Here is a 57,671-nt window from a genome sequence, read left to right on the forward strand (position 1 = left end):
GGAAGCGCCTAATCAGCAATAAAAAATTCCTATCGCCGCCATAATCTCTTGGTTGTGATAGGAATTTTCTGTTTATCCAATCTGCCTGCTTATCATCTGCCTTTACCTTGTGGCAGTTTCGATCCAATGAATTGCTGGTTGCTTTTTTCTGTTTGGAATATGCAGGTAATGCTCCTGATCGGGATACCCTACCATCAGAGCGTTGTAAATCTGGCAGTCCTCCGGGAGATTGATCAGCTGACGAAGCGAGGGAATTTGATTGCACATTCGGGTCAGATAACCGGCCCAGCAGGTACCGAGCCCATTAGCCTGCAATACCAGCTCCGCATTGTAGAGTGCCAGAGCAGTATCCACGGATGGATTTATCGCAGTTGTTTTCGCGGCAGCAAGAATGAGGGTATTTGCGGTCCCAGTCACTATATTGTGTCCCGCTTTATAAAGGGATGCGATTTCCGGAGAAATGCCTGTCTCGTCAACATAGCTGAGGATATGATCCATGATCTCCTGAATGAAAGGTTTTCCGCTTACCACGATCCATTCGGTTGGATGATCGTTCTTCGCACTGGGTGCCCAAGCCGATGTTTGCAGCGCATGAGCAATGATATTTTTGTCTACGACGTCCGATTTAAAGCTGCGGTAGGATCTTCTTGTAAGTAAGTGATGCTCTATCTGATCAGAGAAATTATCCGAAAATGAGGGAAAATCTCCCTGAAAAGTCCCGTTAAGATCATCCAGAGAGACTGCTTCTCTTGGACATGCTGCTGCACAGTGAAGGCACTGGATGCAAAGATTTTCTCGGATGCATTCCGGTTTGCCTCCGCCACCCTCCAATACCTGAAAGGGACAGACCTTCACGCATTGCATGCAGTTGATACAGCGTTCTGCGTCGATATGAATCAATTTAGTTTACCTCCTAAATGATGAGTGCTTTTGCACAAAAATTTATTTATAGATTATTTACTAGCGTCTAAAGATGCCGTTGCGATATAAGCGGTATTGCTGACTGCATGCCATTGAATGTCATATCCAAAGGCAGTAAATACTGCTCTGAGTGGTATGTAGGTTCTTCCCTCGGAGATGACCGCGGTTGTATCCATTGGAATTGTCTGTCCATTCACCAATAGATTGCTTTCTCCTATGGTGACCTGGACTGTGACACCGCCTTTCACGGCAGTTACCGTTTTGGCTGCTGCATTGTAAGAGACTTCAGCCCCGATCGCCTCAAGGGGCTTTCTCATGGGGAGCATCGTCCTATTATTTGCGTCAATGAAGGGAACTCCATATCCTTCCGTTGGGTTAAAAACCAATTCCCTTTGATTCAGAACCACGGTGATATGCTGTTTTACTTCATTTAGTGAGGCATTATTCGTTCTTGTAATGAAATCATCGATCATGGAAACTACGCTGCGATCATCGGTCAGGTCCTCATTTACATCAAACAGCATCACACCCCCCGCCTTTTTCATTGCGATATAGGTTTTCTCCCGCAGGGTGTTTAAACCATTGTAGTAAGATTCCAATGGTGTTGTAGGAGCGTAATCCTGATATGCGTAATCGGGGTTTTCTGCAGCAAGATGACGGTACTGCTTCCAGCTGGGTCTTGCATAGAGGGGCATCCCGAGAATGATTTTCTCCTTAGGTACTCCCCTGTTCAGCCAATAATCGATAGAGGTATTAGCAAACCAAAGAGGGCTGTGCTCTTGATTATTCATATCATAAGCCATGACATTGATGAAGTTGAAGCTGTCAAGGCAGGTGTCCGTCATCAGCTTGGATACTTCAGGGCCAGCGGTGGTGGACCAGGCTCCGTTCAGTGCCGCTGTCAGTTCCTTGTTATCCTTATGCAGGGCTGATTTCAGCTCCACAACGAGCTTTTCATAATTACCGATTGAACCTGAATTGGGATGCTCCCAGTCCAGCTCCAAACCGTCAAGCTGATATTCTTGAATGAATGCACACACATTCGTTACAAGGTTCATTCTGGTTTCATCAGATGCTGCAAGGGTTTCAAAGGTAGAAACGAGTGGGATCCCCTGGTAGGACCAGCCTCCAAGAGCGATGAAGACTTTTGCTCCATCCCTGTGTGATTTAGAGGTCAATTCTCTGAGCTGATCTGGTTTCTCAAGGGGAATGAGACTTCCATCTGCCTTAGGAATCAGGAAGGCATAGATGACATGGGTTAATTTATCTGTCTGCAGGTTCGTAATCGGCTCATCAAACAGAGAGCCTGAGTAATAACCGATTACTTTAAAATCGCCGGACTGTATGGTACTTGCAGCGCTCTCCCCCACTCCCGCTCGTTCGGAAGCCAGAACCGTTGGAAGTCCTAAAGCGGCAATTAATACTGAAATCATGATGTAAATAATACTTTTTGTTAATTTTCTTACCATTGGTATCCCCCGTTTATCTCCATAGCTATGTTTCAATTTTGATTCCTAAATTGCTTTCATGCTTTTGTATTTATTATATCATAATTTAGGGAAAAGGAATGAAAGAAAAACCCGGCAACAAATGCCGGGTAGCTTTCTATTCCTTATAGACTCGCGATTTTTTCTATCATTTTTCTATGGATTTGAAGGCGACAGTCTGCTGCTTCATACCAACTTCTGCAGCAAACCGTTCAATACTGGAAGCGCCGAAGAAACCGTCAATTCCATCCGTCCGCTCGATGACATATCGAGCATCCTCCGGCTCTGCGATGGGACCTCCGTGGCAGATAACCATGATATCAGGACGTACCTTCTTTCCTGCTTCAATGATAGCCTTGATCTTAACGACGCAGTCGTCAAGGGTCAGTGCCGTCTTGGCTCCGATGGAGCCCTTTGTCGTTAGGCCCATATGAGCTACCAGTATGTCCGCACCGGCTTCTGCCATAGCCGCAGCCTGCTCGGGATCAAAAACATAAGGGCAGGTAAGCATGTCAAGCTCATGAGCCTGACGGATCATTTCCACCTCCAGGCCGTAGCCCATCCCTGTCTCTTCAAGATTCTGGCGGAAAACGCCGTCAATCAATCCTACTGTCGGAAAATTTTGTACCCCATTGAAGCCCATATCCTTCAACTGCTTTAAAAAGATATCCATAATACGGAAAGGATCGGTACCGCAAACACCAGCCAGGACGGGTGTATTATTAACAACAGGCAGAACCTCAGCGCCCATTTCCACCACGATTTGGTTCGCATCTCCGTAGGAAAGCAAGCCGGACAGAGAACCTCTTCCTGCCATACGGAATCGGCCTGAGTTATAGATAATCAGCATGTCTGCACCGCCAGCTTCGCTCATTTTGGCTGTAATTCCGGTTCCGGCACCGACTCCCAGTAAAATCCGGCCTTGGGAAACCTCATTTCTGAACTGTGTGAGGATTTCGCTTCTTGTCATTCGATTCATAGAACGTTCTCCTTTCATCGCCATACAAAATTATTAAACAGTTAGTATTTATGAAAAACTTGGCAGCTGTGTTTCCTTGATCTTAGCTGTGCTCCATAAGGTCGATCAACTTTTGAGCGGCTGCTTGTGCAAAAGCAGGATTATTAATATCCATGTCCATCTCAATAATTGTAACGATGTCTTTGTTTACATCGTTTCGTAGGGTCTCAAATAAGGCTGCGTCTTCTTCAGGACCATAGAATGGCTGCCCTTCTGTATCAATAACAGAGACGCCTTTCAAAGGGAGAAACAAGACGGTTTTTCCTGAAGCCATATTCAGCTTTTCAGCTATTTTTTTACCGATCGTAATATTTTCCTCAACGGAAGTACGCATCAGTGTTACGGTGGGATTATGTTTGTATAAATTACGGCCTTCAAACTTTGGAGGCACGGTATCGTAAGGTCCGAAGTTTACCATATCAAGAGCTCCAACGGAAACAACCTGAGGAATTTCATTTAGTGCGGCAGCTTCCAGCCTTTCAGGGCCTGCATTTAACACACCCCCCACCACCTCGTCACACCATTCGGTAGTGGTAAGGTCCAGGACACCCTTTATGAACCCGGCCTTGATCAGATCCTCCATAGACCTGCCGCCAATTCCTGTGGCATGAAATACGAGAACCTCATAACCTCTTTCTTCCAGATATTCCTTAGCAGCGGTAACGCAGGGCGTTGTTACGCCGAACATTGTAGCTCCTATGAGGGGCTTCTCTTCTTGTGATTTCTTTCTTGTTCCCGTAACCATGCCTGCAATAGCGTGGACCGCATTTTGAAATATGGTGGTTGAGATGGAATTTAGACCGGAGACATCCACTACGGAAGGGATCATAACAATATCACTGGTTCCAACGTAAGGAGACGTATTTCCGGATGCCATAGTTGACACCATCACCTTGGGAACACCGATGGGAAGCGCCCGCATTGCGGGAGCCACCAGGGAGGTTCCTCCCGATCCCCCAAGAGAAATAATTCCATCGAATTTTCCCTCCTGGAACAAGCGGGGAATCAGTTTCTCCATCCCTTTTGACAGTGCTTCTGTAGCCAATGCACGATCCTTTTTTGCGGCTAGTTCCTTCAGATCAAATCCAGCTGCGGCTGCTACATCAACATTTGAAATATCCGGGATGAAAAGCGGTTCAAAGACTCCGCTATGAATGGTACAGGTTTGTAACCCCAGTTCTTCAATCAATTCCTTGATATACAGGAATTCCCTTCCCTTGGAGTCGAAGGTTCCCGCAACAGCAATTGTTTTCATTTCATATCCCTCCCCTATTTCTCATATGCGACAGGAATGATATCCTTATCGTCCTTTTATTGATCGAAACGGATTGATTACTTCTTTGATTGATTACTTCTTTCTTTTTCTTCTAACAAATACTACAGCAGCGCAAACTGCAGCCACTCCGATGACGACAACGCCGACAAGCAATAATGGTCCGGGTCCTCCGGCTACGAAGATAGCCGTTGGGCCGTCAGCACCTCCAATTACCCCAATACTCATTGGTACCTCCTTTGAGTTCTACAGCAAAATGATAACATTTTGCTGCATCTATTGTAGTTATTATATCATAAGTGCAAGCCGCAGCTCCGGCTTGCTGCACACCGATACAATAAATACATTTGTACAAAACCCTTGGGATTTTGTTACCTATGTGTAGTTATTATATCATAGTATCGGTTGAAAAAGTATGATACGAAAGGTTGAGTACAGGAACAAGGAAAAATCTACGAAAAGAATCTAGATTTTGGCCCAGGATCATCAGAATAGAGGCTGCTTACAAAGCAGCCTGCAGTAACGGGTTTTTATTGATTTTACAGAAAGACTTATTTTTCATATGCAACAAGAATGATATCCTTATCGTTTAAGGTGCGCAGCTTTGACTGAAATTCATTGATGCGAGCAACATCCGTTTCAGAGAGCTCGGCAATCTTTGTCATATTGCTGTAATCGTTCATTTGCGGACTCCTTTCTTAAGTTGATGATTCAAAGACTATTTCCAGGACTATTCGAAAGTTTGGTATTAGGATGTACATTTGGATTTGATTTATCCGAATTCATCCGAAAGAAAAGACTCCTGCCGATGAAAATAAAAAACCATAAACACGGCTCATGTTTATGGTTTTTTATCTATTTAATAATAATGAGAGGAAAACAATTTTTATGAAAGTGATGAATCACTTTCCGGAACAAGTCTTATACGCTGAAGAGCAATTCGCCGTAAGTCGGGAATGGCCAGCTTGAGGATGCAGATAAGGTTTCCAGTGTATCTGCAGCAATTCTGATCTCCTTCATAATCGGAAGAACCCTCTTATAGTAGTATTCAGATGCTGCTGCGGTTTCCTCAATCGCATTTACTTCAATCAGAGCGTTATCAAGTTCCTGCACGGATTTATATAGGCTGACAGAGATCGAAGAGAGACTCGTGATCAATTCTTCTTCCAGCTCGGTCGTGATGTCTGCAATCAGTGCTTTTTTGCTGAGGGCGGTATCGGTCAGTGTCTTGATATAACCGGATACGGCAGGCAGAATGTCCTTGTTCACCATTTCCGCCATGGTCAGCGCTTCTATATTTAAAATGTTGGAGTACTCTTTTAAGGTGATGTCCTGTCTTGCACGAAGTTCTACCTCGGTGAATATGCAGTGCTTCTTGAACAGAGCAATATTCTTTTCTTTTACATAATGTGCAAGGGCATCCGGTGTAGCTTTCAGGTTATATAAACCTCGCTGCTCAGCCATTTCAACCCATTCCTCAGAATAGTTGTTGCCGTTGAATACAATTCTCTTGTGTTTGATGATGGTTTCTTTCACGAGTGCTTTGATGCTGGTTTCCAGGTCCTTAGAACCTTCCAGCGCATCAGCAAACTGACTTAAGGATTCCGCAACAACGGTATTCAGCATATAGCTGGGGCAAGAGATGGATGCACCGGAACCAGCCATACGGAATTCGAATTTGTTGCCCGTAAAAGCAAACGGAGATGTTCTGTTTCTGTCGGTGGTATCTCTTTTAAATGCGGGAAGAACGGATGCTCCGATATTCATGGTGCGATCGCCTGTTCCTGCATAGTCTTCGTCTTTTTCGATGGCAGTGATCAAGGCTTCCAGATCTTCTCCGATAAACATGGAGATGATTGCGGGAGGCGCTTCATTTCCGCCGAGTCTGTGATCATTTCCTGCACTTGCTACGGAAGCTCTGAGCAAATCCTGATATTCGTCAACTGCCTTTATAACAGCACAGAGGAACAAAAGGAACTTCAGGTTTCCGGCAGGGTTCTTGCCCGGGGTCAGAAGATTTTCTCCTGTATCGGTGGAAACAGACCAGTTAATGTGCTTGCCGCTTCCATTGATTCCTGCAAATGGTTTTTCATGGAGAAGACAAACCAAACCGTGCTTGGCAGCAATCTTTTTCATGAATTCCATAGTGAGCTGATTGTGGTCGGTAGCGAGATTTGACGTTGTAAAGATCGGAGCCATCTCATGCTGCGATGGTGCTACTTCGTTATGCTCTGTCTTTGCCAGAACACCTACCTTCCAGAGTTCTTCGTTCAGCTCTTCCATAAAGGCGGAGACTCTCGGCTTGATTGTCCCGAAATAATGATCTTCCAGTTCCTGATTTTTAGGAGGCTTTGCTCCAAAGAGCGTTCTGCCGCAGTAAATCAGGTCTTTTCTCTTGTCGTATAATTCCTTGTTGATCAGGAAGTACTCCTGCTCAGCACCGATAGTGGAATATACGCGTTTTACCTCGTACTGTCCGAACAGTTTCAGGATACGCAGTGCTTGAACATTAAGCGCGTCCATGGAACGGAGCAGTGGGGTCTTTTTATCTAAGGCCTCTCCTCGATAAGAGCAGAAGGCAGTTGGAATACATAGTGTATGATCTTTAATAAATGCATAGGAGCTTGGATCCCAATTGGTATATCCTCTTGCTTCAAAGGTTGCTCTGATGCCGCCGGATGGAAAACTGGATGCATCGGGCTCACCCTTGATCAGCTCTTTTCCGGAGAATTCCATGATTACTCCATCGCCGTTTGGTGTGATAAAGCTGTCATGCTTTTCTGCTGTGATTCCTGTCATTGGCTGGAACCAATGGGTGTAGTGAGTTGCTCCCTTTTCAAGGGCCCAGTTCTTCATGGCGTTGGCAACGATATTGGCAACATCCAGAGAAAGGGTCGTGCCTTCTTCGATATTTTTCTTCAAGGCCTTGTAGGTGTCTTTTGGTAAGCGTTCTTTCATGACTGAGTCGTTGAATACCATGCTTCCAAAGATTGAAGAAATCTTGTTCATTGGAATTCCTCCTTTAATTTATTTTTATTTTTTTACAAGTCAATTTTTTACAATCCGATAAAAATAGAAAAAGACGCCGTGGGTATTTCCCTACAGCGCCTTTGCTATAATGAATACAGTATAGCGTTTTATCTTGATACTGTCAATACAAATTATGAAATTTTTTTGAAGGTTTTGCGTACCAAATTATGCACATTGTCAAACCCTTTGATTTCAAAGGATTAGCGCCTGACTAGGGGAATTACTCCGCTTTCCCATCCGCCTAAGGCCCCCGGAAATACAGATGGAGCTATTGACAAAAGGATTTTCATAGTATATTATTCACATTAATCATATAGAATTAATATGATATTAAAACTCGAATATTGGCTTGGATAAATCGGTATAGATAGAAGGAAAAGGAGGTGGAAGCAGTGACGCTGATTCTAGATTACTTTGCAGGCCATTTCAGCGACTATATTCAATTGGTATGGGAACATATTACCATCAGCTTGAATTCCGTTGCCATCGCCATTATCATCGCAGTTCCGCTTGGGATTTTAAGTACGCGGAGCAAAACGCTTTATCGTGTTGCCAAGGGGTTGTTTGGAACGCTGAGAATTGTTCCCAGTCTGGCCATTTTGGTGTTATTTATCCCAATCATGGGCACCGGGTGGAAACCTGCGGTTGTTGCATTATCCATTTTGGCCATTCCTCCCATTCTGATGAATACGGCTCTGGCCTTCCATACCCTTCCCGAGGCCGTGCTGGAAACAGCGCTAGGTATGGGAATGGGAAAATATAGAACCTTTTTTACTGTCAAGCTGCCTCTTGCCTTTCCGCTAATCTTTACAGGAATCAGAACGGCTGTAGTTGAAGTCATAGCCAGCGCAACCCTTGCGGCTTACATTGGAGCAGGCGGCCTTGGAAGCCTTATTTTCACAGGACTCGGGCTGATGAGAACCGACCTGCTTATCATAGGAGGCTTTTCCGTAGGTGCCCTGTCATTACTATCAGGGTATCTGCTAACACTGCTAGATCGAAGGCTTACCTTATATAAAGTATAAACTTAATCAAGAGGAGGATCATTATGAAACGAACTATTTTAAAGGCATTATCACTTATACTTATCATTGCCCTTGCTGCGGGAGCTTTTGCGGGCTGCGGAACGAAAGTTCCTGCAGAAGAAAATTCCGGCGCAGAAGATCAAAAACCCGTAATCAAAGTCGGAACAAAGGACTTTACCGAGAATTTAATCCTTGGGGAACTGTACGCATTGGCCTTAGAGGATAATGGATATCAGGTGGATCGGGTATTCAACATCGCCAGTTCTGTCGTACATACTTCCCTTGTAAACGGTGATGTGGATCTGTATCCGGAGTATACGGGCACCGGGCTTTTAGCAGTATTGAAACTGCCGCTGGAAACCGATCCACAAAAGGTTTATGACACAGTGAAAAAGGAATATGAAAGCCGGTTTGACCTTGTTTGGCTGGATTATGCCCAGGCAAATGATGGTCAGGGGCTTGTTATTACCACGGAAGCATCAGAAAAATATGGAATCAAAACCATTAGCGATCTCCAGAAAAATGCTGATAAGCTGAGATTTGCATCCCAGGGAGAATTTGATGTGAGAGATGACGGTATCCCAGCTTTGGAAGCGAAATACGGTAAATTCAACTGGGTATCCTCAAAGGTCTATGACAACTCATTAAAATATGAAGTTTTAGCAAACGGAGAAGCGGATGTTGCTCCTGCGTATACAACAGAAGGCAGACTGGTGGATGAACGGTTCACCCTCCTTGAAGATGACAAATATGTTTGGCCGCCCTATAATATCGCTCCTGTTGTGAGCAAGGAAGTACTTTCCGCAAGTCCGGACATTGCTGATATTCTCAATGCCATCAATGCCAAAATTGATACGAAAACCATTACGGCTTTGAACGCGAAAGTAGACGTTGACAAGCTGGAATATGAGGATGTCGCCAAGGAATTTTACGATTCCATTCAATAAGCAGCCAAATCAGTGCAATTTCCTGGGTCGGGAGGCGGATATGAAAGAATTGAAACACAACAAGCTAGAGCTTCAAGGAAACGCGCATAAGGTGTTTATCGAGAAATTTCAAGTGCCGGAAGCGGCATATGGTGTAATTGGCAGGCTGTTTACCCCGGAAGAAATTGATTTTGTAAGTCGAATAGAGGCGGAGCGATTTCAACTGGAAGAAATGAGAGCGATTGGCGTTGCTAATCCGGAGCAGTTCGCTGAATCTGCTTATCGGCGCGGTGTGATATCACTGGCGGATGAAGCGGCAAAGGTCTATCGGATATCAGATTTTTACAGCAGACTGGATATCTTCTCCATTAGTGAGGTGGAAAGCTACCATGAAATTCCCGAGCAGGAACGGCTGAGGTTGGACGAATGGTATTTTGAGACCTACTATCAAAGTCTCAGCCAGGACCCAAAGCAGGCTCCGACGGAGGATGAGGTTCTGCCCCTTGATGAGGTGATTGCCTTTATTGACAGGCAGAACCGTCCGGTCTATTTGAATCTGTGCGACTGCAGAAGCTTGCGCGGCGGCTGCGGTCAGCCGGTGAAAACCTGTATTACCTATAAGGACGGGATTAACTCCTTTGCACACCGCGGCTTGTCGGAGAAGATCGATAAGGATCAGGCAAAGAAAGTAGTGATGGAAGCTGACAAAGCAGGGCTCGTTCATACGATAAACCCCAACGGGATCTGCAACTGCTGCGGTGACTGCTGTTATCTCTTTCGAGGACAGAAAAAAAGGAACAGCATCGGTCTCTGGCCGAAAAGCAGCTATCTCATTGAACTGGATCACACAAAATGCATCGGCTGTGGGAAGTGCATCCGAAGGTGCAGCTTTTCGGTTTTCTCGTTTGACGGCGGTGCGGATAACCTAGAGCCAATTTCGGAAAAGACAGAACCGATAAAAAAACAAAAAACTCTTCGGCTGGACACATCAGCCTGCATTGGCTGCGGAATTTGCGTAACGGGCTGCCCCGCTGCTGCGTTGACTTTGAAAGGAAGATAGAGAGATGAACATTGCTGCTGAATTTATAAATGTAAATAAGCGCTTTCCAAATGCGACCTACCATGCTCTGGACGATGTGAACCTTCAGATCTATGAGGGTGAGCTGATTACAATTCTGGGAACATCAGGCTGCGGGAAAACAACACTCCTGAAGATGGTTAACAGGATTTATGAACCGGACAGCGGTGAAATCCAATTATTTGGCAGCAATATCATGGATCGTGACCCGGTGATCCTGCGCAGGGGAATTGGCTATGTGATTCAACAGATTGGGCTGTTTCCCCATATGACGGTTTATAACAACATGGCAACAGTGCCCAGGATTTTGGGCTGGGAGAAACAGAAAATTGATGAGCGAATCAATGAGCTTTTTATGTTGGTCAATCTTGATGCAAATGAATTCAAACACCGCTATCCGGCCCAGCTTTCGGGAGGCCAGCAGCAGCGGATCGGTCTGGCCCGGGCACTTGCAGCAGATCCGGCACTAATGCTCTTTGATGAGCCCTTTGGAGCCATTGACGCCATCAATCGTGAGAAACTTCAGGATGAGCTTCTAAAAATCCATAGGGCATCCAGAAAAACTTTTCTTTTTGTCACCCACGATGTGACCGAGGCATTTAAACTGGGGACGCGGGTTCTCATTATGGATAAAGGTAGAATTAAGCAATTTGATCGGCCGGAAAAGATTCTGGAACGCCCCGCTGATGATTTTGTAGCAGCTCTTGTCAGATCTGCGGAGAAAGGATTCGCCGTGCTGGAAGGAGGAGGCCTCTGATGCTTGCGTATTTTGGACGCTATGCGCCTAAGCTTATGAACGCACTGTTTGAGCATCTTCAGATCGTTGGAATCACCCTGCTGATTTCCGTAATCTTCGCCTTCCTTCTTACGGTGTTGGTTATAAAGTCAGAGCGTTTATCCAACTGGATGACTCAGTTGTTCAGCGTGATTTATTCCATTCCAAGCCTGGCCCTTTTTGCAATGCTGATTCCTGTCATGGGGATCGGAAGAAATACTGCAATTCTCGTGCTGGTGCTGTACAATCAGTTTCTGTTGCTGCGAAACAACATTGCGGGTTTGCGGAGCGTTGATCCTTCTGTAACGGAAGCGGCCATGGGTATGGGGATGAGCGAAATTCAGATCCTGTATAAGATCAAGCTGCCTTTGGCGCTGCCGGTTATCATGACAGGGGTTCATCTGGCAGTGTTGTCTACCATAGGGATTGCAACCATTGCGGCAACCATCAATGCAGGAGGGCTCGGTACCATTCTGTTTGACGGACTTCGTACCATGAACACGTATAAAATTATCTGGGGAACGATTTTCTGTGCCGGCATTGCATGGGCAGCGGATCTGATTCTGAGGGTGATTGAACATATATTGTATAAGAAGGTGGGTTTGAAATATGAGCTATGAAGCATACAAGGACAATAAACTGGGCTTTACGACACGGCAGCTTCACGCAGGCTATAATCCGGCAGAACATTACCGCTCCAAAGCAGTACCGATTTATCATACCGCCGCCTTTGAACTTGGCGATTTTGACCGCTGCACAAGGCTGTTTGAATATTCAGAGGAAGGACATTCCTATGTAAGGTTCTCAAACCCTACGAACGATGTACTGGAAAAGCGAATTGCTTCTCTTGAAGGAGGGAGCGCAGCACTGGCATTCAGCTCAGGAATGGCCGCTATTTCCAACACGTTTCTTAATATTGCCAGAGCCGGTGATGAGATTGCCGCGGTACAGACGCTGTACGGAGGCACCACCACTCTGCTCAATAAGATTCTTCCCGAATACGGCATCCGTGGAAGGTTTATCGAAGACGAGAATGATATTGAATCCTACAAAAAAGCCATCAATGAAAATACAAAGGCAGTTTATATCGAAAGCCTGGGAAACCCGGGCATGAATATTGTTGACATTGAAGCCATTGCAAAGCTTGCCCACGAAAATGGTATTCCGCTGATCATAGACAATACCTTTGCCACACCATACCTCATCAATGCCTTTGATTATGGAGCGGATATTCTGTGCTATTCTGCTACAAAATATCTGGCAGGACACGGCACCATCATTGCAGGTCTTACTGTGGAGAAAGGTGGATTTGACTGGCACAACGGCAAATTTCCTCAGTTTGACGCGTTCTATGAAGAGTATCGAAATTCCCTGGGAGAAGAAACACTGAAAAGCAGCATCTTCACCAAGAGGCTTCGAATCCGATATCTCACTGATCTCGGCTCTCATTTGAGCCCCACCAATGCATTTTATCTGTTGCAGGGTATGGAAACCCTCTCACTGAGAATGGAACGTCATGTAGAAAATGCCCGGAAGGTCGCTCAGTTTTTAGAAGCCCATCCCAAGATCTTGTCCGTCTCTTATCCGGGGTTGGAAAGCAGTCGTTATTATTCCCTAGCGAAGAAATATTTTCCGAAAGGACCCGGTGCAATTTTGTCCATCCGTCTGAAAGGCGGTCTGGAAGCTGCAAAAAAAGTCTTGGAACAGGTACGAGTTTTTGACTATATGGTCAATGTTGGAGATGCCAAGTCGCTCATCGTACATTCCGCAACCTCCACCCATTTTGGTCAATCCAAGGAAGAGCGGGAACGGGCCGGAGTCTTTGAGGATACGCTTCGGCTTTCCGTAGGAATTGAAGACGCAGAGGATTTGATTGGTGATCTGAAACAGGCACTGGAAGCTGTATAACCGGTCACCCCTTTTGCTTTGTAATCTGGTAATTTTAGATCCGATGCATAATACAAAGCATTTTTGTAAAAAATAACTTGCAATAGTACTGCTTTTGTGATACTGTTGTGAACAAGAATTTTAATAAATAACGGCGTAGATGAAGAAAAGTAATCGAGAGAAACGCAAAGCAGGGATTGGCAACGCGACTGAAATTGCCATTTGTGACACTCTGGACGAAAGAACACTTCGGAGCCGGCAGGTTCAACAGAATTCAAATCAGGCTGAAGCCGGGGAGAAATCTTAGTAAATCTGTCCGTTTTGCATACGTTACAGTGCATCAAGAGGATTAAAGCACAAACCGATGGTGTTTCAGATACCAAGTGAACCGGTTTGCATGCTGCGTCAATTTGGGTGGTACCACGGAGTTTTTTCGTCCCTAGGATAGTTCTATCTTAGGGACTTTTTGATTTGGAGGAAGAGTATGAAAATTACAGATCAGTTGATTGACTATATTGGAGAGCTCTCCAGGCTGGAGCTTTCAGCAGAAGAAAAAGAAGATGCAAAAAAAGACCTGACAGACATCTTGAACTATATGGATAAGCTTAATGAACTGGATACGACAGGGTTCAAGGAGATGACCCATCCGTTTGATGAAGCCAACCGCTTCCGGGCAGACGAAGTCGTAAATGAAGACCAGCGCAGCACCATGTTGAAAAATGCCCCTGATGCCAAGGGCGATTACTTCAAAGTTTTCAAGACAGTGGAGTAGAAGCATACTCCAACTGAGTGACGGCGAATATGCCAATTGGAACGGCGAGTGAATTAGCGATTCGAGATAGAAGAAAGAGCAAGGAGAGAAAAGATGATATCATTGAAAGCCCGAGAGATCAGAGAAATGTCGGCTCTGGAAATCGGAGAAGGAATAAAAAGCAGGGAGTTCAGCTGTAAAGAGGCGGCGGAAAGCTATCTTGCAGCAGCCAAAATTGACAGAGCTGCGGCTGCGGCTAACAGCGGCCAGGCGGTGGCAGCAAAGGAAGGTCAGGCAGCAGCTGCTAACGGAGGTCAGGCGGCTGACGGATCTAGTTTGGCAGTAAACGCCTATGTCACCATCATGGAAGAGGAAGCCCTAGCCCAGGCGGAAGCGGTACAAAAGCGTATCGACAGCGGCGAAGTGCTGCACCCTCTTGCGGGAGTACCGGTGGCGGTAAAGGATAACATCTGTACCAAAGGAACGAAAACGACCGCTGCATCCAGGATGCTGAATAATTTTATCCCGCCCTATGATGCAACAGTAATCCAGCGTCTTCACAGTGCAGGAGCCGTTATCATCGGAAAAACCAATCTGGATGAATACGCCATGGGAGGCTCTACGGAAACCTCCTATTATGGAGTCACCAGAAATCCGTGGAATCTAGAAACAGTACCCGGCGGTTCTTCCGGCGGCTCTGCGGCGGCGGTTGCAGCGGGATTTGCACCTTACGCCCTAGGCTCCGATACGGGAGGCTCTATCCGTCAGCCCTGCTCTTTCTGTAATCTGACAGGGATTAAGCCTACCTACGGCAGTGTTTCCCGGTATGGTCTCATGGCTTATGCGTCCTCGCTGGATCAGATCGGCACCATGGGACGAAACATTCGCGACTGCGCAGAGGCGCTCTCTGTAATTTCCGGGTATGATGAGAAGGACAGTACCTCTGTCATGAAAGAAGCCTTTGATTTTTCCGAGAGCTTTGGCAAGAATATCAAGGAGCTTCGAATCGGTGTTCCAAAGAACTACTTTGATATTGGGATCTCAGAGGATGTAAAAGCATCAGTGCTGGAGGCAGCCAAGACCTTCGAATCCCTGGGCGCGTCTGTGGAGGAATTTGAAATTCCAACCATCGAGTATGCTGTGCCAGCATACTATATTGTAGCCTGCGCCGAGGCAAGCTCCAATCTGTCCCGCTATGACGGCATCAAGTACGGATATCGATCCGGAGATGCGAAGGATCTTTTGGAAATCTTCTACCGCTCCCGCAGTGAGGGCTTCGGAAAAGAAGTGAAACGAAGAATCATGCTGGGATCCTTTGTACTGAGCTCCGGATACTTTGACGCCTACTATAAAAAAGCGCTTCAGGTCAGAGGCTTGATCAAGAAGTCTTTTGATGATGCTTTTGAGAAATATGATGTGATTTTGAGTCCCGTAAGTCCTACCACGGCATACCCCATAGGAGGTCAGATCGAAGATCCGCTGGCCATGTATCTTGCGGATATCTATACCGTATCCATCAACCTGTCCGGCCTGCCTGCAGTTGCCTTGCCCTGCGGTTTTGGGAAAGACGGAATGCCGGTGGGAATGCAGCTCATCGGAAAGGCTTTCTCAGAGAAAACCTTGGTAAAAGCTGCTGATGAATATCAGAATCATACCGATTATCATAAACAAATGCCTGGCGCTGCTGTCATAGGCTCCGCTGACGGGAAAGGAGGGCAGAAATAAATGAAGTACGAAATTGTAATGGGACTTGAGGTCCATGTTGAACTGTCTACCAAGACCAAGATCTTTTGCAGCTGTACCACAGAGTTTGGCGGTCTGCCCAATTCCCACACCTGTCCAGTTTGCCTCGGCATGCCCGGCAGCCTGCCGGTCTTTAATAAATCAGTAGCGGATAAAGCCATCAAAGCTGGTCTTGCCCTCCACTGCCAAATCGACAGGAACAACCGGTTTGACCGGAAAAATTACTTTTACCCTGACCTTCCCAAGGACTATCAGATTTCCCAGCTCTATGCACCGATCTGCCAGAACGGCTATCTTGACATCGAGCTTGCCGACGGTACCGCAAAGAAAATCACCATCAGGGAAATACACATGGAAGAGGATGCGGGAAAACTGATTCACGACAATTCCGGAACTCTTATCGACTATAACCGGTGCGGCGTTCCGCTGGTAGAAATCGTTACAAACCCTGATTTTTCAAGTCCGGAAGAAGTGGGCGTGTTTTTGGAACGCCTGCAGGAGATCCTGGTCTATCTTGATGTATCCGACTGTAAGATGCAGGAAGGCTCCATGCGTGCCGATGTGAACCTCTCCGTAAGACCGGAGGGTCAGGAGGAATACGGAACCAGAACTGAAATGAAGAATCTCAACTCCCTGAAGGCCATTCAAAGAGCCATAGCCTTCGAAAGCGAGCGTCAGATCAAGGTAATTCAGGAAGGCGGAACGATCAGACAGGAAACAAGACGCTGGGACGATGAGGCCGGCGAAAGCTACGCCATGCGCTCCAAGGAGAATGCCCAGGATTACCGGTACTTCCCCGATCCAGACCTGCTTCCTGTGAGAATCAGCGATGCATGGATGGCAGAGATGGAAAGCGCCATGACGGAGCTTCCAAAGGATAAAAGACAGCGGTATCAGGCTGACTTTGGGCTCACTTCCAAAGCTGCGGAAACCCTCACCTCTGCCAAAGAGATCGCATATCTCTTTGAAGAAACCGCCGCACGATCCGGGAATGCAAAGGAAAGTGCCAACATCATCATCGGAGATATTCTTAAGCTGATGAAGGAAACGGCAACGCTGCCAGAAAATATAACGATTGATTCAGAGAAGCTGGCCGCCGCCGTACAGCTGATTGCAGATGGCAAAATCAACCGAAGCGTCGGAAAGACCGTCGTCGAGGAACTCTATAAAAACAACATTGATCCGGCGGCGTATGTCAAGGAAAACGGACTTCTGATCATCGAGGACAGCAGCAAGATTGAGCCGGTTGTACTGCAGGTTTTGGAAAGTCATCCTCAGTCCATAGAGGATTACAAGAACGGCAAGGAAAAGGCTTTCGATTTCCTCATTGGTCAGTGCATGAGACTGCTCAAGGGAAGCGCAAGCCCCAAGGCAATCAACGCAATGCTTCGGGAGAAGCTGGAGCAGCTTGATCCGTCTATGATCAGCGCAAAGCTTGAACAGAATGTCGATGCTGAAAAGTCAGGCGCATCAACAGTAGCTAATGAGACCCAAGGGAATACAGTGACTCAAGCAAGTGCTGGAATTCAAGAAAATTCCGAACACGAACAGTACGAAGCGGAGAAGGCTGCGCTCAACAAGACCTTTGCAGCCTATGGAAAGTTTGCCGGAAGAGACCACAGCTCAGAAAACGGACTGGAGCCTATCAAAGTATTTGAGTCCCAGGTATATCGCACCAAGACCTGCGGTGAGCTGACCATTTCTGATGTAGGAAGCGAAGTGAAACTGGCCGGCTGGATTCATACCATCCGTAATCACGGAGGCGTTGCCTTTATTGATCTGCGGGATCATTACGGGATTACCCAGGTCGTTGTAACGGATCAGCAGCTGGAGGGTCTTTGCAAGGAAACGGTCATCAGTATTTCCGGTACGGTGATCAAACGAGATGCGGAAACCTATAACCAAAGCCTCTCCACAGGAGAAATCGAGCTGAAGGCAGAGGAAATCCGAGTTCTTGGAACTGCCATGAACAATCTGCCTTTTGAAGTTGACAGCTCCACCGACACCAGGGAGGATGTACGGCTGAAATACCGATTCCTGGATATGAGAAATCCCAAGGTGCACAACAATATGGTGCTGCGTTCTGAGATTATCCGCTGTCTGAGAAATCAGATGGAGCGTATGGATTTCCTTGAAATTCAGACGCCTATTCTGGCCAACTCCTCGCCAGAGGGAGCCAGAGATTATCTGGTACCCAGCAGAAAGCACAAAGGAAAGTTTTATGCCCTGCCTCAGGCTCCCCAGCAGTTTAAGCAGCTGCTCATGGTGTCGGGCTTTGATAAATATTTTCAGATCGCACCCTGCTTCCGTGACGAGGATGCGAGAATCGACCGGTCTCCGGGAGAATTTTATCAGCTGGATTTTGAGATGGCCTTTGCCACCCAGGAAGATGTCTTTGCTGTGGCAGAGCAAGTGCTTTCCGCAACCTTTGCCCGGTTTACCAATAAATATGTGTCCCCTGCTCCCTTCCGGAGAATTCCTTTTGCGGAAGCGATGCTGAAATATGGAAGTGATAAACCGGATCTGAGAAATCCGCTGGAAATCATGGATCTGACAGATTTCTTCCAGACCGTGGACTTCAAACCGTTCCACGGAAAGCTGGTTCGTGGAATTACCGTGCCCGGCTGCGCCAAGATGCCCAAATCCTTCTTTGCCTCCATGGAAAAGTTTGCGATTAGCATTGGCATGAAGGGGCTTGGATATATCTCCGTCAAAGAGGATATGACTTACAAGGGACCCATTGACAAGTTCTTCAGCGACGAGCAGAAGATAGAGATTGCTTCCCTTGCTTCCCTCAAAAAAGACGATGTGCTCTACTTCATCAGCGATGAAAGAGGGCTTGCGGAAAAGTATGCCGGTCAGATCAGGACAGAGCTTGGAAAGCGGCTGGATCTCATTGCTAAGGATCGGTTTGAGTTTTGTTTTATCACCGACTTCCCTATGTACGAAATCAATGAGGAGACAGGGAAAGTAGATTTCACCCACAATCCGTTCTCCATGCCTCAGGGAGAAATGGAGGCGCTGCAGACAATGAATCCACTGGAAATAAAAGCGTATCAGTATGATATTGTCTGCAACGGTGTCGAGCTTTCCTCCGGAGCGGTGAGAAACCACAGGCCCGATATTATGGTCAAGGCCTTTGAAATTGCTGGATATACCGAGGAAGATGTGAAGAGCAAGTTTGGAGCCCTCTATCAGGCGTTCCAGTACGGTGCGCCGCCGCATGCGGGTATGGCTCCCGGAGTAGATCGTATGGTCATGCTGCTGGCAGACGAGGAGAGCATCAGAGAGGTCATTCCGTTCCCGCTGAACAGCAATGCGCAGAACCCGATGCTCAATTCGCCCGGTGAGGTTGAGGAAAAGCAGCTGAGAGAGGTTCACATCAAGATCAGATAAGATGGTTTTTAATAAACTGAATATTCAAAATTAGATAGCTTTATAATTAGGCAAAAAACGAAAAAATGAAATAATAATTTCGGCAAAATTATAAAATTATGAAAAATGACCGAATATAATATGGAATATTTGAAAATGAGCAGTTGATTCTTCGGAAACCCGCAGAATCTCTGCTCATTTTCACTAAAATGCTTGAATTTCAATATTTATATTGTTTTCACCCCCTTTCTATAATAGAATTAAACGAGTTACACCAAACTAATAAGGGAGGATATACGGATGATTTACAATAGCTCAGAAGCAGAAAAAAAGGCGGCGTATCATGTGGCGGAATTGATGATGGCAGCAGCCAGAACCGCACCGAAAGGGTGCGGCGTTGATAACTTAGTGGCTGTTATGATAGATGGAGAAGAAAAGGCGCAATTGGCGGATCAGATGCGAAAGATCGCCGAAGAAACAGGAGCGGACTTTTTTGCCAGAGACGGCGGCAATGTTGACGCAAGTCCCGTTATCGTGATTCTTGGAGTTAAAAATATTCCTCTTGGTCTCGATAATTGTGGTTACTGCGGATTTGAAAACTGCGCCGCTACAGTGAAAGCCGGTGCCAGCTGTGCATTTAACGTTACGGATCTTGGGATTGCTGTTGGATCAGCGGTATCCGTGGCTGCAAACCATCGGTTTGACAACAGAGTGATGTTTTCAGCAGGAAAAGCTGCGATGGCATTAAAGTTTTTACCGGAAAATGTGCGTGTTGCATATGGCATACCGCTTTCCGCAAGTGGAAAGAGTATCTTTTTTGATAGAGCGGCGGCAACTTGCAGCGAATAAATAAAATCGGTTATTGCTATTAGGGGAACGCTGATTCATTACGCGTAATAAATCGAGCCTTCCTAAGAAAAATATTGCATCGTTGGCTGAATGAGAATGCAAATTTCTCAGCAGGTCTTCGGCTAGAGTAGAAAAAGGATAGATTACCATGAAACCATTATCGCAGAAAATGCTCGACATGAAAGCGTCCTCTGTTCGCAAACTTACCAAATATGCTGATGAAGCAGAAAAACAGGGGAAGAAAATCTATAAGTTGAACATCGGACAGCCGGATCTTCACGTTCCGGAAGAATATTATGAGAGAATCCGTGGATTTCATGAGCCCACGGTGGAATATATGCCGTCACAGGGCATTCCCCAGCTTCTTGAAGCGGTGGAGTCCTATTATAAGAGTGTCGGTATCGATGTGGACCGGAACCATATCTACATTACCACGGGAGGAACCGAGGCCATCATGTTTACGCTGCTTGCCCTCACCAACCCCGGGGATGAGTTTCTGACCTTTGAACCTTACTATTCCAATTACAATACTTTCTTTACGATGACGGGAGCAACGCCGGTGGCGGTAACCACCTATGTAGAGGATGGCTTCCATGTGAAACGAGAAGCAATTGAAGCAAAGATTACAGATAAGACTAAGGCCATCTTCGTAACCAACCCGGGAAATCCGACGGGAACGGTTTTGAGAGAGGACGAAATCCGTATGATTGCAGATGTGGCAAAGGAACATGATTTATACATCATCTGCGACGAAGTATACCGGGAAATGGTATTTGGAGGAGTCAATGTCACAAGCTTTGGTTATCTTGAGGATATCCATGACCGACTCATCATCGTGGACAGTGTTTCCAAGCGGTACAACGCCTGCGGCGCAAGAATCGGTGTGCTGATATCCAAAAACGATGAAGTGCTGGAATTGATCTCAAAGCTCTGTCAGGGAAGACTGGCTGTGTCCACCATTGAGCAATTTGGTGCGGTGGGATTGTACTCCACGGGCTTCCGGGTGATTCATCAGATTCGTGATGAATTTGAAAAGCGTAGAGATGTGGTATTTGAAAGCTTGAAGCGCATTCCTGGCGTATTCTGTGAAAAACCGGAAGGGGCATTTTATTTAATCTGCAAGCTGCCGGTTGAGGATGCAAATGACTTTCTCATCTGGATGCTTCAGGAATTTGATGATCAGGGAGAGACGGTTATGGCTGCTCCAGCGGATGGGTTTTATGCTACCGAGGGACTTGGCAGAGATGAGATTCGAATCGCCTATGTTCTGGAGCCCGAAAAACTGGTTCGCGCCATTGAAATCCTAGGAAAAGGGCTGGAAGCATATCAGAATCGTTAGAGGGATGGACTAAAAGGCGAAAAAGCTCGAAAAATTTTATATTTTGTTGATAATTTATATCTATTGACTAAAATATAACAGAAAATAGCCGATAAAATAACTAAGTGAGTATTTACTTAGTTATTTTTTTGAGGATCCAATTATGGATATTTATGTAGCCCGTCAGCCTATCTTTAATCGAAAAATGGGTTTGTACGGTTATGAGTTGTTGTATCGGAGAAGTGAAAAAAACTATTTTGAGGGTGGAGATCAGAGCGGTGCAACCAAAGAGCTGGTCTATAATACCTTTCTTGTCATCGGCCTAAATAAGCTCACCGACGGAACTGTGGGCTTTATTAATTTTACCCAGGATCTTTTAGAAATGGAAGTTGCGCGAATATTGCCCAAGGATCAGGTGGTTATTGAAATTTTAGAAACGGTTCAAGCAAGCGATAAGGTGGTCGCTGCATGTAAAAAGCTAAAGGAGCTTGGGTATACCATCGCACTGGATGACTTTGTATTTGATCGATCCGGCCAGGACTACACCGCCTTAATCGAACTTGCAGATATTATAAAAATAGAGTTTTCTATTGCTGATAAACAAGCCCAAAGAGAGCTGCTCAGACGTTACAAAAATAAGATCACATTTTTAGCGGAAAAAGTGGAAACACGGGAAGAGTACAAAGAAGCCGTGGAAATGGGCTATGAACTCTTTCAGGGATACTTTTTCAGCAAACCTATGATGGTGAAGTCAAAAGAAATTGGCACGCTGAATGTACACCTGATTCACATCATGCAGGAACTCTATAAAGAAAATCCCAATTTCTCAGTAATAGCCGATATCATCCAGAAGGATCTGGGCCTTTCCTTCAAGCTGCTAAAAATGGCCAATTCCATTTACTTCGGAGGGAAATATACCATTAAGAGTTTGACGCATGCAGTGGTGCGGCTGGGAACAGTAGAAATGAAGCATTGGGTTTCTATCATGCTTCTGCGTGAGCATGAAAATGAAGAGAATTCGGAGCTGATTAAGATGTGCCTGCTGAGGGGTAAAGTCCTCGAACTTATTTCAGGGGAGCTGAAACAGAATCATTCAGAAACAGAATTTTTTCTTACAGGCATTCTCTCTTCCATCGACGTTATCGTGGGTGAGCGTATGGAGAAAATTTTAAATTCACTGCCACTTTCCTTAGGGGTGAAAGACTCCCTTCTCGGAAAACCGGAGCATTTAAGGGATTGTCTCGACTGCGTTTTGGCCTACGAACGGTTTGAATTTGACGACGCTCAGGCGGGGCTTGCAAAGCTTGATTTGTCACTGGAGCGATATATGGAGCTTTATGTAGAGGGACTTACATGGCTGAGAACTACCAGCGGCTAAAGGAACTTGGGACGTAATGGTGATGAAAAAAAGTCGATAATGTATTATCTTAAATAAGAAAAAGGTTTGTCTATCGGATGTGATAAACAAACCTTTTTTTATGTAGTAAGAAATATCGTTTCGATATGCATGCTTTATGCAAGATGTTTCTCTTTTTCGGGCAGCTGTGCCAGAATGATCGCTGCAAACATGATCAGACAGCCAATCCCTTCTTTTATGGTGATTCTTTCACTTAGTAGAATCATTCCTGCAATAAGAGCGAAGACAGATTCTAAAGAAAGAATTAGAGATGCAACGGTAGGTTCGGTATTTTTTTGGGCGACAATCTGAAGCGTGTAGGCAACGCCGCAGGACATGACACCAGCATACAAAATCGGAAGCCAGCAGGCAAAGACACTGGGCCAGTCTACCGTCTCCAATAGAGTCATAAAGGGAATGGAGGCAACTCCACACACCAGAAACTGGATACAAGAAAGCTTCACGCCATCGGTCTTAGGTGAAAAATAATCAATTACAAGGATGTGGATCGCAAAACCGAAGGCACAGAGCAGGACGAGAAAATCTCCGGTGCCAATGCTAAAGTCGTCCTTGATGCAGAGCAGGTAGAGACCCAAAATACCCATTGCAACGCAAAGCCAGAGGATTGGACGCACCTTTCTCCGAATCAATAATCCCAGTACGGGTACCAGGACAATATACAGAGCGGTAATAAAACCTCCCTTTCCGGCGGTGGTATAAACCATCCCGATCTGCTGGAGAGAGCTGGCGACAAAAAGAACCGCACCGCAGGAAAGACCGCCGATGAGCAGCGTCTTTCTTCGAGCCTTCTTCTCTTCCTCGCTGATTGCAGGAACGCCTTCAGAAAGATTTCTTTTTTTGCTCTGGGCGTCTAAAAAAAGGATGACAGGAATTAGGACAAGAACTCCGACAATACAGCGGATGCCGTTGAAGGTAAATGGCCCAATATACTCCATGCCTGCTCTCTGGGCGACAAAGGATGCACCCCAGATGAGTGCCGCGAGAAATAATAGAAAATCATTACGTAATTTGCTGCTCATATATAAACCCCCATTTCGAACCAGTTATTAGAGCAAGGTTCATGCCAAGTACTTTTAATTTCCTTTCATTTCTCTGAAATGGGTGGAATACTGACTGATTGCAACATTTTAAATTAAGCGGGTTGTTTCTCTACAAGAGCAACTGAATTGATATCGAATCAACGTAATGAAAAATGATACGAAAACGATTCAAATGCTGGACATTACTCCCCTTTCCCGATATAATCCAGATAATAGGAGAGGAATGAAAATGATAAAAATAAATGATACCTTTGGTCTAAGCCGGGTGGTTGAACCAAAAGCCGCAGTTCCCGTGACTGCATGGAGGTTGGATAACAGCAGAGAGATTAAGCCTTGGGAGTGCAGGATATCACTGAGGCTGATCCATTTGGAGCGAGATTGTTTCCAGCAGTTTTGCAACGAGTGCGGAGACGATGAAACAAAGATTATTGCAAAGATCCTGGATGTGATCCATCGCCGCGGCAAACTTCATAACCCTTTTACCAATACAGCAGGGCAATTTCTTGGCATTATCGAAGAGATGGGGAGCGAGTATGCGAAGCATTCAAGATTTCGAGAAGGAGATGAGATCTCCTGTCTGACGACCATGACTGCATTGCCCATTCATATCGATAAAATTCATAAGATTGATTATAATTTTGGAGAACTTACGGTATCGGGATACGGTATTATTTTTATGGATTCTCCTCTGACGGCAATTCCTCCGGAAATTCAGCCTGATTATACCATGGTAGCTTTTGATGAAGCTGCTAACCTCTATAATATTTATACTGCAAGTCAAAGGGGGATGCGGTTTCTTCTCATAGGCAAAGATTTGCTATCCAGTATCATTTACGTGTCTGCCATCAAAAAGTCTGCAGGAGAAGACTGCTATATTACGGTTCTTCTGGATGAAGACGGTATCGGAAGCCTTACTCCTTCACAAGTGGCCCGGGAATTGGCCTTTTGGGTGGACTCCTCCTATATTGTTGATGTGACACAGCCGATTCCGGCAGCGGAAACCATATTGGGACAGGAGAAGGAGCCCTATGACATGACCATCAACGGAGAGGATCTTCCCGGATCTGAGGTGCTCAGCGTGATACTTACGCGCCACAAAGGAAAGCTGTATTTCACCAGCTTGAAGAATAATATCAGCCAGTCCAACCTCATAGCGGAAAGTATGGGCAAAGAACTGGAGACCTATGTGCTAAACCAGTTCGTTGCAGGAATCGAGGAACAATTTGTCTTCGAGCTTCTAAGCTCTGTTTCACAGGATCTGGAGCGGCTGGCGGAAATCTACCGAACCCAGGCCAAAGGTGTAGGGCGAACACGAAAGAAAGGGATCGCAGCAGCGGCCTTTAAGGCAGGAAAAGCCGATGAGTTTATCTTTGGAAGTCCGGCAACGGAGGCTTTACTCGGTGAAGTTCTTAATATTTCGGAGTATGACTGTAATGTAATCCTTCAGGGAGAAACGGGAACGGGAAAGGAGAAAATTCTCGAGATCATCCATAAAAACAGTCAACGAAAAAATAAACCGTGCATTAAAATTAATTGTGCTACGATTCAGGAAAACCTTGCGGAGAGTGAATTCTTCGGCTATGAAGGCGGTTCCTTCACCGGGGCCCAGGCGTCCGGGAAAAAGGGATATTTTGAACTGGCAAACGGCGGAATCCTTTTTCTTGATGAGGTGGGCGCCCTGTCGCTGAACCTCCAATCCAAGCTGCTTAGAGTTCTGCAGGAAAACCAGTTTTACCGAGTCGGTGGGATTTCGCCCATCAATGTCAATGTGCGCGTAATCTGCGCAAATAATGTGCCGCTGAGGCAGCTTGTAGAGCAGGGACAATTCCGGGAAGATCTTTACTACCGCCTCAATATCTATACGGTGACCGTGCCGCCGCTGAGAGAGCGGAGAGAGGATATTGTCGCTTTGGCCAAAGCTTTTCTGGAGCAATTTTGCAAGCGCTATGGTATTGATAAGGAGTTTGACGCTGCGGCACTGACAAAGCTCGCTGTCTATGATTGGCCGGGTAATGTAAGAGAGCTTGAAAATCTGGTACATCGGATTGTCATCAGCATTCGTGAGTACATTGTCCAAGGGGAGGACGTGGAAACCATGCTGAATGAAACGATTTATGAGGATCTGGTATTTAACTTGAAGCGCAGCATGAAAGCCGCTGTTTCTTTAGACTTTAATAAGATTATAGAGCAGCAGGAGATTCAGCTCATCGATTATGCTTTGAAAAAATTTGGGAGCACGAGAAAAGCGGCTGAGTTTTTAAACATGTCGCAGCCTCAGCTGATGCGGAAAAAACAGAAGTATGATCTTTAGAAAGAGGTGTGGGATGAAAGCGCGAAAAGAAGAAAAAATAGGGAACGCAGTAAGAGCAGGTAAAGAAGGGAGCGAACCAGGAAAAGCAGAAAAAGCAGAAAAAGCACCGAAAGGCGGTAAGCCTACAGGAAGTGACACGGGAATGCACTCCAGGACAAAGGAAAAAATCCTGAAGGGTACGGTCATCGGAGTTTTGGTGATCCCTTTATTCTTTGGCTGGTCCACGCCGGCACCTAAGGGAACGTCTTATGCCGGGCCACCATCGGGGGTAAGCGATATCCGGCTGCTTTGTGATCTGACCTATAGAAAAGGGCAAGAGACGATCCATGAACAGCGGATTCTGGAAGAACAGCTAAGCATGATCCGGGAAGCCAAGGAATTCATCGTAGCAGATCTCTTTCTTTATAACGATTTTTACAATACGGAAGCGGGAAGTTATCCCGATTCCACCAGGCAGATGACTGAGGCTTTGATTGCCCGAAAAAAAGAAGTCAAGGACCTGAAGCTTTATCTGATCACTGATGAGATCAACAATAGCTACCGCACAGATATGAACGAGCAATTTCAGCTTCTGGAAGAGAACGGGATTACGGTTATCATCACGGACTTGGCCAAGGTTCGGGATTCCAATCCTCTTTACTCCGGGTATTACAGGGCCTACTTTCGCCATTTTGGACAGGGAAAAGAAGGTTGGCTGAGCAATCCCTTTGGTGACAACGGGCCGGAAATGAACATTAGAAATTATCTGAGGCTCTTGAATTTTAAGGCAAATCACAGGAAGGTTCTGATTACGGATCAAGCAGCGATGGTGAGCTCCGCCAATCCCCACGATGCAAGTTCCTATCACTCCAATATTGCGTTTCAATTTCGGGGCGCAGCGGCAGTTTCGCTTTTGGAATCGGAAAAGGCAGTGGCCTCCTTTTCAGGCACAGAAATCAGCGGTATTGAATACCGCTATGATCCATTGGATCTGAGAGCAAATACCAGCGTCACCGTATTAACAGAGGATAAAATCAGGGACGCGATCCTGGACTCCCTGAAAGGTACGGAGTCGGGAGATGAGGTCATGCTGGGAATGTTTTATCTTTCTCATAGAGATATTATTGAGGAGCTTCTTGCGGCGGCAAAAAGAGGCGTGTCCGTAAGGGTGGTACTAGACCCCAACAAAGACGCGTTCGGATTTGAAAAAAGCGGTATTCCAAATCGTCAGACTGCTGCTGAGCTGATGGAACAATCAGGCGGAACCATTCAGGTACGCTGGTATCTGACCCAGGGCGAGCAATACCATGCGAAAATCCTAGGCATCTGTAAGGGAAATGAGACAACTCTCATCGGCGGGTCAGCCAATTATACGAGAAGAAATCTGGATAATTACAACATGGAAACCGACCTGATGGTGCAGGTTGCGGCAGAGGACCCGCTGGCAGTAGAATTCCAGGATTATTTTGATCGAATCTGGTATAACCGGGATGGAATTTATACTGGTGACTACAGCGAGTATGAAGACAACAGCCTGTGGAAGGTACTTGTCTACCGATTCCAGGAGAAAACTGGGCTGGGTACGTTTTAACGACAAGTACGTTATAAAAATATCCCCAAGCACTTTTCACAGTGCCTGGGGATATTTTGCTTCCAACGTGTATGACGGCTTAGAGCAGCCGGAGATCTTATTTTTCAGGAGGCTCAGGTTCTATGGGGTTTTCGCTCACAGCACGTTCTGACATTGCTGCCTTTTTCGTAATGGACTTGATGGGCGTTCCATCTTCCAAATAATCCTGCTGATAGAAATCATATTTCTTAGGATTGATTGCTACTTTGATTAGGGAAATGCAAATGAGAAGCTCCAGGATCAGCGCGGGGCCGCCGCCCAGATTGGAAAGCATTTTCACGCCGTTGACCCCGGCAGTCGTAATCATGACCCAGGTCACAAGGCCGATGAGAATCCCCCAGAAGATCTTCATCCACATGGATGGCTCCGGGTCCTCAGGCGAGATTCCTGAAGTGCTCATTCCCCCCAGCGTCGTCGTATAGGCATCGGAGCCCGTAACATAGGAAAGGAACATACAGAAGATGAAGACGGGAATGGTCAAAGCCGCTGCTGGATAATGACCTAAAAATTCATAAACAGCAAATTCCGGGCCGGCTGACAACGCCTCGGAGAGTTTTCCTCCCGCAAGTTCAAGATGAATGGCAGCACCTCCGAAGATGGTCATCCAGATAATATCAAAGAGTGCGGGAAGTACAAATAAGACGGTCAGTGCTTTTCTTACCGTATGCCCGTATGAGATTCTCCCCAGGAACATGCCGGAAATCGGGGCCCACGCAAGCCAGTTGCACCAGTAGAAGATCGTCCACCAGCCTGCCCAGGGATCGCTAGCTGCAGCGCCGGTAAAGCTTGCCTTCGTAAAGAAGGTCTGTAAGTGATTTGCAAAGGCTTCCACACCCAGGTTCAGCATAAAGGCCGTGGGGCCAAATACGAATACAAATAGTGCAAGAGCTATAAAAACGCCAAAGTTGATTTCTGACAGCTTCTTGATCCCGTTGAATAATCCTGTAATGGAAGAAATTACGAAGGTCGCCACGACCGCGATATCCACCAAAGCCCAAAGAAATGCGCCGGTTTGAATGCCTGTCAGATATTTCAGTCCCCCTGCGATAGAGAGTACTCCAGTTCCAAGGGAGGCGGACATGCCCGCGATCAAGGCATACATACAGACTGCGTCGATTCCCTGAGACCATTTTCCCAGAATCCGATTTCCAAAGATCGGTGTAAGTGTAGCACCAAGGGTATAAGGATGTTTCATATTGTAAAATGCAAATGCAAACATGATGGAGGGTACCGCATAGATGGCCAGCGGAAGAAAACCCCAGTGAATAAACAGCGTGGACATGGAAAAAACAACTGCTTCAGGGCTTCCCGGTGTCAGATGCAAAGACTCAGGCGGAGCAGTCAAATGGTACAGCGGCTCTGAGGTTGCCCAAAAGAGAATTCCAATGGCAATAATGCTGGTCAGGGTGATGGAAAAGTACCTGGTATTATCCAGCATGGGTACGGCGTTTCGGCCTCCGATTCGAACATTTCCGAATTTGGAGAACATTACAAAAATAACAACACCGAGCATGAATAGGACCCCAAGGCAGAAGGCCCATGCAAAATTCGTCATAAGCCAGGTGTTGGCTGTATTGATCATATAGGAAAATCCGTCATTATCTGCAAAATTGTAGATACAGGCAGCTACAAACAGAACAACCGGAGGCCAGAACGCAACCGGTTTCATTTTTTTCATTCCTCTCACTCCCCTATTCTTGCAACTCACATCTGTGTGAAGGTAATTGTTGCGGCTTCAGCGGCACAAAGTCCCTGCGCGTTGAGTTACAGGCGCAGGGACAAGAAACATATCGTTAAACTTTTATTTTGAAAGATCTGCGGCTTTCACCTTTTTTACCACACGGCTGAGCACTGCCAGACCGATGAAGGCAACAACAAAGAGTCCGATCATATACATAAAGATATACTTATATCCGGCAACTCCCGGGTTCTTATCAAGGATGTTTCCCAGAAGAATAAAGTTGAAGGTATCGGATGCAAAAGCGATGGTGGAAATCAATCCTACTGCCGCACCCATTAAAGATACCGGGGTTCCAACCTCACCAACAGGAGCAAAATAAAGCCCTCTCAGCATGAAGATCAGGAAGCCGATGAGTACGGTCACAGCGGAGATGACGAATACAAGTCCATTGCTGACTGGTGCCAGAAGCATGACCAGCAGACTGATGACGGCAACCAAGATTACTCCCTGCATTACGGGAATGGAAGAACCGACTTTCTTCGAAATTGCTCCAGCGAATCCGCCTGCCACAGGCCGGAAAATATGACTTCTCAGCGTTGCAACAACACCTGCGGCAACGGCTGAAAGGCCGAACACATCGGTCATATAAGGCGTCAGATAGCTGGACGATGTATATGTAGTATATATGGAAAAGATAACGACGGCAAGAATCCAGGTAATGGGCATTTTCAAAATGACAATGATGTCTTTCAGAACGTTTGCACCTACCTGCTGTTCCGGCTTATTATCCGCCATCAGGAACCAGGCGGCAACACCCACCAAGACGCAGACGGTGGAATAAACCCAGAGAATATAGCTGAAGTTTTCTGTCAGACCACCAAGTGCGTTGAAGAGTGCCAGTGTCGATAAGGCAACTACGGAAGTTACAATACCTCTTCCACCTTCACAGAAGCTGAACAATCTGCCCTGTTCGGACTCATCACCCAGCATGCTGACTGCTTTAAGCATCGTAGCCCAGAAGGTCAGGATCGTAGTGATTCCCCAGAATCCAAATAGGATCATCGTGCCCATGTAGGACGGCCATGTTGATAGATAGAAACCGCCGAGGCCGGTTCCCACCAGCGAGAATGCGATGAGTTTTCTGTGAGAGAATCTGTCAGCCAGCCATCCACCGGGAAGATAAAAGATCATGGCAATGATTCCGTACATGCTCATGGATGCGCCGAACTCTGCATTGGTAAGTCCAAGCCCTTCAATCAGAGGCTTATAGTATGTATACCTCAGATATGGCAGCTCATAGATGATACCGCCTGCGGCGGCAAGGATCGCAAGAATGATCCACTTTCTTTTTGAATTGATTCCTTTCTCCATTGAGAATCCCTCCTACTATTAAATAAGAAATGAATACGGTTAAAATTTCTCAGCGTTTTGCGAAAAACACCACCTTTCGGAGAATTTGAAAGTAGTCTTGTCTTTATCTGTAAAGCTGCGCAGCTTTTCATTTGTATTTTCTATGATCTTGATGTCCCAAAGCGTGATGGAATTACTCTATTATTTCATCGCTTCATAAACTGTTTTTAATGTACCTTCCAGCATTTCCGGCAGACCGCGGTAAGCCCCTGCGATAATTTTGCTGTACGTTTCATGGTTTGCCGCATTGGGGGTAAATTCATCTTTGACTTTTACCATTGCCTGGACTGCTTCCTTGAAATCAGGGTAAATGCCTGCCGCAACGGCCGCACAGATTGCAGAGCCCAAAGCCGCAGCACCGTTGATTTGATTTCTGATGGTTTTGACACCGTACATGTCAGCAAAGATCTGCATGTAAAGGTCGCTGTTGGAACCCCCGCCGCAGACAATGATTTTGTCAGGCTTCACACCCAGCTCCTCGTTCATTGCGTCGTAGCTGTTTTTCAGGGTCATAGCAATCCCCTCCAGCAGGGAGCGGTAGATATGTCCTCTGGTGTGTCGCTCGTCAAAGCCCAGAATGACGCCTTTTCGGTATAGCTGCGTGGCCGGAGCCAGCCAGTCGGGTATGGTAAGCAAACCATCGGAACCGGCAGGCACCTGTTCCGCTTCTCTTGCAAGAAAATCCTCTACGGAGCAGCCTTCTTCCTTTGCTTTCTTTGCATATTCCTCTCCGATGATGCTCTTGTACCAGGAGATGAGCCACATACCCCGGCGGATACCGCCGCTTTCATAAAGGTAGTTGTGGGGGATGCAGGAAAGATTGGTCCAGTAATTTGCCGCATCGGTGATATTCCTGCTGCCAAACACCATGGATGTGATGTAAGTGCCAAGGGATACAAGGCCCGTATCGGATTCAATCAGGCCAGAACCCAAAGCTTCTACAGCTTTATCGTTTGCGGTGGCAACCACAGGAATCCCTACGGGAAGACCTGTTTCGGCTGCTGCCTGCTTTGTTACATAGCCAAGAATCTCTCCGGGCATCCGGATTTCCATCAGTTTTTCTTTGGGAATCTGATAGCTGTTAAAATGTTCCGGGTTCTCAGACCACTGCCAGGTATCCATATCCACGGGGAACTGTCCCTGGTAGGCATTTGCTGCCGTATCCCGGAATTCTCCGGTAAGCCGGTGGGTAAGGTAGCCCGAAGTGGGGCTGGTATATCGGATTTCCGGCTGATCTTCATAAGTTTCGTAGGCCCTGATATCCATCCAGCTCATAACAGGAGCGGCCAGTGTTCCGTCTTCCTTTACAAAGACCCGGCAGCAGCGGATGGAGCAAAGCCCAAGCCCAACAATATCTGCAGGATTTCCTTGGAAGGATGCCATCAACTTTTTGAGTACTGCTTTCAAACAGTCCCAGAGATCGTCTTCAGGATGCTCCACGTAGCCGGGTTTTCTTGCGATCATGGGCTTCAGACCTTCGCTCTCGGAACAGATGACTTCTCCGTGTTGGTTGAAGATGTAAACCTTGGTACTCTGGGAACCGCTGTCGATTCCGATCAAATATTTATCGCTCATTGAACTCCTCCAGAAGTTATCTCATCAAATAGCCGCCGTCCACAGTCAGAGTGTGTCCGTTTACATAGTCAGCTGCATGGCTGGAAAGGAAGACGCAGGTTCCCATGAGGTCTGCAAGCCAGCCCCAGCGATTTGCAGGAATATGAGCAAGGATTTCTCCGTTTCTTTTCGCATCGCTTCTTGTTTTTTCCGTAAGCTTGGTGGCAAAATATCCGGGAGCAATTGCATTGACCTGAATATTAAATTGTGCAAGCTCATCGCACATGGACTTTGTCAGACCGACAATCCCATGCTTTGTGGCTGCGTATGCGGGAGACCACTGGCCGCCAAGGAATGCAAAGAGGGAAGCGATGTTGATGATCTTTCCGCTCTGCTGAGGAATCATATATTTGCAGGATTCGTGGATCATTTCAAAGGCAGCCGTCAAATTGACCGACACCATCTTATCCCACTCTTTTCTCGTGAATTTGGTAACATCTTCGATGTTGATGCAGATTCCAGCGCAATTTACAAGGATATCAATGCTGCCCCAGGTATTGACGCAGTCGTCAACCACGCGTTTGCATTCGCCCTCTTCTGTGATATCCGCCATGACGTATTTGTACTCTACGCCGCAGGAGGTGACCCAATCCTTTGTTTCGCCGTCATCCTCCATGATGCTGACTGCCATGATATTGGCACCGCCCTTTGCCAGTGCCACGGAAAATGCCTGACCGAGCCCGCTGTTGCCTCCCGTGACGATGGCGTTTTTCCCTTTTAGTGAAAAGAAATCCATGTTGAAATCCATAATGTTCATGCTTTTTTCCTCCTCAATAATGTATGATTTATTTCTGAAACGCGAATTCATTCCGCGCTTCCTTACTTTTTTCCTTTCGGATCTTTTCTGTAAGCTTATTGATAAACTCCTTTGCGTCTCCTTCTACGACGATGTCGGAGATACTGCAAATGGGGGCGTTCTTATTGGTATTGACAGCAATCATGTATTCCACATTTTTCAGTCCCTCAATGTGCTGAATCGAGCCGTTGATCCCCAGTGCCAGATAGAGCTTGGGGCTTACCGTCTTGCCGGATTGGCCGACCTGGATGCTTCTTGGTGCAATCCCGTGATCTACGGTTTTTCGGCTGGCTGAGACCAGGGCGTCCAGCTCGCCCGCCAGGTCAGAAAGCTTTTTAAAATCCCTCATCACACCGCCGCCGCCGGAAATCAGAATATCGCTGTCCCGAATATCCTTGCTGGCTTCCTTTTCCCGGACTTTCAGCAGTCGGAGTCCTTCGCTGCTGGCGGTTTTAGGCGTATAGCTGATAAGCCGTGTTTCTGTCAGCCTGCCGGGATCGTAGGAGAATACGTTCTGGCGTACACTCATCATCAGCGGAGCAGTTCGGCTTAGGATTCCGGCCATAAGCTTTCCGCTGAACGCAGGGCGGACAATCTCCATGATCCCGTCCTTATATCTAATATCTGTGACGTCTGCCACCAAGCCGGTCTGAAGACGCATAGCCAGCCTGGGTGCCAGCATTCTGCCCATGTGGGTTGCGGGGAAGAGGATGCAGTCAAACTGATATTCCTGCTGCAGCTCCGCCAGGATAGAAGTCATATAGAGCGCATCGCACCCAGGGGAATTGTCTTGGTCATGCTCCTGGCAAGGGGCCAAAGCTCTCCTCTCGCGCTGTGCTGAATCGCCGCAGATCTGGATCAAGAAATCAAACAGACCGTTTGCTTCCGATCCGGTTGGCTCAAGAGAAACTCCGTAGGTTTCATAAGCTTCTGTGTGCTCCTCATCGGCACTCGTGCCTCCGTAAATCAGCCGCGCAACCGCAAGAAGCTCTATGGAGTTTTTATGCTGTTTTTGCTCGTAGTATATAAGAACCTTCTTCATGTCAAACAAAGCCTCTTTCCTTTAAAAAGGAATAGACCAGGTCGATTCCCTCATCATCATTCCTTACAATGATCCGCTTCTTTTTTTCCATGGATTTGACAAAGGTGCTGGAAATCTGTGTCAGAGAACCGATGATGCCGACTTCTTCCTGGGCAAAGCCCAATACATCGTTATCAATGATTTGGATCCGGTCTTTTACATCGCGGCTAAGCTCTTCGTATCTAATATAGGGCAGTTTATACTTTCGATCCTTCCGTAGGCTGATGACTGCCGGAAGAGCGATTTCATATGTTCCGAAAGTAAGCTCTTCCTCTGCCTCTACGATAGCCCTTTCCCGGCAGAATGCGGCTTCGTCGATTTCCACCACATTGGACATCTGAGAAAGACTCAGGAGCTCTGCAACTTGAGAGGGTACATGAGCGGTATCCCCATCCAGAGTATGGGTTCCTGTCAGGATACAGTCGAAGCTTGCTTCCCTTAAATAGCGTCCCAGAATCCTGCTGGTGACATAGGTATCGCTGCCCACGAAAGCTTTATCCGAAATCAGCGATGCATGATCTACACCCAGACGCAGCAGGTCCTCAAGCTGAGGGATAATGCTTTGGGGTGCCATGGTCACCACTTCAATCACAGTATCGGGATACTGATCCTTTCTCTTCAGCGCAAAGGCCACGGTACAGGCATCATCGGGGTTTAGAATCATTCTGACATTTTCCCGAACCAGCACATTCCGCTCATAATCATATTTGAAATTTTCAACATCCGGGATATATTTGATTAAGCAAATGATTTTCATACGATGCTTCCTTATTTCTGATACTTGATGCCTTCCTCCTGAGGAAAGATGGTTCCGAAATTCATGATGCCGTTGGGATCAAAAGCCTCCTTGAGTTTTTCCAGCATATAATAAGCAGAACCGTGCTCCTCTTTCGTCCATTCGTTTCTGTATTTACCGATTCCGTGATGATGGCACATGGAGCCGCCCAGTTTTAGGGTCTCCTCGACGATGATTGTCTGCAGCGGATGATGATAGATTCTCATTTCGTCTTCCGGTGCGCAGTTGATGCTGTAGTTGTATACGAAGTACATGTTCGTTCCGTTTATATAGCTGTGAGAAGAATGCCCTCCCAGCATGGTCAGATCATGAGCCCTTGGAAACTCATTTCGGATGCGGCTCATTACATTATAGTAGATCTTAGGAATGGTTTCCCAATCTGCTGATATTTCTGTGGTGAAACCTGCATGACTGTCGTTCTCAATCATCCCTTCAATTTCATCGTCAATGTCCTGCTGGGACCAGTTGAGGTGATTGAACCAGTCCTCGATTAAGGTGCTGTCCACCTGCTCGATGATGCCTTCCTGATACTTTGCCACGGCTTCTTCGATGCCTTTTGCAGTTGCTTCTACGATCCCCTTGTTTCCCTCTGCCATAAAGATCAAAACGCAGTGGTCCTGATAGAAGTGATAGAAGTGCTGTCTGGCATCCTCTTCCGAGTAAACGCGGGCTACCGAAGGACGATATCCAGCAACCATGACTTCCCTCAGAACGCTAACTCCCGTATCAATATTTTTCACCAGATATCCAAAAAATTTGTTGTTTTCCGGGTAGTAGCGGAAGACCTTCACGGTGACTTCCGTTATGTAACAGAGGGTTCCCTCATTGCCAATGGCAATGTGACGGATGTCGGGGCCGCCGGCTCTTCTGGAAACATTTTTAATCCTTGCCACATGTCCGTCAGGGAAGACGCACTCGAGGCCCACCACCATATCCTCAATTCCGCCGTACAGTGTTGAGAACTGGCCAATACTTCTTGTGGCTACCAGTCCGCCGTATTTGGCTACCGGTTTTGATTGGGGAGAATGACCTGTCGTCAGACCCACCTTGCGGAGCTCATCTTCAAGGACCTGAAGCGGAACGCCTGCCTGAACAGTGGCCTGCATGTTGTATTCATCAATCTTAATAATCTGATTCAGATGCTCTGCGTCGATTACGATGGTAGTTTCCTTCCAGTTTTCTAATCCGCCTTCTGTAGCAGTTTTTCCGCCTCGTGGAATCACGTTGATCAGATTTTCATTGCAAAAACTCATCAGTTTGCTGATTTCTTCCACAGATTTGGGATAGACAATGGCAAGAGGCGTGGGTACATCCAGAACTTTTCTTGCCTTGGCATATTTCTTATACCGATCCGCCGCCGCATCATATAAATCATCGGGGTTTGTATTGATCTGCCCCTCCGATAATATCTCTCTCAAACCATTCCATAACTTTTCTGCACTCATTCTCAAGACCTCCACTTTCCTATATTCATCCTTTGATCAACCGCCTGGATCTAGTCATTTCAGGCGGAAGCTCCGCCATCCGGTGCTTCACCGATGCTTCAATAAAAGCCCGCGGTTCGTATGTTGCTGATTGATCAACTGATCGTAAGACACATCGATGTATGATTTAACAGAATCATACTACTGGCATCAATGTAAGTCAATAAAAATACGGAAAATTTTATACTTAATCTCGATAATTATTGATAAAACGGAAAATTTTCCACAAATAAAGCTTAAAAATGAATATAATCTCTTTACCGACGCGCTTTAAGATGATAAAATTGAATTAGAAATACACAGTTGGGAAGAATAGGAAAATGAGGAGAAGAGGATACGATCTATGAATAACATCGATTTCAGCAATTTGAATTCTTTTGAGCAGCAGATTTACGAGCGGCTGCTGGAAGGCTCCAAGCTTCATTCCGATTTAAAGATTACCAATGCCGCGGAATTGTGCGGCTGCTCCATCTCCAAAATTTCCAAACTTGTGAAAAAGCTCGGTTTTACAAATTACAAGCAGTTCATGGATTTTCTCTATGGAAGAGAACTTCCGCAAAAGAAAACCTCAAGTGAGCTTGAGCGCATCAAGCATTTTATTGATGACTTTGATCCGGCTTTGGTAGATGAATTTATAGAACTGATGAATAACCATGAACGAATCATTCTGTTCGGTTACGGGCCTTCTTTTATCTGTGCCCAGTATTTCGAATACCGGCTCAGGAGCTGTTCTGGAAAATTCATTCAGGTCGTGGGGGATGAGATTTCCGTGGAAACCATGGTAGATCAGAATACGCTGCTGGTGATTTTTACAACAACGGGAACGTTTCGCTCCTTTGAAAATGTCTATCGGATTTCACGGGAAAAAGGATGCCAGGTGCTGACTATTGCAGAAGAGTATAATAAAAGTCTGCTGGCGAACTGTGACCGGATCTTTTGGCTCTGTAAATACCCTCAGCCTCAAGGGCTAAAGCCACATGAAAAATCAAGAACAGTCTTTTTCATATTCATTGAGGAGATTCTACATAAACTGGTTGCGCCGGAAAACGGTTGATCGCATCAAAGTCTGATCGCATCAAAAGTCTGGTTTTCTCAAGAGTCCGGTTCCCTCAAAAGTCTGATTGCATGGGAACGGGTGATGACCAGTTTTATGAAATCATTGATCTGGAGAAATTGTTATGATGATAAGTGAGACAGGAGTTTCAACCGCAAAGGGAAACAGAAAAGGAAACCCGATCGAGATGGTTTCTTCAAAGGGTCATCCCGGGAATAAGCGGCGGGGGCTCCTTTTTTTGCTTCTTCCGCTGGCGATTGCGGGGCTGTATGGAGGATATTACATTTACAACCTCATGTTTCAGGATGTACGCTTTGCCTCTCAGCTTGATCCAGGGTTCAATCTTGGAAACACCCTTGATGCCCACGGTCTGAATGACAGGCTGGCAGCACCGGAGAAGTACGAAACCTATTGGGGTAATCCTGATACAACAAAAGAGATGATTGATTCCATAAAACAGGCAGGGTTTCAAACGCTGCGAGTCCCTGTCACATGGTATGAGCATATGGACGAGAATTATGTGATTGATCCTGCCTGGATGGATCGGGTGCAGCAGGTTGTGGATTACGGTATCGCAAACGAAATGTACGTCATCTTGAACGCCCATCATGATTCATGGTATACACCTACCGCGGCAAATGAAGAAAAAGCGGAAGCGATCACGAGGAAGCTTTGGCAGCAGATTGCAGAGCGCTTTCAGAATTATGATGAGAAACTTCTTTTTGAAAGCATGAATGAACCAAGACTCATCGGCACGGCAGAGGAATGGTATGCAGGAACCCCGGAGGCAAGGAAGATTGTGAACCGGCTCAATGCTGTTTTTGCAGAGACAGTGCGATCCACCGGAGGGCAGAATCAGAATCGCTACTTGTTGTTGCCTACCTACTGCGCCAGTACCCTTCCGGAAGCCTTATCTGATTTTCAGATGCCAAAGGGTGAGCGATTCATCATATCGGTGCACCTTTACCGGCCTTACGAGTTTACCCTCGCAGAAAATCAAACGAAGAACTGGATGGCAAAGAAAGAACAGACGGAAGAAATTGATCAGGCGTTCCGTGATCTGAAACGAATCTTCCACAGGCGAGGCGTTCCCGTCATCATCGGTGAGTACGGAGCCCTTGATAAAAACAATGAAGCCTCCCGTGCAGCCTGGGTCAAGTATGTCAGAGAGCTCGCTGGAGAGCAGGAGATTCCCTGCATCTGGTGGGACGATTCCGTCTTCAACCGAAAGGAACTAAAGTGGAATTATCCCGAGCTGGTGAAAGCACTGGTTTCCTAGAAGAACGTATCCGTTACAGGATAAACCCCCGTCACATCGTCCGTCTTACCGTACCCTTTCATAAAAGCAGCGATATTATCGTCGCTTTCAAGAATTACAAAATAATCATATTTCTTAAGCTGATTCCGGAAGGCATCCGGATCAAATTCATAAATAGCGTCCACATTGGGTGCGTATAAAAAATATCTTGCGGCATACTGGAGATAAAAGTTGGTCACCTGACTGTCGGTATCGGAGGCATAGAATAAATATTTTTTCCCATCCTCCTCCGACCAGTGATCCCCTACCATATGGTATACTTTCCCCGGCAGAGACTCCGAATAGGAAAGCTTCATGCTGGTCATTCCATTGACCTCAGAGAGCAGAATGATGATCGCAGCTGCGGCGAGAATTACCGTTCCCGTCTCATAAGCATTTTTTGAAAGGCGGCTTTTAAAGGCCATGGCATTTCGCTTTGCTCCTTGCTGTACATGCAGCGTATTTTCTGCATCATGTACCCCAAAAATGGCAAGGGTTCCAATGAGAAAGATGACAATACTGGAGGCATACCGTTCAAACCCCGCCAGAATTAAAGCTTCCTCAGTGGGCATGGTAAAGATGAACATGGCAAGAATCCCGGCATAATAGAGAACAATGGCCATATCTACCCAGAATAACACTTTTAAAAGTGCCCAGGTTCTTTTATAAATCAGCCATGCAGCGGACCAGGCAGCCAGAGCGAATAGCTGGAACAAAACAATCCCCCGTGTGGAAAGACTGTCCAGCGTAAAGACCGCATTCAAAAAATTCTGCATGATTTCTGCCCGGATCTCAGGTGTTTTCTCCGAAGAGACCTCATTGAAATTGTCGACACTCATGGTATGTTTGGTGTTTTCCCCCTTGAATGCAGTCTCGGTATGGTAGCTCCAAGCAAAGAAGGTTGACAAGGAAACCGCGATGGTGAGAACGGCGATGAGCAAAGCGACCGCTTTATGCTCCCGCCTTCGATACTTCTTGTTTTGAAAGGCGAGGCACAGAAGATATACATAGCAGATTGCAGCGAAAAACAAGCCGCTGTTCTTGACAATCACCAGCAACGCCAGTACGGGGGCGCTGATGATACAGGCGCGCTTGAAATCCTGTCGATAAATGAAGAGAGTGCTGACCACGGAAAGCGCCAGCAGGGGCAATATAAAATCCACCAGCAGATTATTGATACGGATGGAAATATTATAAAAGGTCATGGCGGAGCAGCAGAGCGCCATGATGGAACAGAGCAGAAACCGTTTGCTATCCCGAATGACGCCGAACATGGCGTAAAAGCAAGCGAAGATCAGCATCGCCTGACCAACAAGCATAACCCCCTGAGAATTTCCCGCTGCCCGGCAGACATAATAAAGGAATACGGAGCTTCCCAGAGGATAGGTTTTAAAGTCAACCAGTGCGGAAGCTGCTGTGGGAAACTCATTGGTCATGAGCATGTACTTCACAATGAGTCCCCAGTGAGAGAAATTATCATAGTGAATATACTGGGTGTTGATCAAAGAAGTGAATATCATGCCAAAACCAATGCAATAGACGATATTCAGCATATTCAGTGCTTTCAGGTTAATCAGAATTCTAAGCCTTCCTGTGAGAAGAAAAAAGAGAAAGAGCCCCAGGCCGCCCACAAAGACACCGCTGAATGCATAGAAAAGAACACCGGCAAGACCTGCAAAATAGAGGATGCAAGTGATGATGGAAAATGTAAAGATCCAGCTGAGTTTTGTGTGGATGGAAAGAACCTGCCGGAATAACATGATATAACCCAGGCAGGAAATCAGCAGGATCAGAAAACGCAAAACTGTCATGATCAGTTCCATTTTAGTAGCTCTCCTTTTTTATTGCCTTCTATTAGTGCCTTTTTATTGATCAGATTGAAATGATTGATATGGCTCATCATTAATATGAAATAGGAAGCCTTCGCTAGAGATTTTGGACTTCCTCTGCCTCCGCAGCCTTCGCCTGCAGCTCATTCTGCCGCTCCATGCTCCATCCAGTTAAAATGCGCTTAAACTCCTGACTGTAAATCAATTCCTGCCAGTTTACCACGCGCATCAGTACACCCTCTCGGATGCTGTCCATGTCATTTTTAACAGGTGCAAGAACCAATTGTAAATCCGGCCCCAGCGTACAGGTATACCGCGTTTCTTTCGCGCTGGTATCACCGCTTTCTTGTCCATGCTTGTCTCTCTTTTCTCGAATGCCGCCACTCTGCTTTTCTCGTGTGCGCTTCAATTTATTCCCCTTTTCGTGAGAGCCCCATGCAGAAAGGTCCTTTGCCATCGCAAACCGGTAATTAAAATCCACCAGCACGCAGTGACTTCCGTCGTCAAAACGGATGGGTTTGTACAGATCAATCCTGGGAAGGGCCCGCAGGTCTGACCGCTGCTTTTCCATTCGTATGCTCATGTTGTTGGTAAGATCATCAAAGGCGGTAATCCAAACGTTCATCTTTGTGGGCAGGGAGTGCATCCTGTCATAAATGAGCTGCATGTACTGCCTTTTATTTTCCCCATCGAGGGATTTGATGGTTACCCCGTAGTACCACTTATTACCCGCCTGTTTGACGTAGATTACCACTCCGTCGAAAATTGCACGGTACTGGTTGTTATAAACATGAAAGCGAATGGTCTGATCAGGAGGAATGTATTCTGGACGGTTTAGCGAAAAGGCCAGACCTCCTTCAGATATATTTACGGTATGTGCGTCAATGGTTCTGTCCTCATAGAATATTTGCATTGGCAGCGTCGCATCAAAACGTTCACTCTTGCGGTAGATTCTCCTGCCAAGCATGAAGAAAACAGCGTAAGCAAGGTTGATTACGTTGTAGATGAGCCAGAAAATAATGATACTGCTATAAATCAGTGCAAGGCCGTACTTTCCGCTGGTAAACCGAATCAGTGCTGCCGCGGAAAGGCCAAGCATGATCAAATGGGGGATCGCATAGTGGAACGTAAATTCCTTCTCCCGCTCCTCGCTGCCTTTTCTGGTAACCTGAAACTTCATCTGCTTCATTCCCAGATCTTCCAAAATCACCGGTAAAACCAGATAGGGAGCCAAGATGGTATCGATGATCTGGCACCATCTTTGATTTCTGGTATCACTGGAAAGACTTCGCATGGCCAGACTGTAAAACAGATGAGAAGGCGCCCAGAACGCCAGGAGATCCCAAAAGCCGCAGACCGCAATTCGAAGGTCAAACAGTGCAAACAGGATGGGCGACATGGTAAAAATAATACGCCTTGCAAAGGACCACCAGTAGGAGTAACTGACCATGTAGCTGATGCGTGCGGAGATAGAGAGTCCTTTGTTGAAGGGAACCTTACAGTTTTTGATACTCTGTATGACGCCTCTCGCCCACCGGACACGCTGTGAAATCATGGTCTTGATCGAAGTAGGGGTCAGGCCGCTGGCCAAAACCTCTGTGGTGGCATAGGTTGTATATCCCAGGCTCTGAATTTTTATGCCGGTTTCGAAATCCTCGGTGATGGTATCGGTAGGAAACCCGCCGATTTCTTCCAGTGCGCTTCTGGCCAGCACGGTGTTGGAACCAGTGTAAGCCGGAGCATTGGAACTGTTGCGCATGACGTTGACTTCCTTTGTAAAGAAGTCCTGCTCATTGGGAATATTCCGCTCGGCAAACAGATTGTACTGAAATAAATCAGGGTTGTAAAAGCTCTGCGGAGTCTGGATAAATCCAATCCTGTAGCGCTTGTCTATTTCATCTCGTTCCCGTTCAGTCCACCTGCCATCAGGCGTCTTTTTTAATCGGGGAAGGAAGAAATAAGGGACAGATTTCATGAGAAAGCTGCTTCTGGGAATCATATCTGCGTCAAAGGTGACCACCAGGGGAGAACTCGTCTGAGACAGCGCATTGTTCAGGTTACCTGATTTTGCATGTTTATTGTCTGCAAGGGGAAGGTAGCCTACGCCCAGCTCTTTTGCCAGTGCCGCAACTTCTTTTCGGTTCCCGTCATCGCAAAGGTAGATGTGGACCTTGCTCTTATCCGGATACTCCATAAACGTACAGGCATTGGCAGTATTATATAAGAGGTCTGTTGGTTCATTATGGGTCGCAATAAATACGTCTACATGGGGAAACCAGCTCTTTGGAATCACCGGAAGCTCCACTTCGAATTCTCTGTTTTTACGCCAAAAAAGTTCAAAGGAGCCAAGAGCAGCAACAATCTCACTGCTTAGAAGCAAAATCCCCATAATCAATGCGATCACGCCTTCGTGTATGGGAAGGGTAAAGATCAGACGCCATAGCAAATAGACGCACATTGATACGGTTGAACAAATAAAAATTACAGTTTGCAGCTTCTTTTTCTCAAACACTTTCCAGCACCTCAATATCTGTTTTTGTTCTGCCGGGGTTAGCAGTAATTCTGCCGGGGTTAGCAGTAATTCTGCCGGGGGTTAGCCGTAATTATTTCCCAGGCATGCTTCCCTTGAAACCAGGGCTATTTGCTTTTGAATACCCATTTGCGCTGGATATAAAAGCTTAAAAAGAACAGGAGCGTATCCACAAGAATCTTAATCATTGTTTCTCCGGCGCCCGGAATAAGGGAAAAGATCTCAGTGACCAGAAGGGCAGAAGCCGCCATCTGGGACACTGCAAGCACGTAGTATCTGGCTGCAGAGCCCGCTTTTACCCGTGCTTTGAATACGAGGGTCTTATTTGCAATATAGTTGAACAACGAAGAGCAGCCTCGGGAGATCACGGTAGCGATGAAAATATAGTGACCCGGCAAGGAGCCTTTCAGGAGCATTACCAAAAGGGTAAATACTGCCACATCCAAAAGAAAAGAGGACACTGCAGAAATCAGGTACCTTATAAATACGGTGTATATCTTCAGGGAATCAAAAACAGGGTGGAAATGGGAACCCTTGTTGCCCTCCAGATAAATGGTCTTTATGGGAACCTCGTAAATGGGGATGCGATTTTCGCCGCATGCCAGCAGTACATTCATTTCATACTCATATCGTTCTCCCGCAACTGATGTAAGGAGCTTTAAATAGGACGTGGGTATCGCACGAAGCCCCGTCTGCGTATCGCCCACATTGATTCCCCTTGTCAGGCAAAGAACCTTTTTTGTCAGTTTGTTTCCAAAGCGGCTTTTCAAAGGGACCTCACGACTGTCAAACTGTCTGCATCCGAGGATGAGATGTCCCGGATTTTCCGCCAGTTTTACCATGCATGCCAAAACATCCTCTGCTGCATGCTGCCCATCTCCATCGACTGTAACAACACCCGTAACATCAGGCAAATTGTCCAGAACATAAAGAAACGCATTCTTCAGCGCTCTTCCCTTGCCTTGATTCACCTTGTTCGTGAGAACAATACAGGAAAAATCCGTCTGTGCCTTTTGAAAAATATCTGAGTAAGCAGCTCCGCTTCCGTCATCCACCAAGATAATGCTGAGCATCTGGGAAGTCATGCTTCGCAGACGTTCCAGCAGCTCAAGCAGCCGTTCATTGGGATGAAGAGAGGGAATTATGATGAGTATTTTATCTAAGTTATTTGTAGCGCTCATAGCGTCATAGCTTTCTGCCATTCAATTGAACCTCTTATGCAATCAGTATTTCAATAGTTTGTCCTATTCCGCGGCAAATATTGACTTCTGATTAATATACCCTTTTGAGAGGTGACTTAATAATTCCAGTGCAAATAATTCGACCGATTTCGACACCAAAAAGGATGATATGGTTCAATATTATATAGGAAGGAAAGAATGGAGACAACCCGAAAGAAAAGAAAATAAAACAGTAAAAAATGAGAGAAAATGGACGAAAAGCCTTATTTATTAAGCACGCCTGCCCACCGTCGTTAATGGCGAGGATCCTTTTGAAAGAAATCCATTACTGAGATGAGGATCATGAGAAGGCATAAACCCAAAGCCCAGCCGCCTAACACGTCGGTGGGATAGTGGACGCCAAGATAGATTCGGCTGAAGCCGATGAGAAAGATCAGGCAGCCTAAAAGGGCTGTAATCCAATTGGAAGTAACTCTGTTTTTTAGTTTTCGTCTGCATAAAAAGATGATCATGCCGAAGAAAACAAAGTTGGTGAAGGAGTGACCGCTGGGGAAGCTGAATCCACCTTGCTGGATGAGATGAAGGGATACATCCGGGCGGATCCGTTGAAACATGAGCTTCAGCGTATCTTGAATCAAAGTGCAGATCACCGCTGTAATAGCGGCGGGAAAACCGAAAGAAAACCGCAGGCGGGAGATGGCAAGCAGAACACAGCAGATCAGCGTTACCGACTGCCAGTTCCCCGTATAGGTAATCACCTTTAAAATAATCGTAAGCGTATCATTTCGAAGGTTATAAATTTCCTGACGAATGACCGTATCAAAAGCCAAAACCTCTCTGGAGGAAATGAAATATGCGATGACAGAGAATAGAAGAAATCCGGCTGCTGCCATCGTTGCTCTGCTTCTGCTGATAAATTTTTTGTGATTGGCTTTTTTTTGCATCACTTAATTCCCTTCGAATTGTAAATAATACTGGTTTTATGATACAATAAATACAAAATACTTGAAGCAAAATCTACGATTTTGTACGAAGTCATTTATTGTATTGGTATGAAGTGAACCGGGGTCGGCTTGCACTTATGATACCATAACTACCGGAATATTATAACAGAAAGAATCAATCTTCAAAGGAGAAGAACATGGGAAAAATTTATCGGATCTATAAAAATATATGCTTTGCGTTTTGGATGTATTTCAATCTGAGACATCTGAGACCCTTTCATTTTAAAATCAAAAATCATAGAGATGCTGGGGACGATGTAAAAGAACGGGAGCAAATCCTGAATTCCACGACGACCTGGGGAAAAGGCATCATGAAAAAGTATAAGATTGAGCTAAATGTATCGGGGCTAGAGAATATTCCAGACGGACCGGTTGTTTTTGTTTCAAACCATCAGGGCTATGCGGATATTCCCGTTTACGGCGCAGTGATCAACATGAAGCAGATCGGCTTTGTCGCTAAGAACTCCCTTGGAAAAATACCAGTATTCGGGGAATGGATCAGAGATATTCGCAGTGTCTTCATCGAGCGTGACGATCCCAGAGCTTCCCTGAAAACCATAGAAGAGGGGATTGGGCTGTTGAATCGCGGCTTTTCTCTCGTCATATTTCCTGAGGGGACCAGAAGCAAGGGCTCTCACATGGGTGAGTTTAAAAAAGGAAGCCTTCGCCTTGCCACAAAACCAGGCATCCCTGTTGTACCTGTTACGCTGAATGGTACGTACCATGTCTTCGAGGAAAAGGGGCACGTCCAATCGGGAGCAAAGGTTGATTTCTTCATTCACCCTGCCATCGAAACAAAGGAGCTTTCCAAGCAGGAGGCAAACAATCTGGCGGAAAAGGTCGAAGAAATTATCAAAGCAAAATTAGAAGAGCTTAACGAGAAGAAATAGCTTGAAAAAGATAAGACTGAAACGATAAGCAGAAAGAACCCCGCAGGAAAAACTACTCAGGTAGAAAAAAGGTGCCTATGAAGGAGGCAATCGTATGAATTTCACAGATTTAAAATATGTGATTGAAATCGATAATTATGGATCCATTTCCCTTGCCGCAAAAAAAATGTACGTAGCCCAGTCTAATCTAAGCAGAGCGGTGAAGGAGCTGGAAAAGGAATTCGATATCACCATTTTTGAGAGAACTTCAAAGGGTGTCGAGACGACACGAGAAGGACAGCGCTTCCTGAATCATGCAAAAGAAATTCAGTATCAGATGGATAGTCTCAAAAGTACGTACCTGGATCTGAACGATCGTGGGATCAGTCTGAAAATCTCCGTACCAAGGGCCAGCTATATCTCAGAAGTCTTTGCAGAATATGCGAGCTCCCTCAGTCAGGAGGATAATCTGCGCATTTACTATCATGAGACAAATTCAATGGAGACCATTCGAAATGTGCTTGATTTTCATTATGACATTGGTATCATCCGGTACAATTCTATGCATGAGGGGTATTTTCTCTCCTTATTAAAGTTAAAAAATCTGCAGTATCGGATGGTTTTAGAATTTGATTATCTGTTGCTGACCTCGGCGAAAAGTACGATCTCTGACAAGCATATTCGGTCTGATGATGATTTGAATGGCTGCATAGAAGTTCTCCTGGGAGATCAGAGGCTTCCCTCGGGAGACTTTGTGGATTTGTCCGATAATGACAGAGAGGAGCGGCATCAGAAAAAGGTGATTTATGTCTATGAAAGAGGGAGCCAATATGAGCTTCTGTCAACAGTTCCCGACTCCTACATGTGGGTTTCCCCCGTGCCGCAGCAGATTCTTGATAAGTATGGTCTGGTTCAGAAACGGTGTGGTGCTTTTGCAAAATACATCAAGGATGTGATGATTTTTCGAGAGAATCACGTGCAGAAAAAGTGTGAGAAGGACTTTCTGGACCTTTTGCGAGAGCGGATTCGGGAATACGGCTGTTATTTTTAGGAGCATCATAATCGGTTAAGTGTTGGGTGACAATCAAAAGAATGCCTTGCGGTTTCGATAACGAGACCGCTTTTTTCATTTAATAGGAAATAACATTTCCTATTAAATGAAATGGGGAGTGCAGAGGGGTCACCACTCAGAATTTTTATCGCTTCTTTATCTAGTAGAGTGGTGTCTATTGCTTGCTTAAGTCATGGCGTTAAAATTATAACGATATCCATATCAAAAATGATATATCCTATGCACAAAAGGCGTATAGGGTGTATTATTTGTTTTTTGTAGAGAAAAAAATTGAAACATGATAGGATGAACACAATTTAAACAGAACTTTTGTAGGTTTCTATCCGAAGATCATAAGGCCATCTGTTTTTCGCATGGGTCATAGTGATAGAAGCTGGCGAGAAATCCAACCCGATCATATCTAAAGTGGTATGCTCAAAGAAGTTTTGAATCGAGTTTCGAACGAAATGGAGGATTTTAAATGGCAGAGAAAAAAAAGACGGAAGAGCTTCCAGTAAGACCGGAAGTTGTGAACAGCACTGAATCGTTAAAGCTGAGGCTTGAAGAGGTAAAGGAAGCGCAGCGAAAGTTTGCCTCTTACAGTCAGGAGCAGGTGGATAAGATTTTTCTGGCTGCGGCAACTGCAGCCACCAGAAACAGGATTTCGCTGGCGAAACTGGCGGTAGAAGAAACGAAGATGGGGGTTGTGGAGGATAAGGTAATCAAAAATCATTTTGCCTCCGAGTACATCTATAATACGTATAAGGATGTAAAAACCTGCGGTATCCTGGAGGAAGACACGTCTTTCGGGATTAAGAGGATCATCGAACCCGTCGGTGTTATCGCAGCCGTTATTCCAACGACAAACCCGACATCAACAGCGATCTTCAAAGCACTTATTTCGTTAAAAACCCGAAATGGGATTATCTTTTCTCCCCATCCAGGTGCAAGAAGGTGTACCATTGCAGCCGCTAAAGTTGTGCTTGATGCAGCAGTGGAAGCGGGGGCGCCCAGCGGTATCATAGCCTGGATCGATGAGCCATCCATTGAGATGTCCGTTGAGGTCATGAAGGAAGCAGATATGGTTTTGGCCACCGGCGGCCCCGGCATGGTAAAATCCGCCTATTCCTCCGGCAATCCTGCAGTGGGTGTAGGCAACGGCAATACGCCGGCTTTAATTGATGATTCCGCGAATATTCTCATGGCAGTGAATTCTATTATCCATTCCAAAACCTTTGATAATGGAACCATTTGCGCTTCAGAGCAATCGGTTGTCATCACCGAAAAAGTTTACAACCAGTGTAAAAAAGAATTTGAGCTGCGCGGTTGTTACATTCTCAATGATAAGGAAAAGGATCTGGTTCGAAAGATCATTTTGAACGCTGCGGGAAATATTAATGCTCAGATCGTAGGAAAAAGTCCCTATCAGATTGCTAAGCTTGCAGGGTTTGAATGCCCTAAGGATGCGAAAATGCTGATCGGAGAGGTTTCCGAGCTTGATGTAACCATTGAACCCTTTGCCCATGAAAAACTCTCTCCAATTCTTGCAATGTACAAGAGCAAGGACTTTGAAGAAGGACTGAAAATTGCAGAGCGGCTTGTGATTGACGGAGGAATCGGCCATACTGCCGTCCTGTACGTAGATCCTGAAAAAGCAATTGAAAAGATCAAAGTTTTTGAAGATACCATGAGAACCTGCCGTATTCTGATCAACACTCCTTCATCCCAAGGCGGCATCGGAGATATCTATAACTTCAGACTTCTTCCTTCCCTCACCCTTGGGTGCGGTTCCTGGGCAGGGAATTCAGTTTCGGAAAATGTAGGGGTTAAAGAGCTTCTGAATATTAAAACCGTGGCTGAAAGGAGAGAAAATATGCTTTGGCTTAGACTTCCGGAGAAAATTTATTTCAAGAAGGGTTGTACGCCAGTTGCCCTGAAAGAACTCAAGGAGGTTTACAATAATAAGAAGGCATTTATTGTAACGGATACCTTTCTGTATAAAAATGGATATACAAAAGCTATCACAGACCAATTGGACAGCATGGGAATCGTTCATCATACCTTCTTTGACGTATCACCCGACCCGACTCTTGCCTGTGCGAAAGCAGGTGCTGCTGCGCTTTCTGCCTTTGCTCCTGACGTCATCATCGCAGTGGGCGGCGGATCAGCAATGGATGCTGCAAAGATTATGTGGATTATGTATGAGCATCCAGAGGCAGATTTCAATGACTTGGCCATGCGGTTCATGGATATTCGAAAGAGGGTTTATACGTTTCCAAAGATGGGGGTCAAAGCGATTATGGTTTGCATTGCAACCTCTTCCGGCACAGGTTCGGAGGTTACTCCCTTTGCAATCATAACGGATGAAAAGACAAATACGAAATACTCTATTGCAGATTACGCGCTGCTTCCCACCATGGCCATCAGCGATGCGGAAATGATGATGGAGCAGCCCAGAAGTCTGACCGCTTCCTCCGGCATCGACGCACTAACCCATGCCATAGAGGCGTATGCATCCATGCTGGCGACAGATTATACTGACGGATTGGCTTTAAAAGCTGCCAAACTGGTATTTGATTATCTGCCGAGGGCTTATAAATATGGACGAGATGATGTGGAGGCCCGTGAGAAAATGGCCAATGCTTCCACGATTGCAGGCATTGCCTTTGCCAATGCGTTCTTAGGAGTCTGCCACTCCATGGCCCACAAGTTGGGCGCGCATCATCATGTGCAGCATGGCGTCGCCAATGCCCTGCTAATCACGGAAGTAATGAAATATAATTCTGCGGAGGTTCCCACAAAAATGGGTACATTCCCGCAATATCAATATCCGCACACGTTGCAGCGATATGCGGAGATTGCCAACTACCTGGGCCTTTCCGGCAGCAATGACCAGGAAAAGCTAGATTGCCTGATTGCTAAGATTGAAGAATTAAAGGCTACTATTGGTATTGCAAAGTCCATTCGTGAGTACGGCATTGATGAGAAAGCATTTCTTGAAAAATTGGATGTGATGTGCGAAGAAGCCTTTGACGATCAGTGCACAGGGTCCAATCCCCGATATCCACTGATCAGCGAGATCAAGGAAATGTATCTATCAGCCTACTACGGAAAAAAATAGCAAGTCACAGTTCATAAGAATCCAGCTGGATGAAACCTGCCCACTTGCCATGAAGAATCCAGCTGGATGAAACTGCCCACTTTACTGAGCCAGAGGCCGGGAATTGCTTTTCATGAAAGCGCTCGGACTCTGGTTCTCTTATTTGATCAGATGAACAATCTCATCTGCAATCTCCTGCGGGGATTTGCCGTCTGTTTGTACGGTGATGGCTGCAGCTTCTCTGTAAAGGGCCTCTCTCTTTTGGTATAGGCTCAAAAACTTTTGAAGTCGCTCATTTTCATTCTGCACATCCATGAAGGCGAACGGTCGATTTTCGTCTCCGTTGACTCTTTGAAACAGTGTTTTCGGATCTGCCTCAAGAAAGATCGTACATTGTTGATTTAAGATCGTACGATTCAAATCATCCAAAATGACGCCGCCGCCGCAGGATACGATCAGGCCGCCTTCAATTTGGCCGAAGGCTTCATACTTACTGACCTTGTTTAAGACCTTTGCCTCTCCCGTCGCCTCTCCGGCCAGCAGATCCACTGCTCCAGTTACATGACAGAGTTTATCCAGCAGCTCGGACTCCTTATTGCGAAATTCATGCTCTCCATATTTCATAAAAATTTTTCGAATTGGCATACCTTCTGCACTTTCAATTTCCTGATCCATATCGATACAAGGAAAACCAGTTTTTTCACTTAAAATACTGGAAACGGTACTTTTTCCAGAACCCATATAGCCGATTAAAAATATTCGATTGTTCATCACTTTTTTTACACTCCCGTTTCTTGTTAAAGACTATTATATACGGCAGCCATTATAGAATACAACCGCATTTTTTTATGGAGGTATGGACGAAAACGAAAGGAAAGAATCTCTGACTTCTTTTACTCAAGTTTTTGCATAATATACAGAGGATTGATGGGTAACAGCGCGACGCCGTGGTATAATGAAATGAATAAAATATAACGATCAATAAAATAAATTGGTTATTAAGCAGGGGAGGAAACAAACGTGAAATTCAAAAACGCCATTATTTTAGGAGATGATTTTACCTTCCGCAAGGGAGGATTTACAGTAGAGAACGGGATTTTTGCCAGCTTTGAAGAGACCGAGTCCGGGATTGATTTGGAAGGCCGATATGTGATTCCAGGCTTGATTGATATTCATTTTCATGGAAACTCGGGGGAGGATTTTTCTGTAACAGATTTTGACGGGCTGACAAAGATTGCAGCCTCCCTTGCACGCAGAGGAATAACGTCCTTTGCACCTGCTTCCATGACTATGCCGGAGGCAGTTTTGGAGAAGGCTTACCGGAATGCTGCTGAATTCCATGCGAAACAGCCAGCCGGGATATCACGCCTTGCAGGTATCAATATGGAAGGACCCTATTTCTCCAAGGAGAAGAAAGGCGCACAAGCGGAAGAGTATTTGATGCTGCCGGATGTCCATATGGTAGAACGTTTGGATAAGGCCTCCGGCGGACTCTTAAAAATTGTCTGCATTGCACCGGAGCTTCCTGGTGCATTGGACTTCATTGAGAAAATAAGCAGCCGCTTTACCGTATCCCTTGCGCACACCAACGCTGACTATGAGATTGCAAAAATGGCCATCAATGCAGGAGCGCGGCAGCTGACCCATCTATTCAATGCGATGCCACCGCTATTGCACAGGCAGCCCGGGGTGATCGGTGCAGGGGCTGAAGCGCATCAAGTAATGGCAGAGCTGATCTGTGATGGTGCGCATGTCCATGAAAGTGCAGTCAGAGCCGCATTTGCAATGTTCTCGGCGGATCGAATCATTCTGATTAGTGATGCCCTTTCCTGCCTCGGCATGCCGGAAGGGATCTACGAGTCCGGCGGTCAGAAAATATTGATGAAAAACGGTGCAGCGGTATTGTCCGATGGAGTCACCTTTGCAGGGTCTACCACAGATCTATACAAGTGTATGCAAAAAGCGATTTCCTTTGGGATCCGAGCAGAGGATGCCATCAAGGCTGCTTCTGCAAATCCAGCGAAAGCAATCAGAGAAGAGGATCGTGTGGGAAGTATAGCTGTTGGAAAACAAGCTGACTTTGTTGTCTGTGATAAGAACTTCAACCTTCAAGAGTGCTATATCGACGGACTTCCGGTGTAGCCGCAGGGATTTTTTTTCTGCCAATTCCAGCTATCACGGCACATTTCCTCAAGGCTTCGGACTGCTTTCCAGGAGAGTTCTCTTTCTGCCCTGCTTGCATCCGCATAGCAGACGGCGATATCTCCGGAACGTCTGCCAGCTATTTCATAAGGGATCTTTATCCCCGAGGCGGTCTCAAAGGCTTTTACCATTTCCAGAACACTGTATCCAATGCCGGTTCCAAGATTGCAGATCAGAAGTCCGCATCCTGCATCAAGCTGCTTTAGTGCTGCAAGATGTCCGTCTGCCAGATCTACGACATGGATATAGTCCCTGACTCCAGTTCCGTCCTTGGTTGGATAATCATCTCCAAATACGCCGAGCTTTTCCAGCTTGCCCACGGCGACCTGTGTAATATAGGGCATCAGATTGTTCGGGATGCCGTTTGGGTTCTCTCCCAGCAAGCCGCTTTCGTGGGCGCCTATGGGGTTGAAATATCGAAGCAATGCAATGTTCCAGTGCTTGTCTGTTTTGTGGATATCCTTTAAGATGTTCTCTATCATGAGCTTCGTCATACCGTAGGGATTTGTGGCAGAGAGTGGAAAATCTTCCAAAATAGGAACAGAGCCCGGATTCCCGTAAACGGTAGCGGACGAACTGAATACCAGATTTCTCACGTGGTATCGTTCCATAATCTTGAGCAGTGTTACGGTAGAGTTTAAGTTATTATCATAATATTTCAGCGGCTGCTGCACAGACTCACCAACCGCTTTGAAGCCCGCAAAGTGAATCACTGCTTCAATCTGGTTTTCGCTGAAGATTCTATTCAGGACTTCCTCGTTGCGCAGATCTTCCTGATAAACGCGAAAATCTTTCCCGGTGAGAAGCTTTATCCTGCGCAGTGCTTCAGGATGACTGTTGCTCATGTTGTCAATCACTACAATTTTATAACCGCATTCAAGCAGGCGGACGCAGGTATGGCTGCCGATGTATCCGGCACCTCCGGTAACAAGTACTGTCATGTGTAGCCTCCTGTGTATCTGTTTCTTTTATTGAATATGCTGTGGGTTGCAGTATGCCGCTGGTTTCCCTGACATACAAATGTCTTCCCTTTTCTATCATACCAGATTTTAATTCTTCTTCAATCCTGTTTTGTCCATGGTACATTTAATGGTTGTAAAGAATTGGTGGCTGGTATAAAATTGGTAACAGGTGGAAACCTAAAAAACTGAGATTTTTCAATGCTCGCGTGTGAAAGGAGCATCCTGAAACACTACAGACATCTGAAAGATGAATTGGAAAAACGCTGATTATTTAGCGCTTCCCGAGTAAATGAGTAATAATGATGAGGTGAAAAAGATATGCAAGAACCAGTATTGATTGTCATGGCAGCCGGTATGGGCAGTAGATACGGAGGTCTGAAGCAGATGGATCCCGTTGGATCTGCAGGGGAATTGATCATTGATTTTTCTTTATATGACGCAGTGATGGCCGGATTTAAAAAAGTAATTTTCATTATCAAAAAAGAAATGGAAGAGGATTTCAGGGCATTGATTGATAATCGTGCGGGACGGTTTATTGAGGTAGAATATGCGTTCCAGGATATCAACGACCTGCCTCCCGGATATTCGGTGCCCGAAGGAAGGGTAAAACCTTGGGGAACCTGCCACGCAGTTCTGAGCTGCAAGGATAAAGTCAAAGGACCCTTTGCAGTAATCAATGCAGACGATTATTACGGCGCCGGAGCGTTCCACTCCATGTACGACTTCCTGGAAAAAGCCGAGGACGGGGAGCAGTACTGCTACAGCATGGTGGGATACCTGCTTGAGAATACACTGACGGAAAACGGTCATGTGGCCAGGGGTGTTTGCGAGACGACAGCAGACGGCTATCTGGCAGGCATCAAAGAACGTACAAAAATTATGTGGCGCGACGGAAAAATTCAATACACAGAAAATGATGAGGAATGGTTTACCGTTCCTGCGGGAACCACTGTATCCATGAACTTCTGGGGCTTTACACCTAGTATGATGAAAGAAATGGAGGCCCGTTTCCCTGCATTTTTAGACAAAGCTATAGCCGAGAATCCGTTAAAGGGGGAATACTTTCTGCCACTTGCGGTAGATCAGCTGACTTCTGAGAACAAGGCGAGGATTAAGGTGCTGGAATCCAGAGACAAATGGTATGGCGTCACCTATAAGGAAGACCGGGAATCGGTAGTAAATGCCCTGCAGTCTATGAAGGACAAAGGCCTGTACCCGGAAAAGCTCTGGGATTGACTGCGCAGAGAGACCATAACGGGAGAAAATAACTAAAAATAAGGCCGATCACAAGCGATAGAAAAATCGTTTATGGTCGGCCCTTAATTTGTAAAGATTCTATTACCTTACTTTTCAATTGATAAGGATTATAATGAATAAAGATATTTTACCAAGTTAAGCGGTAAGAATAATCGGCTCCCCATCGGTTACGATGATGGTATGCTCAAATTGAGCTACCAGACTGCCGTCAGGAGTTTTCAGTGTCCAGCCATCCTTGGCTTCCGTAACATATTCTGCTTTTGTCGAAAGAAAGGTCTCAACCGCAAGAACAAGTCCTGATCTCATCAGTCGTGCATCCCACTTACTATAATAATTCAGTATGTGAGCAGGATCCTCGTGGAGTCTTCTGCCGATCCCGTGCCCGCCCAGGTTTTTGATGACGGTAAAGCCATTGTTTTGGGCTTCCTCATAGATGGTCTTGCCGATGAGATTCAACCTGCAGCCAGCTCTCGCCCGTGAGATACTTTTCATCAAAGCAGCCTTAGAGCAGTCGCACAGTTTATTTTTCAGTGCGGCATCACGATCAAGAACAACGGTGGCGCCGGTATCGGCAAAGTAGCCATCCAGTTCTGCGGAAACATCCACATTGACCATATCACCAAATTTTAGCATCAAGGGGCCGGGAATTCCGTGGGCGGCCTGATCATTTACGCTGATGCAGGTAATTCCGGGGAAATTGTATTCTGATTTGGGGGCAGATGTAGCACCGAACTCCGAAAGAACTGCCCCTCCAATTTCATCCAGCTCTTTGGTTGTAATTCCAGGTTTGACAGCTTTGATCATTTCCTCTCTGGCTATGGAAACGATTTTTCCGATTTTCTCCAAAGCTTTTCTTTCTTTTTCCGAACTGACAGTCATCTTACTTCCTCTCTTTCTACCCTATCCTATCCCGCATTTTGGCAGGCATTGCTAAAATGGACAGTCTGCCGAATTTATTCTATTATAACGTATTATAGAAGTTCTGTTGCGAATTAATTCCTGCTGCATACTGTTTTTCCTGCTGAAATGGGCTGACACTTCTTAAAATACGCTACATTTTTGTTGAAGCATGAATGAATTGATTTGATCAGGGGTATATTTTAACCACTACTCTTTTAGGAAAAAATCAAACCACCACAGAGAAAAGAAGGAAATTGAAAAGGCATAATGAAAGATGCGGGAGGGTCAATACGATGAAAACAGAACGCTATAGTATGATATTGAAAAATTCTCCGATGGCGTTTGCCTACCACAAAATTGTTTTAGATTCCTATAGCGAACCATGTGATTATATCTTTCTTGAAGTAAATCCTGCTTTTGAGGAAATGACAGGGTTGATTGGAGAATCCATTTTAGGAAAAAGAGTTACTGAGGTCATCCCTGGAATCAGAAATGAAGCCTTTGACTTTGTAGGCACTTATGGAAAAATAGCGCTTGAGGGGGGCACTGCGGAATTCGAGCAGTATTCCACCGGTTTGAAACGATGGTATCGTATCCAGGTATACTCCCACGAAAAAAATTACTTCGCCGTAAATTTTCTTGATATTTCCAAGGAAAAGCAGCAGCTGGCCGAACGGGAGAGCTTAATGGAGCTGCTGAAGGAAAATGAGATGCAGTTTCATCGGCTGATTGATAATCTTCCTTTTTCCTTGATCATATCACATTTCGACGGCATGATCCTCTACATCAATGCAGCCGGAATGAAATTATTTGAAATGAGCGGAGAAGTAATCAACCGAAAAAGCACACTTCCATTTTGGATAGATATTAGGGACAGGCGTAATTTTCTGAGCGCAATTGAAGAACAGAAACAAATTCAGGATTTTGAAATGCATCTGAGGACTGACAAGGGGAATCAGTTCTGGGCCAGGGGAAGCGGTATGATGATCAAATATCATAATCAGCTTGCAATCCTTTCCACCCATCACGATATAACAGGACGCAAGGCAATGGAGACTGCTCTTAAAATTAGTGAGGAAAAGTTCCGACTGATCTTTGAGAACGCAGGAGAGAGCATTCTGATTGTACAGAATAACTGCATCCAAATTTTTAATCCCATGGTTCAAAGAATGACCGGGTATTCCGTTCAAGAACTCACGGAACGTTCCTTTATTGATTTTACCCATCCTGAAGACCGCAAACTTGCATTAAAGTCTTATCATGATAGACTCACCGGCAGAGCGGATTCAGAGCGATCCCAATATCGCATCGTTAGAAAGGATGGAGAAATCGTTTGGATTGAGACCCATGGCGTTAAAATTGATTGGAAAGGGCATCCTGCTATTCAGTATTTCATCATTGATATCACAGAGCAGAAAAAGGCACAAGACGCTTTAAGTGCCAGTGAAGAACAATATCGATTAATTACTGAGTTTGCTTCTGATATCATTTGGGTGTTTAATTACACAAACGATAAGTTCACTTATATCAGTCCGTCTGTATATCAACTTCTGGGTTATCAACCCGAAGAGGCAATGGAGCTCAAAATTTCTCAGATAATCCCCGAGGAATATCTGAAGCTGATAGAACACAGAACCACAGAGATCATCAAGGAATTTCTCGAAGGCGCCGGAAGCGGAAAAGCACATATCATGGAAGTCAAGAATATCCACAAGAACGGACAGCTGGTTTGGTTCGAAT

Annotated in this window: 43 protein-coding genes and 1 pseudogene (2 of these 44 only partly in view); 23 read left to right on the forward strand and 21 right to left on the reverse strand. The window is 45.9% G+C overall.

Features of this window, described 5'->3' with window-relative positions; all coding sequences use genetic code 11:
- A protein-coding gene (locus tag FRZ06_16480) for an ANTAR domain-containing protein (GenBank protein ID QOX64829.1) crosses the window boundary here: on the forward strand, positions 1 to 22 show its end. It extends 566 nt beyond the left edge of the window; the window shows 22 of its 588 coding nt (coding positions 567-588); the start codon falls outside the window, past its left edge; it ends in the stop codon at positions 20 to 22.
- Positions 23 to 102: 80 nt separating this feature from the next.
- On the opposite strand, the gene FRZ06_16485 is transcribed toward FRZ06_16480, so the two are convergent.
- The 6 genes and pseudogenes from FRZ06_16485 to FRZ06_16510 form a co-directional block, all read right to left on the reverse strand.
- The gene (locus FRZ06_16485; GenBank protein ID QOX64830.1) at positions 103 to 900 is read right to left on the reverse strand and encodes a 4Fe-4S dicluster domain-containing protein; all 798 of its coding nucleotides are present in this window, start codon (positions 898 to 900) and stop codon (positions 103 to 105) included.
- Positions 901 to 953: 53 nt separating this feature from the next.
- Entirely contained in the window at positions 954 to 2,390 is a 1,437-nt protein-coding gene (locus tag FRZ06_16490) for a hypothetical protein (GenBank protein ID QOX64831.1), read from the reverse strand.
- A gap of 166 nt (positions 2,391 to 2,556) precedes the next feature.
- Entirely contained in the window at positions 2,557 to 3,387 is an 831-nt protein-coding gene (locus FRZ06_16495) for a phosphoenolpyruvate hydrolase family protein (GenBank protein ID QOX64832.1), read from the reverse strand.
- An 82-nt stretch (positions 3,388 to 3,469) separates the two neighbouring features.
- A complete protein-coding gene (locus FRZ06_16500; GenBank protein ID QOX64833.1) occupies positions 3,470 to 4,681 on the reverse strand; it encodes a UPF0261 family protein in 1,212 nt (403 codons plus the stop codon).
- Between the two features lie 93 nt (positions 4,682 to 4,774).
- A pseudogene (locus FRZ06_16505) lies at positions 4,775 to 4,975 on the reverse strand (sodium ion-translocating decarboxylase subunit beta).
- Between the two features lie 645 nt (positions 4,976 to 5,620).
- Entirely contained in the window at positions 5,621 to 7,708 is a 2,088-nt protein-coding gene (locus FRZ06_16510) for a glutamine synthetase type III (GenBank protein ID QOX64834.1), read from the reverse strand.
- Between the two features lie 464 nt (positions 7,709 to 8,172).
- Between FRZ06_16510 and FRZ06_16515 the strand changes: the two genes are divergently transcribed.
- From FRZ06_16515 to FRZ06_16570, 12 genes are all read left to right on the forward strand, one after another.
- Positions 8,173 to 8,754, forward strand: coding sequence for an ABC transporter permease (locus tag FRZ06_16515; protein QOX65980.1), 582 nt, complete (start codon positions 8,173 to 8,175; stop codon positions 8,752 to 8,754).
- A gap of 23 nt (positions 8,755 to 8,777) precedes the next feature.
- Positions 8,778 to 9,701, forward strand: coding sequence for a glycine/betaine ABC transporter substrate-binding protein (locus tag FRZ06_16520; protein ID QOX64835.1), 924 nt, complete (start codon positions 8,778 to 8,780; stop codon positions 9,699 to 9,701).
- 40 nt (positions 9,702 to 9,741) lie between these two features.
- Positions 9,742 to 10,740: a 4Fe-4S dicluster domain-containing protein gene (locus FRZ06_16525; protein QOX64836.1), complete on the forward strand. Its 999-nt coding sequence runs from the start codon at positions 9,742 to 9,744 to the stop codon at positions 10,738 to 10,740.
- Between the two features lie 4 nt (positions 10,741 to 10,744).
- Positions 10,745 to 11,515: an ABC transporter ATP-binding protein gene (locus FRZ06_16530; protein ID QOX64837.1), complete on the forward strand. Its 771-nt coding sequence runs from the start codon at positions 10,745 to 10,747 to the stop codon at positions 11,513 to 11,515.
- Positions 11,515 to 12,153: an ABC transporter permease gene (locus FRZ06_16535; protein ID QOX64838.1), complete on the forward strand. Its 639-nt coding sequence runs from the start codon at positions 11,515 to 11,517 to the stop codon at positions 12,151 to 12,153. Before FRZ06_16530 ends, FRZ06_16535 begins: the two co-directional genes overlap by 1 nt.
- Positions 12,143 to 13,441 (forward strand): O-acetylhomoserine aminocarboxypropyltransferase/cysteine synthase, encoded by a 1,299-nt coding sequence (locus FRZ06_16540; GenBank protein QOX64839.1) that lies wholly within the window; start codon positions 12,143 to 12,145, stop codon positions 13,439 to 13,441. The genes FRZ06_16535 and FRZ06_16540 overlap by 11 nt, the downstream gene beginning before the upstream one ends.
- Positions 13,442 to 13,904: 463 nt before the next feature.
- Complete coding sequence (gene gatC / locus FRZ06_16545; protein ID QOX64840.1) at positions 13,905 to 14,192, forward strand: Asp-tRNA(Asn)/Glu-tRNA(Gln) amidotransferase subunit GatC; 288 nt, start codon at positions 13,905 to 13,907, stop codon at positions 14,190 to 14,192.
- Between the two features lie 126 nt (positions 14,193 to 14,318).
- Complete coding sequence (gene gatA, locus FRZ06_16550; GenBank protein ID QOX65981.1) at positions 14,319 to 15,896, forward strand: Asp-tRNA(Asn)/Glu-tRNA(Gln) amidotransferase subunit GatA; 1,578 nt, start codon at positions 14,319 to 14,321, stop codon at positions 15,894 to 15,896.
- Positions 15,897 to 19,310: an aspartate--tRNA ligase gene (gene aspS / locus FRZ06_16555; GenBank protein ID QOX64841.1), complete on the forward strand. Its 3,414-nt coding sequence runs from the start codon at positions 15,897 to 15,899 to the stop codon at positions 19,308 to 19,310.
- A 279-nt stretch (positions 19,311 to 19,589) separates the two neighbouring features.
- Positions 19,590 to 20,138: a ferredoxin gene (locus FRZ06_16560; GenBank protein ID QOX64842.1), complete on the forward strand. Its 549-nt coding sequence runs from the start codon at positions 19,590 to 19,592 to the stop codon at positions 20,136 to 20,138.
- 148 nt (positions 20,139 to 20,286) lie between these two features.
- Positions 20,287 to 21,477 carry a pyridoxal phosphate-dependent aminotransferase gene (locus FRZ06_16565; protein QOX64843.1) on the forward strand — a complete coding sequence of 397 codons (1,191 nt, stop codon included), beginning with the start codon at positions 20,287 to 20,289 and terminating at the stop codon, positions 21,475 to 21,477.
- A 142-nt stretch (positions 21,478 to 21,619) separates the two neighbouring features.
- Positions 21,620 to 22,834: an HDOD domain-containing protein gene (locus tag FRZ06_16570; GenBank protein QOX64844.1), complete on the forward strand. Its 1,215-nt coding sequence runs from the start codon at positions 21,620 to 21,622 to the stop codon at positions 22,832 to 22,834.
- A 134-nt stretch (positions 22,835 to 22,968) separates the two neighbouring features.
- Here FRZ06_16570 and FRZ06_16575 read toward each other — a convergent pair whose 3' ends face one another.
- Positions 22,969 to 23,892 carry a DMT family transporter gene (locus FRZ06_16575; GenBank protein QOX64845.1) on the reverse strand — a complete coding sequence of 308 codons (924 nt, stop codon included), beginning with the start codon at positions 23,890 to 23,892 and terminating at the stop codon, positions 22,969 to 22,971.
- A gap of 166 nt (positions 23,893 to 24,058) precedes the next feature.
- Here FRZ06_16575 and FRZ06_16580 point away from each other — a divergent pair, with 166 nt between their 5' ends.
- Positions 24,059 to 26,224 (forward strand): sigma-54-dependent Fis family transcriptional regulator, encoded by a 2,166-nt coding sequence (locus FRZ06_16580; GenBank protein QOX64846.1) that lies wholly within the window; start codon positions 24,059 to 24,061, stop codon positions 26,222 to 26,224.
- Positions 26,214 to 27,794, forward strand: a complete 1,581-nt coding sequence (locus FRZ06_16585; protein QOX64847.1) for a phospholipase — start codon at positions 26,214 to 26,216, stop codon at positions 27,792 to 27,794. Before FRZ06_16580 ends, FRZ06_16585 begins: the two co-directional genes overlap by 11 nt.
- A gap of 97 nt (positions 27,795 to 27,891) precedes the next feature.
- Here FRZ06_16585 and FRZ06_16590 read toward each other — a convergent pair whose 3' ends face one another.
- From FRZ06_16590 to FRZ06_16620, 7 genes are all read right to left on the reverse strand, one after another.
- Positions 27,892 to 29,511: a BCCT family transporter gene (locus tag FRZ06_16590; GenBank protein ID QOX64848.1), complete on the reverse strand. Its 1,620-nt coding sequence runs from the start codon at positions 29,509 to 29,511 to the stop codon at positions 27,892 to 27,894.
- Between the two features lie 123 nt (positions 29,512 to 29,634).
- On the reverse strand, positions 29,635 to 30,885 hold the full coding sequence (locus FRZ06_16595) for an MFS transporter (protein QOX64849.1): 1,251 nt from the start codon (positions 30,883 to 30,885) through the stop codon (positions 29,635 to 29,637).
- 180 nt (positions 30,886 to 31,065) lie between these two features.
- Complete coding sequence (locus FRZ06_16600) at positions 31,066 to 32,499, reverse strand: sugar kinase (protein QOX64850.1); 1,434 nt, start codon at positions 32,497 to 32,499, stop codon at positions 31,066 to 31,068.
- A 16-nt stretch (positions 32,500 to 32,515) separates the two neighbouring features.
- Positions 32,516 to 33,295, reverse strand: coding sequence for an SDR family oxidoreductase (locus FRZ06_16605; protein ID QOX64851.1), 780 nt, complete (start codon positions 33,293 to 33,295; stop codon positions 32,516 to 32,518).
- Positions 33,296 to 33,323: 28 nt separating this feature from the next.
- On the reverse strand, positions 33,324 to 34,376 hold the full coding sequence (locus FRZ06_16610) for an electron transfer flavoprotein subunit alpha/FixB family protein (protein ID QOX64852.1): 1,053 nt from the start codon (positions 34,374 to 34,376) through the stop codon (positions 33,324 to 33,326).
- Between the two features lies 1 nt (position 34,377).
- On the reverse strand, positions 34,378 to 35,172 hold the full coding sequence (locus FRZ06_16615; GenBank protein ID QOX64853.1) for an electron transfer flavoprotein subunit beta/FixA family protein: 795 nt from the start codon (positions 35,170 to 35,172) through the stop codon (positions 34,378 to 34,380).
- Between the two features lie 11 nt (positions 35,173 to 35,183).
- Positions 35,184 to 36,656, reverse strand: a complete 1,473-nt coding sequence (locus FRZ06_16620) for an FAD-binding oxidoreductase (GenBank protein QOX64854.1) — start codon at positions 36,654 to 36,656, stop codon at positions 35,184 to 35,186.
- A 382-nt stretch (positions 36,657 to 37,038) separates the two neighbouring features.
- Between FRZ06_16620 and FRZ06_16625 the strand changes: the two genes are divergently transcribed.
- Together FRZ06_16625 and FRZ06_16630 are read left to right on the forward strand one after the other, a co-directional pair.
- Positions 37,039 to 37,749 (forward strand): MurR/RpiR family transcriptional regulator, encoded by a 711-nt coding sequence (locus FRZ06_16625; protein QOX64855.1) that lies wholly within the window; start codon positions 37,039 to 37,041, stop codon positions 37,747 to 37,749.
- Between the two features lie 124 nt (positions 37,750 to 37,873).
- Entirely contained in the window at positions 37,874 to 39,028 is a 1,155-nt protein-coding gene (locus FRZ06_16630; protein ID QOX64856.1) for a glycoside hydrolase family 5 protein, read from the forward strand.
- On the opposite strand, the gene FRZ06_16635 is transcribed toward FRZ06_16630, so the two are convergent.
- The 4 genes from FRZ06_16635 to FRZ06_16650 form a co-directional block, all read right to left on the reverse strand.
- Positions 39,025 to 40,869, reverse strand: coding sequence for a hypothetical protein (locus FRZ06_16635; protein ID QOX64857.1), 1,845 nt, complete (start codon positions 40,867 to 40,869; stop codon positions 39,025 to 39,027). The two genes, FRZ06_16630 and FRZ06_16635, sit on opposite strands and share 4 nt — an antisense overlap.
- Positions 40,870 to 40,972: 103 nt before the next feature.
- Entirely contained in the window at positions 40,973 to 43,387 is a 2,415-nt protein-coding gene (locus FRZ06_16640) for a glycosyltransferase (protein QOX64858.1), read from the reverse strand.
- 125 nt (positions 43,388 to 43,512) lie between these two features.
- Positions 43,513 to 44,607, reverse strand: a complete 1,095-nt coding sequence (locus FRZ06_16645) for a glycosyltransferase (protein QOX64859.1) — start codon at positions 44,605 to 44,607, stop codon at positions 43,513 to 43,515.
- Positions 44,608 to 44,879: 272 nt separating this feature from the next.
- Entirely contained in the window at positions 44,880 to 45,533 is a 654-nt protein-coding gene (locus tag FRZ06_16650; protein QOX64860.1) for a phosphatase PAP2 family protein, read from the reverse strand.
- 194 nt (positions 45,534 to 45,727) lie between these two features.
- Between FRZ06_16650 and FRZ06_16655 the strand changes: the two genes are divergently transcribed.
- From FRZ06_16655 to adhE, 3 genes are all read left to right on the forward strand, one after another.
- A complete protein-coding gene (locus tag FRZ06_16655) occupies positions 45,728 to 46,480 on the forward strand; it encodes a 1-acyl-sn-glycerol-3-phosphate acyltransferase (protein ID QOX64861.1) in 753 nt (250 codons plus the stop codon).
- 94 nt (positions 46,481 to 46,574) lie between these two features.
- A complete protein-coding gene (locus tag FRZ06_16660) occupies positions 46,575 to 47,510 on the forward strand; it encodes a LysR family transcriptional regulator (protein ID QOX64862.1) in 936 nt (311 codons plus the stop codon).
- Between the two features lie 481 nt (positions 47,511 to 47,991).
- Positions 47,992 to 50,631 carry a bifunctional acetaldehyde-CoA/alcohol dehydrogenase gene (gene adhE, locus FRZ06_16665; protein QOX64863.1) on the forward strand — a complete coding sequence of 880 codons (2,640 nt, stop codon included), beginning with the start codon at positions 47,992 to 47,994 and terminating at the stop codon, positions 50,629 to 50,631.
- A 138-nt stretch (positions 50,632 to 50,769) separates the two neighbouring features.
- Here the strand turns inward: adhE and FRZ06_16670 are convergent, their stop codons facing one another.
- On the reverse strand, positions 50,770 to 51,381 hold the full coding sequence (locus tag FRZ06_16670) for a shikimate kinase (protein QOX64864.1): 612 nt from the start codon (positions 51,379 to 51,381) through the stop codon (positions 50,770 to 50,772).
- Between the two features lie 249 nt (positions 51,382 to 51,630).
- Between FRZ06_16670 and nagA the strand changes: the two genes are divergently transcribed.
- Complete coding sequence (gene nagA, locus FRZ06_16675; protein ID QOX64865.1) at positions 51,631 to 52,752, forward strand: N-acetylglucosamine-6-phosphate deacetylase; 1,122 nt, start codon at positions 51,631 to 51,633, stop codon at positions 52,750 to 52,752.
- On the opposite strand, the gene galE is transcribed toward nagA, so the two are convergent.
- Entirely contained in the window at positions 52,728 to 53,753 is a 1,026-nt protein-coding gene (gene galE / locus FRZ06_16680; protein QOX64866.1) for a UDP-glucose 4-epimerase GalE, read from the reverse strand. The genes nagA and galE overlap by 25 nt on opposite strands.
- 339 nt (positions 53,754 to 54,092) lie before the next feature.
- Here galE and FRZ06_16685 point away from each other — a divergent pair, with 339 nt between their 5' ends.
- Positions 54,093 to 55,010, forward strand: a complete 918-nt coding sequence (locus FRZ06_16685) for a nucleotidyltransferase (protein ID QOX64867.1) — start codon at positions 54,093 to 54,095, stop codon at positions 55,008 to 55,010.
- A 156-nt stretch (positions 55,011 to 55,166) separates the two neighbouring features.
- Here FRZ06_16685 and map read toward each other — a convergent pair whose 3' ends face one another.
- Positions 55,167 to 55,910 (reverse strand): type I methionyl aminopeptidase, encoded by a 744-nt coding sequence (map, locus tag FRZ06_16690; protein ID QOX64868.1) that lies wholly within the window; start codon positions 55,908 to 55,910, stop codon positions 55,167 to 55,169.
- Positions 55,911 to 56,224: 314 nt separating this feature from the next.
- Between map and FRZ06_16695 the strand changes: the two genes are divergently transcribed.
- Positions 56,225 to 57,671: the 5' portion of a PAS domain S-box protein gene (locus tag FRZ06_16695; protein QOX64869.1), read on the forward strand. It continues 1,160 nt past the right edge of the window; 1,447 of the gene's 2,607 nt are visible here — the first part of the coding sequence; the start codon lies at positions 56,225 to 56,227; its stop codon lies off the right edge, out of view.

The sequence above is a fragment of the Clostridiales bacterium genome (genome assembly GCA_015243575.1).
GTDB classification, from domain to species: Bacteria; Bacillota; Clostridia; order Peptostreptococcales; family Anaerovoracaceae; genus Anoxybacterium; species Anoxybacterium hadale.

Coding starts and splice junctions, on each gene's coding strand:
- FRZ06_16490 (QOX64831.1), bottom strand. CDS start 2,390: ATGGTAAGAAAATTAACAAAAAGTATTATTTACATCATGATTTCAGTA.
- FRZ06_16495 (QOX64832.1), bottom strand. CDS start 3,387: ATGAATCGAATGACAAGAAGCGAAATCCTCACACAGTTCAGAAATGAG.
- FRZ06_16500 (QOX64833.1), bottom strand. CDS start 4,681: ATGAAAACAATTGCTGTTGCGGGAACCTTCGACTCCAAGGGAAGGGAA.
- FRZ06_16510 (QOX64834.1), bottom strand. CDS start 7,708: ATGAACAAGATTTCTTCAATCTTTGGAAGCATGGTATTCAACGACTCA.
- FRZ06_16520 (QOX64835.1), top strand. CDS start 8,778: ATGAAACGAACTATTTTAAAGGCATTATCACTTATACTTATCATTGCC.
- FRZ06_16525 (QOX64836.1), top strand. CDS start 9,742: ATGAAAGAATTGAAACACAACAAGCTAGAGCTTCAAGGAAACGCGCAT.
- FRZ06_16530 (QOX64837.1), top strand. CDS start 10,745: ATGAACATTGCTGCTGAATTTATAAATGTAAATAAGCGCTTTCCAAAT.
- FRZ06_16535 (QOX64838.1), top strand. CDS start 11,515: ATGCTTGCGTATTTTGGACGCTATGCGCCTAAGCTTATGAACGCACTG.
- FRZ06_16540 (QOX64839.1), top strand. CDS start 12,143: ATGAGCTATGAAGCATACAAGGACAATAAACTGGGCTTTACGACACGG.
- gatC (QOX64840.1), top strand. CDS start 13,905: ATGAAAATTACAGATCAGTTGATTGACTATATTGGAGAGCTCTCCAGG.
- gatA (QOX65981.1), top strand. CDS start 14,319: ATGTCGGCTCTGGAAATCGGAGAAGGAATAAAAAGCAGGGAGTTCAGC.
- aspS (QOX64841.1), top strand. CDS start 15,897: ATGAAGTACGAAATTGTAATGGGACTTGAGGTCCATGTTGAACTGTCT.
- FRZ06_16560 (QOX64842.1), top strand. CDS start 19,590: ATGATTTACAATAGCTCAGAAGCAGAAAAAAAGGCGGCGTATCATGTG.
- FRZ06_16565 (QOX64843.1), top strand. CDS start 20,287: ATGAAACCATTATCGCAGAAAATGCTCGACATGAAAGCGTCCTCTGTT.
- FRZ06_16570 (QOX64844.1), top strand. CDS start 21,620: ATGGATATTTATGTAGCCCGTCAGCCTATCTTTAATCGAAAAATGGGT.
- FRZ06_16575 (QOX64845.1), bottom strand. CDS start 23,892: ATGAGCAGCAAATTACGTAATGATTTTCTATTATTTCTCGCGGCACTC.
- FRZ06_16580 (QOX64846.1), top strand. CDS start 24,059: ATGAAAAATGATACGAAAACGATTCAAATGCTGGACATTACTCCCCTT.
- FRZ06_16585 (QOX64847.1), top strand. CDS start 26,214: ATGATCTTTAGAAAGAGGTGTGGGATGAAAGCGCGAAAAGAAGAAAAA.
- FRZ06_16590 (QOX64848.1), bottom strand. CDS start 29,511: ATGAAAAAAATGAAACCGGTTGCGTTCTGGCCTCCGGTTGTTCTGTTT.
- FRZ06_16595 (QOX64849.1), bottom strand. CDS start 30,885: ATGGAGAAAGGAATCAATTCAAAAAGAAAGTGGATCATTCTTGCGATC.
- FRZ06_16600 (QOX64850.1), bottom strand. CDS start 32,499: ATGAGCGATAAATATTTGATCGGAATCGACAGCGGTTCCCAGAGTACC.
- FRZ06_16605 (QOX64851.1), bottom strand. CDS start 33,295: ATGAACATTATGGATTTCAACATGGATTTCTTTTCACTAAAAGGGAAA.
- FRZ06_16610 (QOX64852.1), bottom strand. CDS start 34,376: ATGAAGAAGGTTCTTATATACTACGAGCAAAAACAGCATAAAAACTCC.
- FRZ06_16615 (QOX64853.1), bottom strand. CDS start 35,172: ATGAAAATCATTTGCTTAATCAAATATATCCCGGATGTTGAAAATTTC.
- FRZ06_16620 (QOX64854.1), bottom strand. CDS start 36,656: ATGAGTGCAGAAAAGTTATGGAATGGTTTGAGAGAGATATTATCGGAG.
- FRZ06_16625 (QOX64855.1), top strand. CDS start 37,039: ATGAATAACATCGATTTCAGCAATTTGAATTCTTTTGAGCAGCAGATT.
- FRZ06_16630 (QOX64856.1), top strand. CDS start 37,874: ATGATGATAAGTGAGACAGGAGTTTCAACCGCAAAGGGAAACAGAAAA.
- FRZ06_16635 (QOX64857.1), bottom strand. CDS start 40,869: ATGGAACTGATCATGACAGTTTTGCGTTTTCTGATCCTGCTGATTTCC.
- FRZ06_16645 (QOX64859.1), bottom strand. CDS start 44,607: ATGGCAGAAAGCTATGACGCTATGAGCGCTACAAATAACTTAGATAAA.
- FRZ06_16655 (QOX64861.1), top strand. CDS start 45,728: ATGGGAAAAATTTATCGGATCTATAAAAATATATGCTTTGCGTTTTGG.
- FRZ06_16660 (QOX64862.1), top strand. CDS start 46,575: ATGAATTTCACAGATTTAAAATATGTGATTGAAATCGATAATTATGGA.
- adhE (QOX64863.1), top strand. CDS start 47,992: ATGGCAGAGAAAAAAAAGACGGAAGAGCTTCCAGTAAGACCGGAAGTT.
- FRZ06_16670 (QOX64864.1), bottom strand. CDS start 51,381: ATGAACAATCGAATATTTTTAATCGGCTATATGGGTTCTGGAAAAAGT.
- galE (QOX64866.1), bottom strand. CDS start 53,753: ATGACAGTACTTGTTACCGGAGGTGCCGGATACATCGGCAGCCATACC.
- FRZ06_16685 (QOX64867.1), top strand. CDS start 54,093: ATGCAAGAACCAGTATTGATTGTCATGGCAGCCGGTATGGGCAGTAGA.
- map (QOX64868.1), bottom strand. CDS start 55,910: ATGACTGTCAGTTCGGAAAAAGAAAGAAAAGCTTTGGAGAAAATCGGA.